Origin of the sequence: Allorhizobium sp. NPDC080224 (genome assembly GCF_050281005.1) — a bacterium.
Taxonomy (GTDB): Bacteria; Pseudomonadota; Alphaproteobacteria; order Rhizobiales; family Rhizobiaceae; genus Allorhizobium.
The window spans coordinates 1-57,127 of sequence record NZ_JBNNWJ010000005.1; the positions used below are offsets into that span (position 1 = coordinate 1).

At 58.3% G+C, this 57,127-nt stretch carries 53 protein-coding genes and 1 pseudogene (1 of these 54 cut by a window edge); 28 read left to right on the top strand and 26 right to left on the bottom strand.

Features of this window, described 5'->3' with window-relative positions; all coding sequences use genetic code 11:
• A partial coding sequence (locus ACQKP1_RS22170; protein ID WP_427277056.1) for a DUF5801 repeats-in-toxin domain-containing protein occupies positions 1-1,738 on the bottom strand: 1,738 nt, incomplete at its 3' end.
• 464 nt (positions 1,739-2,202) lie between these two features.
• On the opposite strand from ACQKP1_RS22170, the gene ACQKP1_RS22175 reads away from it, so the two are divergent.
• From ACQKP1_RS22175 to ACQKP1_RS22185, 3 genes are all read left to right on the top strand, one after another.
• A complete protein-coding gene (locus tag ACQKP1_RS22175; protein WP_427277143.1) occupies positions 2,203-2,841 on the top strand; it encodes an SOS response-associated peptidase in 639 nt (212 codons plus the stop codon).
• A gap of 436 nt (positions 2,842-3,277) precedes the next feature.
• Entirely contained in the window at positions 3,278-3,589 is a 312-nt protein-coding gene (locus ACQKP1_RS22180) for a helix-turn-helix domain-containing protein (protein WP_427277057.1), read from the top strand.
• 513 nt (positions 3,590-4,102) lie between these two features.
• Positions 4,103-4,813 (top strand): LuxR C-terminal-related transcriptional regulator, encoded by a 711-nt coding sequence (locus tag ACQKP1_RS22185; protein ID WP_427277058.1) that lies wholly within the window; start codon positions 4,103-4,105, stop codon positions 4,811-4,813.
• Position 4,814: 1 nt separating this feature from the next.
• Here ACQKP1_RS22185 and ACQKP1_RS22190 read toward each other — a convergent pair whose 3' ends face one another.
• Both ACQKP1_RS22190 and ACQKP1_RS22195 read right to left on the bottom strand, forming a co-directional pair.
• Positions 4,815-6,569, bottom strand: coding sequence for a flagellin (locus ACQKP1_RS22190; RefSeq protein ID WP_427277059.1), 1,755 nt, complete (start codon positions 6,567-6,569; stop codon positions 4,815-4,817).
• A gap of 624 nt (positions 6,570-7,193) precedes the next feature.
• Complete coding sequence (locus tag ACQKP1_RS22195; protein ID WP_427277144.1) at positions 7,194-8,084, bottom strand: LysR family transcriptional regulator; 891 nt, start codon at positions 8,082-8,084, stop codon at positions 7,194-7,196.
• Between the two features lie 77 nt (positions 8,085-8,161).
• Between ACQKP1_RS22195 and ACQKP1_RS22200 the strand changes: the two genes are divergently transcribed.
• Positions 8,162-8,500 carry a helix-turn-helix domain-containing protein gene (locus ACQKP1_RS22200; protein ID WP_427277060.1) on the top strand — a complete coding sequence of 113 codons (339 nt, stop codon included), beginning with the start codon at positions 8,162-8,164 and terminating at the stop codon, positions 8,498-8,500.
• A gap of 422 nt (positions 8,501-8,922) precedes the next feature.
• Positions 8,923-10,986: an ATP-dependent helicase gene (locus tag ACQKP1_RS22205; RefSeq protein WP_427277061.1), complete on the top strand. Its 2,064-nt coding sequence runs from the start codon at positions 8,923-8,925 to the stop codon at positions 10,984-10,986.
• Positions 10,987-11,271: 285 nt separating this feature from the next.
• Here ACQKP1_RS22205 and ACQKP1_RS22210 read toward each other — a convergent pair whose 3' ends face one another.
• Both ACQKP1_RS22210 and ACQKP1_RS22215 read right to left on the bottom strand, forming a co-directional pair.
• The gene (locus ACQKP1_RS22210) at positions 11,272-11,691 is read right to left on the bottom strand and encodes an XRE family transcriptional regulator (protein WP_427277062.1); all 420 of its coding nucleotides are present in this window, start codon (positions 11,689-11,691) and stop codon (positions 11,272-11,274) included.
• A complete protein-coding gene (locus tag ACQKP1_RS22215) occupies positions 11,669-12,004 on the bottom strand; it encodes a type II toxin-antitoxin system RelE/ParE family toxin (protein WP_427277063.1) in 336 nt (111 codons plus the stop codon). Before ACQKP1_RS22215 ends, ACQKP1_RS22210 begins: the two co-directional genes overlap by 23 nt.
• A gap of 432 nt (positions 12,005-12,436) precedes the next feature.
• On the opposite strand from ACQKP1_RS22215, the gene ACQKP1_RS22220 reads away from it, so the two are divergent.
• On the top strand, positions 12,437-12,640 hold the full coding sequence (locus tag ACQKP1_RS22220; protein WP_377278818.1) for a cold-shock protein: 204 nt from the start codon (positions 12,437-12,439) through the stop codon (positions 12,638-12,640).
• 194 nt (positions 12,641-12,834) lie between these two features.
• Here ACQKP1_RS22220 and ACQKP1_RS22225 read toward each other — a convergent pair whose 3' ends face one another.
• Entirely contained in the window at positions 12,835-13,104 is a 270-nt protein-coding gene (locus tag ACQKP1_RS22225) for a hypothetical protein (RefSeq protein WP_427277064.1), read from the bottom strand.
• A 528-nt stretch (positions 13,105-13,632) separates the two neighbouring features.
• Between ACQKP1_RS22225 and ACQKP1_RS22230 the strand changes: the two genes are divergently transcribed.
• From ACQKP1_RS22230 to ACQKP1_RS22255, 6 genes are all read left to right on the top strand, one after another.
• Entirely contained in the window at positions 13,633-14,337 is a 705-nt protein-coding gene (locus ACQKP1_RS22230) for a FadR/GntR family transcriptional regulator (RefSeq protein ID WP_427277065.1), read from the top strand.
• Complete coding sequence (locus tag ACQKP1_RS22235; RefSeq protein WP_427277066.1) at positions 14,334-15,506, top strand: PLP-dependent transferase; 1,173 nt, start codon at positions 14,334-14,336, stop codon at positions 15,504-15,506. Before ACQKP1_RS22230 ends, ACQKP1_RS22235 begins: the two co-directional genes overlap by 4 nt.
• Before the next feature lie 43 nt (positions 15,507-15,549).
• Positions 15,550-16,809: an ABC transporter substrate-binding protein gene (locus ACQKP1_RS22240; protein WP_427277067.1), complete on the top strand. Its 1,260-nt coding sequence runs from the start codon at positions 15,550-15,552 to the stop codon at positions 16,807-16,809.
• A 135-nt stretch (positions 16,810-16,944) separates the two neighbouring features.
• On the top strand, positions 16,945-17,868 hold the full coding sequence (locus tag ACQKP1_RS22245) for a carbohydrate ABC transporter permease (RefSeq protein ID WP_427277068.1): 924 nt from the start codon (positions 16,945-16,947) through the stop codon (positions 17,866-17,868).
• Between the two features lie 4 nt (positions 17,869-17,872).
• A complete protein-coding gene (locus tag ACQKP1_RS22250; protein ID WP_147885219.1) occupies positions 17,873-18,706 on the top strand; it encodes a carbohydrate ABC transporter permease in 834 nt (277 codons plus the stop codon).
• A 14-nt stretch (positions 18,707-18,720) separates the two neighbouring features.
• On the top strand, positions 18,721-19,806 hold the full coding sequence (locus tag ACQKP1_RS22255) for an ABC transporter ATP-binding protein (protein ID WP_427277069.1): 1,086 nt from the start codon (positions 18,721-18,723) through the stop codon (positions 19,804-19,806).
• A gap of 314 nt (positions 19,807-20,120) precedes the next feature.
• Here the strand turns inward: ACQKP1_RS22255 and ACQKP1_RS22260 are convergent, their stop codons facing one another.
• Entirely contained in the window at positions 20,121-20,423 is a 303-nt protein-coding gene (locus ACQKP1_RS22260; RefSeq protein WP_427277070.1) for a hypothetical protein, read from the bottom strand.
• A gap of 190 nt (positions 20,424-20,613) precedes the next feature.
• On the opposite strand from ACQKP1_RS22260, the gene ACQKP1_RS22265 reads away from it, so the two are divergent.
• Positions 20,614-20,964: an antitoxin Xre/MbcA/ParS toxin-binding domain-containing protein gene (locus ACQKP1_RS22265; protein WP_427277145.1), complete on the top strand. Its 351-nt coding sequence runs from the start codon at positions 20,614-20,616 to the stop codon at positions 20,962-20,964.
• 11 nt (positions 20,965-20,975) lie between these two features.
• Entirely contained in the window at positions 20,976-21,473 is a 498-nt protein-coding gene (locus ACQKP1_RS22270) for an RES family NAD+ phosphorylase (protein ID WP_427277071.1), read from the top strand.
• A 209-nt stretch (positions 21,474-21,682) separates the two neighbouring features.
• Here ACQKP1_RS22270 and ACQKP1_RS22275 read toward each other — a convergent pair whose 3' ends face one another.
• Entirely contained in the window at positions 21,683-22,576 is an 894-nt protein-coding gene (locus tag ACQKP1_RS22275; protein WP_427277072.1) for an AraC family transcriptional regulator, read from the bottom strand.
• Between the two features lie 90 nt (positions 22,577-22,666).
• Between ACQKP1_RS22275 and ACQKP1_RS22280 the strand changes: the two genes are divergently transcribed.
• Positions 22,667-23,611, top strand: a complete 945-nt coding sequence (locus ACQKP1_RS22280) for an alpha/beta hydrolase family protein (RefSeq protein ID WP_427277073.1) — start codon at positions 22,667-22,669, stop codon at positions 23,609-23,611.
• Positions 23,612-23,936: 325 nt separating this feature from the next.
• Here the strand turns inward: ACQKP1_RS22280 and ACQKP1_RS22285 are convergent, their stop codons facing one another.
• Positions 23,937-25,283: a cytochrome P450 gene (locus tag ACQKP1_RS22285; RefSeq protein ID WP_427277146.1), complete on the bottom strand. Its 1,347-nt coding sequence runs from the start codon at positions 25,281-25,283 to the stop codon at positions 23,937-23,939.
• A 536-nt stretch (positions 25,284-25,819) separates the two neighbouring features.
• On the opposite strand from ACQKP1_RS22285, the gene ACQKP1_RS22290 reads away from it, so the two are divergent.
• The gene (locus ACQKP1_RS22290; protein WP_427277074.1) at positions 25,820-26,794 is read left to right on the top strand and encodes a patatin-like phospholipase family protein; all 975 of its coding nucleotides are present in this window, start codon (positions 25,820-25,822) and stop codon (positions 26,792-26,794) included.
• Between the two features lie 76 nt (positions 26,795-26,870).
• On the opposite strand, the gene ACQKP1_RS22295 is transcribed toward ACQKP1_RS22290, so the two are convergent.
• The 3 genes from ACQKP1_RS22295 to ACQKP1_RS22305 form a co-directional block, all read right to left on the bottom strand.
• A complete protein-coding gene (locus tag ACQKP1_RS22295) occupies positions 26,871-27,593 on the bottom strand; it encodes an NAD(P)/FAD-dependent oxidoreductase (protein WP_427277075.1) in 723 nt (240 codons plus the stop codon).
• A complete protein-coding gene (locus tag ACQKP1_RS22300) occupies positions 27,542-27,799 on the bottom strand; it encodes an FAD-dependent oxidoreductase (protein WP_427277076.1) in 258 nt (85 codons plus the stop codon). The genes ACQKP1_RS22295 and ACQKP1_RS22300 overlap by 52 nt, the downstream gene beginning before the upstream one ends.
• Positions 27,800-28,118: 319 nt before the next feature.
• The gene (locus ACQKP1_RS22305) at positions 28,119-30,056 is read right to left on the bottom strand and encodes a methyl-accepting chemotaxis protein (RefSeq protein WP_427277077.1); all 1,938 of its coding nucleotides are present in this window, start codon (positions 30,054-30,056) and stop codon (positions 28,119-28,121) included.
• 482 nt (positions 30,057-30,538) lie between these two features.
• On the opposite strand from ACQKP1_RS22305, the gene ACQKP1_RS22310 reads away from it, so the two are divergent.
• Together ACQKP1_RS22310 and ACQKP1_RS22315 are read left to right on the top strand one after the other, a co-directional pair.
• Positions 30,539-31,009, top strand: coding sequence for an MgtC/SapB family protein (locus ACQKP1_RS22310; protein ID WP_427277078.1), 471 nt, complete (start codon positions 30,539-30,541; stop codon positions 31,007-31,009).
• 260 nt (positions 31,010-31,269) lie between these two features.
• Positions 31,270-31,488, top strand: coding sequence for a hypothetical protein (locus ACQKP1_RS22315; protein WP_427277079.1), 219 nt, complete (start codon positions 31,270-31,272; stop codon positions 31,486-31,488).
• 171 nt (positions 31,489-31,659) lie between these two features.
• Here ACQKP1_RS22315 and ACQKP1_RS22320 read toward each other — a convergent pair whose 3' ends face one another.
• Positions 31,660-33,789, bottom strand: coding sequence for a putative bifunctional diguanylate cyclase/phosphodiesterase (locus ACQKP1_RS22320; protein ID WP_427277080.1), 2,130 nt, complete (start codon positions 33,787-33,789; stop codon positions 31,660-31,662).
• 341 nt (positions 33,790-34,130) lie between these two features.
• On the opposite strand from ACQKP1_RS22320, the gene ACQKP1_RS22325 reads away from it, so the two are divergent.
• Together ACQKP1_RS22325 and ACQKP1_RS22330 are read left to right on the top strand one after the other, a co-directional pair.
• Positions 34,131-34,511, top strand: coding sequence for a hypothetical protein (locus ACQKP1_RS22325; RefSeq protein WP_427277081.1), 381 nt, complete (start codon positions 34,131-34,133; stop codon positions 34,509-34,511).
• 277 nt (positions 34,512-34,788) lie between these two features.
• Positions 34,789-35,040 (top strand): helix-turn-helix transcriptional regulator, encoded by a 252-nt coding sequence (locus ACQKP1_RS22330; RefSeq protein WP_427277082.1) that lies wholly within the window; start codon positions 34,789-34,791, stop codon positions 35,038-35,040.
• Positions 35,041-35,206: 166 nt separating this feature from the next.
• On the opposite strand, the pseudogene ACQKP1_RS22335 reads toward ACQKP1_RS22330, so the two are convergent.
• The 7 genes and pseudogenes from ACQKP1_RS22335 to ACQKP1_RS22365 all read right to left on the bottom strand — a co-directional run bounded on the left by ACQKP1_RS22335 (position 35,207) and on the right by ACQKP1_RS22365 (position 41,347).
• Positions 35,207-35,567 (bottom strand): annotated as a pseudogene (locus tag ACQKP1_RS22335) (hypothetical protein).
• Positions 35,564-36,346: an exodeoxyribonuclease III gene (gene xth / locus ACQKP1_RS22340; RefSeq protein WP_427277083.1), complete on the bottom strand. Its 783-nt coding sequence runs from the start codon at positions 36,344-36,346 to the stop codon at positions 35,564-35,566. The pseudogene ACQKP1_RS22335 and the gene xth overlap by 4 nt, the downstream one beginning before the upstream one ends.
• Positions 36,347-36,355: 9 nt before the next feature.
• Positions 36,356-36,535 (bottom strand): hypothetical protein, encoded by a 180-nt coding sequence (locus ACQKP1_RS22345; protein WP_427277084.1) that lies wholly within the window; start codon positions 36,533-36,535, stop codon positions 36,356-36,358.
• A 403-nt stretch (positions 36,536-36,938) separates the two neighbouring features.
• Positions 36,939-37,460, bottom strand: coding sequence for a GXWXG domain-containing protein (locus ACQKP1_RS22350; RefSeq protein WP_427277085.1), 522 nt, complete (start codon positions 37,458-37,460; stop codon positions 36,939-36,941).
• Positions 37,460-38,332, bottom strand: a complete 873-nt coding sequence (locus ACQKP1_RS22355) for a hypothetical protein (protein WP_427277086.1) — start codon at positions 38,330-38,332, stop codon at positions 37,460-37,462. Before ACQKP1_RS22355 ends, ACQKP1_RS22350 begins: the two co-directional genes overlap by 1 nt.
• Positions 38,333-38,358: 26 nt before the next feature.
• The gene (gene ligD, locus ACQKP1_RS22360) at positions 38,359-41,022 is read right to left on the bottom strand and encodes a DNA ligase D (protein ID WP_427277087.1); all 2,664 of its coding nucleotides are present in this window, start codon (positions 41,020-41,022) and stop codon (positions 38,359-38,361) included.
• Between the two features lie 16 nt (positions 41,023-41,038).
• The gene (locus ACQKP1_RS22365) at positions 41,039-41,347 is read right to left on the bottom strand and encodes a hypothetical protein (protein WP_427277088.1); all 309 of its coding nucleotides are present in this window, start codon (positions 41,345-41,347) and stop codon (positions 41,039-41,041) included.
• Positions 41,348-41,504: 157 nt separating this feature from the next.
• Here ACQKP1_RS22365 and dinB point away from each other — a divergent pair, with 157 nt between their 5' ends.
• Both dinB and ACQKP1_RS22375 read left to right on the top strand, forming a co-directional pair.
• Positions 41,505-42,599: a DNA polymerase IV gene (dinB, locus tag ACQKP1_RS22370; protein WP_427277089.1), complete on the top strand. Its 1,095-nt coding sequence runs from the start codon at positions 41,505-41,507 to the stop codon at positions 42,597-42,599.
• Between the two features lie 316 nt (positions 42,600-42,915).
• Positions 42,916-44,583 (top strand): sensor histidine kinase, encoded by a 1,668-nt coding sequence (locus tag ACQKP1_RS22375; RefSeq protein ID WP_427277090.1) that lies wholly within the window; start codon positions 42,916-42,918, stop codon positions 44,581-44,583.
• Between the two features lie 514 nt (positions 44,584-45,097).
• On the opposite strand, the gene ACQKP1_RS22380 is transcribed toward ACQKP1_RS22375, so the two are convergent.
• From ACQKP1_RS22380 to nadE, 3 genes are all read right to left on the bottom strand, one after another.
• Positions 45,098-45,505 (bottom strand): VOC family protein, encoded by a 408-nt coding sequence (locus tag ACQKP1_RS22380; RefSeq protein ID WP_427277091.1) that lies wholly within the window; start codon positions 45,503-45,505, stop codon positions 45,098-45,100.
• 128 nt (positions 45,506-45,633) lie between these two features.
• Entirely contained in the window at positions 45,634-46,227 is a 594-nt protein-coding gene (locus ACQKP1_RS22385; RefSeq protein WP_427277092.1) for a cysteine hydrolase family protein, read from the bottom strand.
• 103 nt (positions 46,228-46,330) lie between these two features.
• Positions 46,331-47,155, bottom strand: coding sequence for an ammonia-dependent NAD(+) synthetase (gene nadE, locus ACQKP1_RS22390; protein WP_427277147.1), 825 nt, complete (start codon positions 47,153-47,155; stop codon positions 46,331-46,333).
• Positions 47,156-47,498: 343 nt separating this feature from the next.
• Between nadE and ACQKP1_RS22395 the strand changes: the two genes are divergently transcribed.
• On the top strand, positions 47,499-47,777 hold the full coding sequence (locus tag ACQKP1_RS22395; RefSeq protein WP_427277093.1) for an HU family DNA-binding protein: 279 nt from the start codon (positions 47,499-47,501) through the stop codon (positions 47,775-47,777).
• A gap of 274 nt (positions 47,778-48,051) precedes the next feature.
• On the opposite strand, the gene ACQKP1_RS22400 is transcribed toward ACQKP1_RS22395, so the two are convergent.
• Positions 48,052-48,975 carry an ArdC family protein gene (locus tag ACQKP1_RS22400; RefSeq protein WP_427277094.1) on the bottom strand — a complete coding sequence of 308 codons (924 nt, stop codon included), beginning with the start codon at positions 48,973-48,975 and terminating at the stop codon, positions 48,052-48,054.
• Positions 48,976-49,436: 461 nt separating this feature from the next.
• Between ACQKP1_RS22400 and ACQKP1_RS22405 the strand changes: the two genes are divergently transcribed.
• The 5 genes from ACQKP1_RS22405 to ACQKP1_RS22425 are packed head-to-tail and all read left to right on the top strand — an operon-like array spanning position 49,437 to position 54,491.
• Entirely contained in the window at positions 49,437-50,273 is an 837-nt protein-coding gene (locus tag ACQKP1_RS22405) for a metallophosphoesterase family protein (protein ID WP_427277095.1), read from the top strand.
• Entirely contained in the window at positions 50,270-51,439 is a 1,170-nt protein-coding gene (locus tag ACQKP1_RS22410; RefSeq protein ID WP_427277096.1) for an ABC transporter ATP-binding protein, read from the top strand. Before ACQKP1_RS22405 ends, ACQKP1_RS22410 begins: the two co-directional genes overlap by 4 nt.
• 22 nt (positions 51,440-51,461) lie before the next feature.
• A complete protein-coding gene (locus ACQKP1_RS22415; protein WP_427277148.1) occupies positions 51,462-52,367 on the top strand; it encodes a carbohydrate ABC transporter permease in 906 nt (301 codons plus the stop codon).
• A complete protein-coding gene (locus ACQKP1_RS22420) occupies positions 52,364-53,200 on the top strand; it encodes a carbohydrate ABC transporter permease (RefSeq protein WP_427277097.1) in 837 nt (278 codons plus the stop codon). Before ACQKP1_RS22415 ends, ACQKP1_RS22420 begins: the two co-directional genes overlap by 4 nt.
• 25 nt (positions 53,201-53,225) lie before the next feature.
• Complete coding sequence (locus tag ACQKP1_RS22425; protein WP_427277098.1) at positions 53,226-54,491, top strand: ABC transporter substrate-binding protein; 1,266 nt, start codon at positions 53,226-53,228, stop codon at positions 54,489-54,491.
• A 110-nt stretch (positions 54,492-54,601) separates the two neighbouring features.
• Here the strand turns inward: ACQKP1_RS22425 and ACQKP1_RS22430 are convergent, their stop codons facing one another.
• Both ACQKP1_RS22430 and ACQKP1_RS22435 read right to left on the bottom strand, forming a co-directional pair.
• On the bottom strand, positions 54,602-55,588 hold the full coding sequence (locus tag ACQKP1_RS22430) for a substrate-binding domain-containing protein (RefSeq protein ID WP_427277099.1): 987 nt from the start codon (positions 55,586-55,588) through the stop codon (positions 54,602-54,604).
• A 634-nt stretch (positions 55,589-56,222) separates the two neighbouring features.
• Positions 56,223-57,127: the 3' portion of an ATP-binding protein gene (locus ACQKP1_RS22435; protein WP_427277100.1), read on the bottom strand. The gene runs 346 nt beyond the window's last position; 905 of the gene's 1,251 nt are visible here — the last part of the coding sequence; the start codon falls outside the window, past its right edge — the gene reads right to left on this strand; its stop codon occupies positions 56,223-56,225.

The window sequence follows — 57,127 nt, forward strand, 5'->3', positions numbered from 1 at the left end:
TAAACAGGGTACCGGCAACGCCGGACACCGTCTTGTAGTTCGGGCTTGCATCCGTGCCGTTGAACGGCAGGTTCGAACCGTTGTTGCCCGGGAAGGCGGCCTGTGCTTCGTCGTCCAGAACACGTGCCACAACCACGTCCTTGGCAACAGGAACGTCATCATTGACGAGGACCTTCAGCGATCCGGTCGACTTGTCGCCGTCGCCGTCCGTCACCGTGAAGCCGATCGTGATCGCCTTGTTCTCTTCCGTCGTGCCAGCCGTCTCATGCGCAACAGGCGCCTTCAGCTCGAACGAGTAGGAACCGTCGACATTGATCTTCAAAACAGCGGCAACCTGACCCGACGATGCTCCCGTCGCGGTGAAGGTCGTTGCACCGTCCAGATCCTTGGCGCCAGCACCCCACTGAACGTCTTCAACCTGAGCAAAGCCGCCTTCAGAAAAGATCACCTGGAACGCACCGTCAGAGATCGTCACCTCAGACACACCGTCCGCACCAGGCGTGAACAGCGAGTTGGCAAGGCCAGTCGCGATCTTCGCATTGGCAACATCACCGGCACCATTGGCATTGCCCGGAAACAGCGTCTGTGCCTCGTCGTCGAGCGTCACGGTATTCGTGACAGACTCGGCAACCGGCGCATCGTCTTGAATATCGATATTGAAGACACCCGTTACAAAATCACCGTCGCGGTCGGTCACAGTGTAGGTGAAGCTGAGGCGCAGCAGATCTGCAAGGTCGCTTTGACCGACATCGGGATGATCAAGCTTGCCGACAAGCTCGAAGGTAAAGGCGCCCGAGATGCGATTATCGACCGTGATCGTGAAGATCACATTGCCCTGCGCGTCAACGCCGCGGAGAGCCAGAAAATTCAGAACGGTGCCATCGGTAGGGGCCGGGAAGGTTTCAATCGAGATCGCAGAGCCGCCGGATGTGAAGCCTGCGAGGATCTGAGGGCCCGCGCCTTCTTCATCAACATTGATTGCACCGGCAAAACCGATTGCGGAGATCGTGCCGAAATCAGGGCCGGGCTCGAATGGCAGGAAGCCGCTGAAGCGTTGATTTCCAGCAATGCTGTCTGCGATCGTTGCTTCGTCGAAAAGGAAAGGCGAAGTCAGCGGGGACAAAATCGATGGGCGACCAGCTCCGCCAAAGATGCTGGCCGAATTCACTTCATCGCCAAAGCTTGTGTCGCCGAGCAGGTCTGCCAGCGCAAAGTCTTCGAGGCCCGCATCAATCTCGTTGTCGACGAAGTTGCGGCTCGCGACAGGCGACGACAGAGCCGAGAAGGTGCCATCGGGACCGGCCGCAACGTTGATGTTGCTCTCTTCCAGCGCGGCAAACAGCGCGACCTGCGGCAGCTCGACATCGCCGACCACAAAGGTCGGGATGTTTGCAGCACCACCAATCACCGTGATTTCGGTGCCATCAGCAAGGACGAGAACCAGATTTTCGCCATCGACTTCGAATTCGAGGTTATCGAGTTCGATGCCAGCCGGCAGCGTCACGACATTTTCGACGTCCGGCGTCACTTCGCTCGGGATCACGGCAGCTGCCGTCTGGACCGGTGGCTGGGCCGGCAGGCGGTCGGTGCGACCGGCTTCAGGCGTCTCGGCCTGCGCCACCTCAATGCCGTCAACGGTCTCGCTTGCGAAACCCAGATGCTGCTCGACCGCAGAGTCGAACTCGTCGGCTGCGGAAGTATTGTCGATGCTGGACAGGCGCGGATCTTCGATGGACATGGTAACTTACCCCTTAACAAGTTGATCGCAGTTAAATCGCGATGAAGGGGCAAGCGCAATAGTCTGTTAACCCTAGGCGCATAACCGGTTATGCTGCTACCGACCATTATTGAAAATGGAGTTAATTTCGGAGCCAAAAACCGAGTAATTTCTATAGTTTATTAAAATTCTAATGATTTTCGCCGCGCACATTCGGCTGTCCTGCGCGACCATTCGGCCGGTTGGGCGCGGAACTCCTCTGCAGAAACGTGAGAGCTCATCTGTCTTGGCAACGAAGCGTTCAACATCCAGTGGCCGATGCTACGGGCTTTGGCATTGCCGCGCCAACGTGCTTGGCAGAGCGTAGCGATCTCAGGACGAGCGCGGTTAAGCCAAAGCGCCGTCAGGCAACAACGCACACTAGACCAGGGATTGCGAACATCCTGACAGAGATGCATCATCTGCATCCGTGGGGAGGCCTTGTGATGTGCAATTTGTATAACATCACCACGAACCAGGAAGCGATCCGCGCCATCGCCCGCGCGATGATCGACCACGTCGGCAACCTGCCGCCCTCACTGGATGTCTATCCAGATCGCATGGCACCGATCATCAGAGCAACTGCAGACGGCCGTGAGCTCACCAACCTGACATGGGGCATGCCGTCGCCGCCTTCCGTCACGGATGGCAAGCCAGACAGCGGGGTGACCAATATTCGCAATACCGGCTCGCCGCATTGGCGCCGCTGGCTTGGACCCGAGAACCGATGCCTGGTCCCATGGACGCGATTTTGCGAGTGGGAAGACACCGGCCATAAGAAAACGAAGCGGTGGTTCGCCATCAACGACGAAATGCCCCTCGCTTTCTTTGCAGGAATCTGGACCACCTGGCACGGCGAACGGGGCTCGATGAAAAGGCCAAGGGCCGGCGAGCATCAGCTTTTCGGGTTCCTGACAGCTGAACCCAACGAAGTGGTTAAGCCCATCCATCCAAAGGCGATGCCGGTGATCCTCACAACCGAGGAAGAGTTGGACACCTGGCTTCAGGCCCCCTGGGCCGAGGCCAAGGATCTTCAACGCCCGCTGCCAAACGACAAGCTCGTGCTTCTGCCTGTTGCCTCATGAAGTGGGAATTGATCCTGATTGCAGCGCTGATAGCCATGACCCTGGTTTCGGCAGGCGGGGCGATCTAACGTTTCATCGGACAGTGACACGCAGAACCTGGCGCCTTATGAGACCAAGCAGAACGGCGGCTCGACTGGAGCAGCTCGGCTCGATGACGTTCGATGGCGGACGTGGACGCCCATCTTCGTGCAACTGTCTTCTGACGGCCGACTAGCCGCGGCCATCAGCAGACATGTTGATACAGGAGGGACAGCCCGGCAAAGCTGCTGACCCGAAAACCGTGGACCTTCCTTCCGGCACGTCACGTTGAGCAAGCAGATCCTGACGCCAACTGCATCACCGGTGTATGGGATCCGCTGAAGCGAGACTTGCTTGACAAGATCTCAAGCCTCCTGAACATGAATGATCAGGAAATTTGACCGGACAAGGCATTGCAGTGACGAGTGAATCGGAAGACCTTCAGCTTATCGCCCAGAAACTGAAGGCGACACGCAAGGAGCTCGGCTACTCGCAAAAGCATGTTGCTGAACAAGCTGGCATCTCGCGGCTCCGTTACCACGACATTGAAGCCGGGCGCAGCTCTCCACGGGCTGTCACTCTGGTCAACATTGCGCGCGCATTGGGTCTTGAACTGGTCTTCGTTCCTCAGGCTTGGACACCGGCCGTCAATGCGCTTATCCGGCCAGACGATGCCGTCGATGATAGACCGGGGCTGCTCTTCACCCAGCTTGACGAGCCTGAAGACTAAATCACGCATCGGTGAGAGGCCGGCGCGGCCCGGGATACCGCGCGAGAGACGCCGGCCGTCCATGATGGCGCTGGCGACATCGTCCGGTGGACCGCCCTGACAATCTCTGCGAGCACTGTGAAGTGGGCACTTCACCGCAACTCGTGTCGAGAAGAAAACTCGATTGACGCTCGATGAGCAATCGGCACGCACAAAGGACTGTTTCAGGTCGCGGTCTCGAATGAGCAAGCAGCACGGATCACGCAGCCCGTGACGCTGAAGCCCATACAGGACGGAAGCCCCAGACCACCACGTCGACCGGGGTGGCGGCATCTTCGTTTTACAAGGTACTAGGAGTTCCGCAATCGGAGAGCGTGACGGTCTCATCAAAGACCGCATGCCATCAGGGACAAAGCAGACACGCTCCGGTTTCACTTAGTGTCAAAATTCCTCTGGTTTGAAGAAAGGATTTGCAGGCTCTGGTTGTCATCTGTAAGCACGGTCTTTCAATAAACTCTTTTTTTGCAAGTGCTTATGGATTCGTTCAACATCCTCTCCCGTGCCTTGATCGACACGTGGCTGACTTCCTCCAGTACAACCTCTCCCACAGAGATATATGCCGAGGTGGCCGCCAAGCTAACCGCCAAGATGGCGCTTTTCGTCATGAGGACAGAAGCCAGCGATCCCTATGATTGGCAGTTGCGTCGGATCCGCAATTTCAGCTTCCGCAGTTCCCTTCTTGCACAGCTCGCCCCAGCCTTTGCCGACACTGCACTGCGCAACCTCGACCGGGACTTCGTTGATCGTATGATGATACCTGCCTACTCGCGGGCGGTGATGCTGAGACGGCCTACGAAGGAAATGGTCAGATCGCAGATCGGTCCGATCCAAGTTGGCTATGAACGTCTCATCTTGCCCCAAAAGACCGTGCAACGACCGGACTGGTGCATCAGCCTGGTCGCTGCACGCTATCTGCTTCCAAAAATGCTCGAGGCGAAGACGGATGCCATCGACGAAAATGTGATTCAGCTTCTGATCGAAGGCCACGCGACCAAGGAAATCGCCGACTGGCTTAATCTGTCCCCGCGGACGATCGAGCATCGGCTCAGCCGATTGAAGGACCGCTTCGAGGCTGCGAACCTGGTTCATCTTGTCGCAAAGATCGTCGCCGCACAGGTCAGCGACAACAGCTTTCACGTCAATGGCGAAGGTCAGTGGTCACCTGCCGTCGCCTCAACTGATTGAACTAGCGAAACAGTGACAGAATGATCTCCGGCTGGGCGTTGGCAATCTGCAGGCTCTGTAGCGCAAGCTGCTCTTGCGTCTGAACCGCCTTCAACCTTGTCGACACTTCATTAAGATCGGCGTCGACCAGACGGCCCACGCCCTTGTCGATCGTGGCCATCATGTTTTCGGTGAAGGAGGCTTGCAGATCAATTCTCGACTGCAGAGCACCCAGGATTGAAGCGCCCGAAACCACTGCTTGCGACATGACATCAAGTGCGGAGATGAGGTCGTCAATATCGGCGCTTGGATCGGTGATATCGATGGAGAGGAAATCAAACCCGCTCATGGTCACATAAGTGGAGTCAGTCTCGACAGTGAGTATGTCCGTCGACGTCGCATTGGAGACGTTGAAAACGGCATAACGGCCGACATGCGGACCGGAGGTATCCGGGGTGATGCGAAGATTGCCGCTGAAAGCCGAGAAATTCAGTTCGCTCACCACAGAATTTAGCACGGTCGCGAAATCACCAAGGCTGCTGACAATGCCGTCGCTTGAGCCGAGGGCAGCATCCACATCAGCCTTCGTCACCGTATAGGTCTGGCTCGTGCCGGCTGCGGGAAAGTTCACGTCGAACGAGAACTGGGAAGACGCCGTCAGCTGGAACTGGAAACCTGCCGTGAACGGGACATAGGCGGAGGTGAGAATGTTGACATGCCCCCAGGTCTGCGACAGGCCGAAATTGTAACCACCGGCAAGTGTCGAGCTGACCGAGCCAATTGCGATGCTCGAACCTTGGCCCGGAGCAGTCGTCTCCAGCGAAAAGATATCGATGAGACTGCCGCTGCTGGAGCTCGGCAGGTAATGATAATTATGCGAGACATCAGCGGGAACACCGGCGGCCGTGAAGGCTGCCCTCATCACGGTGACCATTTCAGCGGGACTTGTGATGGAGCCATCCGATTTTCCAAGAGCGGAATTCACCAGCGCCTGATTGATGGTGACCGGATAGGAGCTGCCGGCAGAATAGGGCGCGTTGGCATCGACCATCACATTGAAAGAGATCTGATCTGCTGGCCCAAGACTACGGGCACCGGCAAAGGTGAACCATTGGTGACCATAATGCGGCGTGTCAGAGACGGCCCCATTTTGCAAGCCGCCGATATCGGATGGAAGCCCACCGGGCGTGGTGATCCGCTTGGTGATCTGCGCCGCTTGGAGCAGGCCGCCACCGGTCTTGTTGAAAAGCGAGATTTCGTCGAGCGCGACTTCTGTCGAATCCACCGCCACGCCGCCGCCTGCGGACCGGACGAAGGATGAGACGACAGAGACTTTGTTCAGTGTGGGGTCATCAAGTTCGGCAATATCAGTGTTCAACCAGTTTTGTCCGCTGAAGCTCGACGCCTCCGCGATGCTCACCACCTGTTGTTTGAATTGCTCGAGTTCAGCTTGGATCTTTTGCTTGTCCAGGCCGTCCTCTTTGGACGCGACCAGCTTCGCCTTGAACTGCGCAAGAACGTCAACGACCGCTTCCATTCCGGAGTATGCAGTATCGACCTTCGCGGCACCAAGCCCAAGCGCGTCCGAAATCGCAGAAACAGCTCGCCTGTCGGAATTCATGGTCGTCGAAATTGACCAGTAAGCGGCATTGTCCGATGCGGCCGCGACCCTGAGACCCGATGACGCCTGACTTTGTATCGTCTGAAGCGATGCAGAAAGGCTTCGCAAAGTCTGCAAAGCGGCCATGGAGGCGGTGTTTGAAAGGATGCTTGTCATGAAACGTCGCTAAATATGGATTTCGGTAAGCAGGCGTCATCATGAGCCGAATGGCGGAAACTCCGACCGCCAACATGCTGAACAATGTCTTAACAAAGGCGCCATTACGCAACGGGGATTTCCCCGTCATTTCCGGAGGAGTGAGACAGATTACCGTTTAATGACGGCAGGTTACCAAGGGGTCGGCGCCGTGCCGCAGGATCACAACCCGCCCCGTCCGAACATGACATCCAGGCTCAGTTGATCAAAGGTGCCCGCGGACGCAACCGGGACATCGCACCGAAAGCAATAAGGGTGAGACAGTCGGGCATAGCGACGCCCTGTGGAAGGCGGTGCAGAGGCTGAAGGGTAAGTGCTCCCTCCCACGGTTACGCTCACCCGGATCAAAGCCGCGCTCGCGCAAGATCCGGGTCAGACAGTGAAGAGCATCGGAGCGTTCAGCATAGCGGCGACCGTAGGGCGCGAACGCGGGAATTCTCATCACGTCAGGGGCGGAAACAGGGAAGCCGCAGGAGCCTGAGCGGAGCTGCCCTTCAGGGTCAGGCGGGACCGACTTCACCCGGCCATGGCGTTCCGCTTGAAAGGCAGTGAGCCTCGTCCACGAAGTGACATGCCCCACCGACCTCACCTGCCCGACCGCCCCAATGTCTTTGCGATATCGATGATGTCATCACGTGCGGCAGTCGGATCATCCTTGCTCCAGGCAACACCAAGCCCGATCTTCAGATCGATGCCCGTCACCTTCTTCAGCACCACATCCCTGCCCGGAAGATCGCCTGTCCATTCCGGTGCAAAGCCGACCCCAAGACCTGAAGATACGAGCGAGATCAGCGAGAAGGTGTCGTCACAGGTGTAAGCGACATTGTCATTCAGCCCATGCTCCTCGAAGGTCTCGGCAAAATAGCGCTCGGTGTAGGAGAGGTTCTGCCGCTTGAAGGCGATGATCTTCTCGGCCCTCAGATCCTCGATCGTCACTTCGTGCTTCGACGCAATCGGATTGCCCATCGGCACCGCCAGCAGGTAGCGCTCATGGGCAATCGAGAAGAAGCGCAGCGAGCCGATGTTTTCGACCGGTCGGATGAAACCGAGGTTCAGCTTGCCGCACTCCAGTTGTCGGATGATCTCAGATGTTGAGCCATTCGAGACATGCAGACGGATGTCAGGAAACTTTCTACCAATCCGGGCGAGGAATGCCGGCAGTACGCCGGTCGTTGCCGGATAGATTGTGCCGATCCTGATCTCCCGCATGGTGCCACCTCCTGCCGCACGTGCCATCTCGGCTGAAAGATCCAGTTCCCCCAACATCCTGACACAGCGATCATAGAACACCTCCCCTGCCCGCGTCAGTTCCACCTTGCGCGTCGAGCGCGTCAGAAGCTGCACCCCAAGCCCCTTCTCCAGCGCCTGGACCTGCGTACTCAATGCCGGCTGGGCGATGTTCACCCGCATAGCGGCACGGCCGAAGTGCAGTTCCTCGGCAACGGCCACAAAGTAAGAGAGTTGGCGGAGTTCCATAGACACCACAATTTGTTCTGATGGTTGACGCCTTATTGTACATAGACCCGTGGGCTTTGTCATGAACAAATTGTGGTATGGAGCCATTTGCAACCAATTTGAGACGCCGCGCCGAACTGCTTGGCATTACTAACGCGGAAGTCGCGCGTCGTGCAGGCCTGACCGACCGCAGATATGGCAATTATGTTACTGGACGTAGGGAGCCAGATCTCTCGACGTTGGTCCGCATCGCGACTGTTCTATCGGTCTCTGTTGATGAACTGATCGGCATGACTCCAGAAAAAGACGTCAAAACCACTGAGGAGATTTTTCAGGAGCGCATCAATTCTGCGCTTCGCGCCCTCAAGGCAGAGGATCTCAGTAGGCTGGCAATTATGGTCGAAGCTTTGGCGTCATCCCGCATGGAACGGAAATGAAAGTTGTGACTTCGAAAATTTCAGTCGGTTGATCGATACCCACCTCGCCGCTTGGCTGGCCTAAATAGACTCCTCACAACAAGAAATTGGCATTCTGTACGGCTGACAACGAACCTGCCTTGGCGTTCAGTTGGTAGGTGGCGACCGATTCAACAGTCCGCCTCCCTTCAGCCTGCTCGCAGACGCCCCGCCCAGCGGCACAGGACCTCCAGCCCCGCCTGCACTGGCGATGACCTACCGCCGGCGAGGCAAAGAGCTTCTTTTGAGCATCTTACAAGCCACCGAGCCTTACTCACTTCCGTACACGCCGCTTGAAGAGCTCCATGAACCTGATATGTTCTATCTTTGTTCGGCCCCAACCCAATTTTGGGCCGGCGCCCGGACCCTAACACCGCGAACCCCGAGTAAGTGCAAGAGAACGCATGACCGCCTATCTGGAAAAGTTGAACGAACAACAGCGGGAAGCGGTCACTCACGGCGTCGGACTGCCTGATCAATCCCCAGCAGGTCCGCTCCTCATTATCGCCGGTGCGGGCTCGGGCAAAACCAACACGCTCGCCCATCGTGTCGCCCACCTGATTGTCAACGGCGCCGATCCTCGCCGTATCCTGCTCATGACCTTCTCCCGTCGCGCAGCCTCCGAAATGGCACGTCGCGTCGATCGCATCTGTCGCCAGGTGCTCGGCGACAAGGCACTTGCCGAAGGGCTTGCCTGGTCCGGCACGTTTCATGGGATCGGGGCAAGGCTGCTCCGGCTTTATGCCGAACAGATTGGCCTTCCCGTCGATTTCACCATCCATGACCGGGAAGACAGCGCGGACCTGATGAACCTGGTGCGCCACGAGCTTGGTTTGTCGAAAACCGAGACCCGCTTTCCGACCAAGGGGACCTGCCTTGCAATCTATTCGCGGGTGGTCAACGCCGAAAGCTCAATCGGAGAGGTCCTCAAATCCGCCTATCCCTGGGCGATCAACTGGGAAGAGGAGCTGAAGGCGCTGTTTGCCGCCTATGTTGCGGCCAAACAGGCGCAGGGCGTCCTCGATTACGATGACCTTCTCCTCTACTGGGCGCAGATGGTCTCGCATGCGGAGCTTGCCGACGATATCGGCAATCGCTTCGACCATGTCCTGGTCGACGAATATCAGGACACCAACCGGCTGCAGGCGCAGATCCTGATGTCTCTCAAACCGGGTGGCCGCGGCCTGACCGTCGTTGGCGATGATGCCCAGTCGATCTATTCCTTCCGGGCGGCCACCATCCGGAACATCCTCGATTTCCCGAATGAGTTTTCGCCGAAGCCGGCCGACGTCATCACGCTTGACCGCAATTATCGCTCGACCCAGCCGATCCTGGCGGCTGCCAATGGTGTGATTGGTCTTGCCCGCGAGCGCTATACCAAGAACCTCTGGACCGACAGGTCGTCCGAACAGAAGCCCCGTCTGGTGACCGTCAAGGACGAAAATGACCAGGCAGGCTTCATCGTCGAGGAGGTCCTTGCCAACCGCGAGATTGGCATCCCGCTGAAACAACAGGCGGTGCTCTTCCGGACATCGAGCCATAGCGGGGCGCTCGAGGTCGAGCTGACGAGGCGCAATATCCCCTTCGTCAAATTTGGCGGCCTGAAGTTTCTCGACAGCGCCCATGTCAAGGATCTGCTCGCCATCATCCGCTTTGCCCAGAACCCGCGTGATCGGGTTGCCGGGTTTCGGGTATTGCAGATGCTGCCTGGCATCGGCCCGCAGAGAGCAGCGACAATTCTCGATACGATTGCAGCCGATCCCGAGCCTTTGCTGTCGCTTGCGGAGATCCCACCACCCTCCAAGACCGGTGATGACTGGGCGCCCTTCGTCACTCTCCTGTCCGGTCTTCGTAGACAGGAACATGGCTGGCCTGGTGACATTGAAAAAGCAAGGCTCTGGTACGAGCCGCATCTCGACCGGATCCACGAGGATCCCGAGACCCGCAAGGCAGATCTTCTGCAGCTCGAGCAGATCGCGTCCGGCTATCCAAGCCGCGAACGCTTCCTGACCGAACTGACGCTCGATCCGCCGGACGCAACCAGCGACCAGGCGGGCGTGCCTTTGCTTGACGAAGATTACCTGATCCTCTCGACGATCCATTCGGCCAAGGGTCAGGAATGGCGTGCCGTCTTCATGCTTAATGTAGTTGATGGCTGCATGCCATCCGATCTCGGAGCTGGCACGACTGACGAGCTCGAAGAGGAGCGGCGACTACTCTATGTCGGAATGACCAGAGCCCGCGACAGCCTCAGCCTGATCACGCCGCAGCGCTTCTACACCCATGGGCAGAACAGCCGCGGCGACCGACATGTCTATGCCTCGCGGACGCGTTTCATCCCGGCCATGCTCCTGCAGTTTTTCGAGCAGACGAGCTGGCCGAAGGTGGAAGCGACCATGACCGGACGCAGTGCCAGCCAGATCAGGATCGACGTCGCCGCCAAAATGCGCGGGATGTGGGGCAACTGAGACACCTCCATAACCGGCGAACGGCCCATTCTCTATGTATCGGAGGGTGTAGATCGCGGGTTCGTGCCTGACTGAGAGTCCCCTCACAAGGATGTCATCAGCGGCCTGCGTCCGCCTCAGAGCCGCACGAGCGTCTGAGGCTCTCATTGTGTGCAACGCAAAGACAAGCTTTGGCCGATTCACGCGTTTTCTGTAATGAACCCACAGACCTGATGGCACGTCAGCGCGGCGAGCGGCTCATTGCAAACGTCCAGCGCAGCGTTGTTAAACGATTTCCAGTATACGCTAAGCAGCACTGCCGCGCGAGCGGTTTTGCCTTCGCGGCACTTCCGAAAAGATCTTTTCACCGATTCCCGCCAAGCGAACCGGAGCGCGCCCCTTGAACTTGACCACAAGCTCCAGCTCACCCCCGAGAGCCTCCACGTAATTGCGAAGCGTGGAGAGAAGATAATCAGAGCGCTTTTCGAGCTGCGCAACGGAAACCTGTTTCGTACCCATCTGCTGTCCGATATGCTCCTGCGTGAGGTCGAGCGCCTTGCGCAGCTTTTGAAGCGTGTCATATTCCTCGAGCAATTCTTTGGCCCGCAGATCCGACGCCTCAATCATCGCGGGAGTCATCGCTTCGGCAAACACGTCATTTGCGGATATAGCCATCACTCTGTCTCCTTCTTGCTCAACTCTTTCAAATGCACTTTGAACGCGCATCCGCAGTCTTGATGAGCTTCTTGTAAAACTTCTTTTCGTTCGTACCAGACTTATCTCCGGCGACCAGGATTACGGCTTTTCTCTCCGGATCGAATGCAAACGCCGCTCTCCAAACTCCGCCAGCGGCATCAAACCGTAGCCCTTTCATGTTTGCGTAGGCCGAGCCTTTCAGCGTATCAGCCCTTGGTCTTCCAAGCTCAGGCCCGCGAAGCTCTAGAAGCAGTACCATAGCTCGAAGCTCGACCTTAACCTCCGCATCGAACTGCTTGAACTCACTGGCGAATATTTCGTCAAAGAACACTTTCCACGCCATATATAATAGCTCTCACATTATATAACTTCAACCCTATGGAATAGCTTTTTCACACGCTTTAATCGCACAACCAGAGATCAGGCTGACATCCCGCCTACTCTCGCTTTCCTAGCAGATTCAGTAGAGCGAATCCGCTCAAATTTTTCAGCAGAACAAGCCAGCTATACAAGTTCAAAGATTTTCTTCCGGCGGATGGAAGGGGTGCCATTGAGGTGTGCCGATAAGCGGCACCCTAACCAAAATTGGACGTCACGTTTGGGCCAAATGCCTGAGAACGGCCTCGCAACCGAGGTCCTTTTTCCTCCCCCCGCCCGAAACCTCAAATCGATCAGAGCGATCGGAGTCTTGAGGGAAGATCCAGTCAGTAGTTGCCTTGCCGTTTTGGACCTCAACCGCTATGCCATAGCTGCACAACGCATTGAGGATTGCATCTTGGCCACTGGTACCGTCAAATTCTTCGCCCAGGACAAGGGCTTCGGCTTCATCACCCCCGACAATGGTGGACCGGACGTATTCGTTCACATCTCGGCTGTGGGTGGCGGCTCTCTTTCTGATGGCCAGAAGGTCAGCTACGATGTCGGCCAGGATCGCAAGACCGGCAAGTCCAAGGCGGAAAACGTAACCGTCGTCCGCTAAGTCAATACGTCGCGAAAATGGCGATGCGCGGTTGGATCCGAAACCACAAACGGCGCATCGCATTCGCATAAACCGAACCAGTTCATCTCGTGCGATCTCGCTCGAGATCTTGTGCCGTTCCGGGCATCAGGACGCCGTTCTCATCTGCAGCGTCGCCGCTTTCCAGATTGATGCCATTGGCATGCCCCTTCCAGCTATGATCGTCGGAACGGGATGACATTGTTGCCGCGCATGAACGCAATCGCACCCTCAGCTTCAATGGTCTTGACCGCGACATCCCGCGCCTCAGCGTCGGATTGAAACTGCTCGTCCCAGACGTGGCTGGTGTTCTTGTGATCAACCACTTCCAGCGTCCAGGTCTTGTCGGCTTCCAATCGGAAGATGTCGATGAAGAAGTGATAGCCGTCGATAACGACCCTCGTGCTTTTGCCAGAGGTCACCAGATTTGGTTCTTCATCCATCATGACGTTCTAAGTCCGCTTTCGTATCGCGACAACGAGTATGCCCGTGGCGCTGAACCCGTCAAGCAACAGGCTGATGAGATTCCCAAGCCTACTTAGACATGGGTCTCTTGGATTCTGAGATACCGACATACCGGAGCCTCATTCTATGACATGTCGACACTATCGACATATCCTCAGGACATGTCGTCGAATCGAGGATTGAGCGACATGAGATTTCGGAGGGCCAGATAAGCGCCTCCAGTCAGCGCCCAATCCTGGTTGTGTCACCATGACCATGGCCCCGCCTCGCCACTGCCTCCATACACATCAGTCACCTCCTCAGCTCTGGTCACTTTCCGACAGGGATTTGAGCATTACCGGCTACCCTGTGCCGTCCCCCTCGCATTTTCATCAAGCCCCGCGTCACCCACAGCCCTCCGCTCAGCTCAGCTCAGCTCAGCTCAGCTCGGAAGATGAGCGGCCGATCGACAATTGACATCTCAAACTCAAGCTGATTGATATGATGTCAGACCAATTTTGAGGCTGACAGTGAAATCCACGCTCACCCCTCTTCCACCTGCAGACCGTGGCCGCCAGGTGTCAGAGTCACTGGCTGCCTATATCCAGCAGGCTGAACTTGCAGCAGGCGACCGCTTGCCGGCAGAGCGTGAACTGATGGCAGCACTCGGTGTCGGTCGCTCGACGATCCGCGAGGTCATACGGCAGTTTCAGGCGCTGGGCGTGATGGAAACCCGCAAAGGCAGTGGTACCTATCTCGTAAAGCCGATCACCTCGGCCACGATCCATATGCCGCTCTCGGTCAACATGGGCAGTCTGCGAGATGTACTCTTGCAGACACTCGAGGTGCGCCGTGGCATCGAGTGCGAAGCCTGCATGGCAGCGGCCCGCCGGCGCACCCAGGACGATATTTTGCATATAAGTGCAGCGCTCGAGGAGATGGAGCGTGTGCATCTTCAAAAAGGCACTGCCGGCAAGGAAGATCTGGCCTTTCACCTCGCCATTTATGATGCGACCCACAATCCGCTCTTCAGGCAGTTGCTCGAACAGATGCGCGAAGCCTTCGAGAGCTTCTGGGACACGCCGTTTGACCGCCCGGACTTTGCGCGCCGCTCTTTTCCCTATCACCGCACCCTGTTCAACGCGATCCTCGCCCAGGACACCGAGGCTGCACGGCGCGAGACCATCAAGATCCTCGACATCGTCGAGGAAGACATCAAGGAAATGTCCAAATGACCATCGGCTCCGATTGGTTTGAACATGCATCTCTGTCCGTCGCCCATGACGAGACCAATGCCTTCGAGGCCGTGGTTCCGCCAATCGTGCAGACGTCTCTCTTTACCTTCGAGACCTATGACGAGATGGTTGCCACCTATCGCGGCGAACGCAACCGGCCGGTCTATTCCCGCGGTCTCAACCCGACGGTGCGGCATTTCGAGGAGATGCTGGCAAAGCTCGAAGGCGGTGAAGACGCGCTTGGCTTCGGCAGCGGCATGGCGGCGATCTCGACGACCGTGCTGACCTTCGTCGAACCGGGCGACCGGATCGTGGCCGTGCGCAACCTCTACCCCGATGCCTATCGGCTGTTCGGAACGCTGATGAAGCGGATGAAGGTGGAGGTCGCCTATGTCGATGGCAAGGATCTCGAGGCCGTCGAGGCGGCCATCAGCGGTGCCCGACTGCTTTATCTCGAAAGCCCGACCAGCTGGATCATGGAAACCCATGACGTGGCGGCACTCGCAGCCATTGCGAGAAAGCACGGCGCACTAAGCGTCATCGACAACAGCTGGGCAAGCCCCGTCTTCCAGCGCCCGCTCGAGCTTGGTGTCGACATCGTCCTGCATTCCGCCTCAAAATATCTGGGCGGCCATAGCGACGTGGTGGCAGGCGTCGTCACCGGGTCAAAGACACTGATCGACCGGATCCGCAATGAGACCCTGCCCTATCTTGGCGGCAAGATGTCGCCCTTTGATGCCTGGCTCCTGATCCGGGGATTGCGAACGCTGCCAATCCGGATGAAGGCCCATGAAGCATCGGCCCTTGAGATCGCGCGGCGGCTCAAATCCCTCGAGATCGTCGAAGAGGTCAATCATCCCGGCCTTGCCAATCAACTGCCGCCTGGCCTCACCGGCACGTCTGGTCTCTTCTCCTTCGTGCTGCGCCAAGGCGTCGACATCAGGCGGTTCTGCGATCACCTGCAGCTTTTCAAGCTCGGCGTGAGCTGGGGCGGTCACGAAAGCCTGGTCGTGCCCGGCGAGGTCGTGTTGCAGCAAAAGGCCCAACCGAATTCCGCGCATGCCTTTGGCATGAACCCGCGGTCCGTGCGCCTTCATGTCGGCCTCGAGGGAACCGAGGCCTTGTGGAGGGACCTGGAGGGGGCATTTTCTGCCGCCCGGGAAGCATAAGCCCTGCCCAAACCCAACCAAGAAACAGAGGAGGAACTTCAACATGAAAGCACTTTTGACAGCAGCCCTGATCAGCAGCTTGATGGCGGGCACGGCCCTTGCCGATACCACCTTGAAGCTGGTCGAAGTGATCACCAGCCCTGAGCGCACCGAAACATTGAAATCGATCGTCTCGACATTCGAGGCGGAAAACCCCGGCACCAAGGTCGAGATCATCTCGTTGCCCTGGGGCGAGGCCTTCCAGAAATTCGCGACCATGGTCTCGGCCGGCGAGATCCCTGACGTCATGGAAATGCCCGACACCTGGCTGTCGCTTTATGCCAATAACGGCATTGTCGAGAGCCTCGAGCCCTATCTGAAGGATTGGGATCAGACGGCAGACCTCTCCGATCGGGCGCTTGAGCTTGGCCGCGACGTCAAGGACACCGCCTATATGCTGCCTTATGGCTTTTATCTGAGAGCCATGTTCTACAACAAGAAGCTTCTCGAAGAGGCCGGCGTCACAGAACTGCCAAAGACGATGGACGAATTTGCCGAAGCCTCCAAGAAGGTATCGGCTCTTCCCGGCAAGTATGGCTACTGCCTGCGTGGTGGACCCGGTGGCCTGAATGGCTGGGTGATGTTCGGCGCGTCGATGGCCGGCTCGAACGAATTCTTCACCGAAGACGGCACCTCCACCTTCAATTCCGAAGGCTGGGTCAAGGGCCTCACCTGGCTGATCGACCTCTACAAAGAAGGCTACGCACCGAAGGACTCGGTCAACTGGGGCTTCAACGAGATCGTCGCCGGCTTTTATAGCGGCACCTGCGCCTTCCTCGATCAGGATCCGGATGCACTCATCGCAATCGCCGAACACATGGGCGAGGACGATTACGGCGTCATGACCATGCCGAAAGGCCCTGATGGCAAGACCTTCCCGACCATTGGTTACGCCGGCTGGTCGATGATGTCGGCAAGCGAGAACAAGGATCTGTCCTGGAAGCTGATCGCGACCCTTCAGGGCAAACAAGGCAATATCGAGTGGAACAAGCGGACCGGCGCCCTGCCGGCACTGAAATCGGCCGAAAGCGATCCCTTCTATGCAAGCCCGCAGTTCAAGGGCTGGTTCGAGGAACTGTCCGACAAGGATGCCGTGCCGACGGTGATGCCGACGCATCTGGAAGAATTTGCCTTCTTCAAGGATTCGCTCGTCATCAAGACCTCGCAGCAGGCGCTGCTCGGCGACATCACACCTCAGGAGCTCGCCGACCAGTGGGCCGATTACCTGACCAAGGCACAGCAGAAGCACCTGGCGAAACAGTAAGGCGTCAAAGACCGGGCAGAGCGAGACCTGCTTTGCCCGGTTCCTGAAACAGTCACTGAGACAGATCCAGACACGGACACTTGCACTGACACTTGCCCTGTTATCGACACGTCCAAGCAGATGAAGGCCTGAACAATGACAGCGACCCTTGAGCGGGGCGATCGGCGCACGCTACTCAAGCGCATGGCCGATGCGTCTGAACCCTATCTCTACAGCGCGCCGGCATTGATCCTGATCGTTGCGGTGATGCTCGTGCCGCTGACGCTCGGCATTTCCTATGCGTTTCGCGATATCCAGCTTCTCAATCCGTTTTCCGGCGGCTTCATCGGTCTTGACCATTTTCAGACGCTCGGCCAGGACGCCGACTTCTACCGGGCACTCAAGAACACGCTCTGGTGGACGGGTGCCTCTGTCGTCCTGCAGTTTACCTTCGGGCTGATCCTCGCACTCTTGCTCGACAAGCCCTTCTATGGTCGCGGCCTTGCCCAGGCGCTGGTCTTCCTGCCATGGGCGGTGCCAAGCTTCCTTGCCGGCCTCAACTGGGCCTGGCTCTTCAACCCGGTCATCGGCCCGCTTCCCCACTGGCTCTTTTCCATGGGCATCTTGAGCGCGCCCAACAACATCCTGTCGGATCCGTCGCTTGCCATGTGGGGGCCGATCATCGCCAATGTCTGGTGGGGCATTCCCTTCTTTGCCATCACACTGCTTGCAGCCCTTCAGGCTATTCCGCGCGATCTCTACGAGGCAGCCGCGATCGATGGCGCCGGGCCGTTCCAGCGCTTCTGGTCGATTACCCTGCCCTTTCTCGCTCCGACCATGGCCATCACGATCCTGCTGCGCACCGTCTGGGTCTCGAACTTTGCCGATCTGATCATCGTCATGACCAATGGGGGGCCTGCCGACCGGACGCAGATCGTTGCCTCCTACATCTTCACCCAGGCCTTCAGGCGTCTCGACTTCGGCTATGCATCGGCAATCGCTCTCGTGCTCCTGGTGCTGCTGATGGCCTATTCCATGCTGATCGTGCTGCTCCGGCAGACGCTTTTGAACAAGGACTGAGCCCATGAGGTCGTCCCGCATCGCTCTGACTGTCGCCCATCGGCTTGCCATCCTCGCCTATATCGTCGTTGCCCTCTTCCCGCTCTACTGGCTCTTGAAGGTGGCGGTCACGCCGAACAACCTTCTCTATAGCGAGGGTGTGAGGATGTGGCCTTCAGCCACGACGTTTGAGCATTTCCGCTTCGTGATTGCCCACAGTGCCTTTCCGACCTTTTTCAAGAACAGCCTGATCGTTGCGGGCTCGACCGCCCTCGTCGTCACGATCATTGCCTCATTGTCGGGTTACGCACTGTCACGCTTCAGTTTCCGCGCGAAATACTGGATCGTCGGCCTGATGCTTCTGACCCAGATGTTCCCGCTGGTCATGCTGGTCGCCCCGATCTTCAAGATGCTGTCTCCGCTTGGACTGACCAACAGCCTGACCGGCCTTGTCATTGTCTATTCGGCCTTCAACGTGCCCTTTGCCACCTTCCTGATGCAGTCCTTCTTCGACGGCATTCCAAAGGATCTGGAAGAGGCGGCGATGATCGATGGTGCAACCCAGTTTGTCGCCTTTCGCCAGATCATACTGCCGCTGACGCTTCCAGGGATCGCGGCCACACTCGGCTTCGTCTTTACCGCTGCCTGGTCGGAGCTTCTGTTTGCGCTGATGCTGATCTCGGGCAATGACGCGGCGACCTTCCCCGTCGGGCTCTTGTCCTTCGTGTCGAAGTTCTCGGTCAATTTCGGGCAGATGATGGCAGCCGGCGTGCTTGCCCTCATCCCCGCCTGCCTCTTCTTCCTCCTCATCCAGCGCTATCTCGTGCAAGGCCTGACGGCCGGCGCGGTCAAAGGCTGAAAGGACAAAAAACCATGGCTTCCATCGATGTCCGCGCAGTGACCAAGAGCTACGGCCATTTCCCTGTCTTGCACGGGGTTGATCTCACCATTCAAGACGGCGAATTCATCGTGCTTGTCGGCCCCTCGGGCTGCGGCAAGTCCACGCTTTTGCGGATGATTGCAGGCTTGGAGCAGATCACCTCCGGCGAGGTCGCGATCGAGGGCCGCCGGGTCAATGATCTGCCACCCAAGGATCGTGACATTGCCATGGTCTTTCAGTCTTATGCGCTTTACCCGCACATGTCGGTCGCCGACAATATGAGCTACAGCCTGCGGCTGCGAAAGACAGCCAGGGAGCGGATCACCGAGATCGTTGGCAATGCGGCTTCCAAGCTTGGCCTCAACACCTTGCTTGAACGACGACCAAAGGCCCTGTCCGGCGGTCAGCGTCAGCGTGTAGCTATGGGTCGCGCGATCGTTCGCCAGCCGAAGGCATTTCTCTTCGATGAGCCGCTTTCAAACCTCGATGCGCGGCTGCGCGAACAGATGCGAGCTGAAATCAAGAAACTGCACAAGGAGCTTGGAGCCACATCGATCTATGTCACCCATGACCAGATCGAAGCCATGACCCTTGCCGATCGTATCGTTGCCATGCATGGCGGCGTGGTGCAGCAGGTGGGTGCTCCGCTCGACCTCTATGATCGCCCGGCCAATCTCTTCGTTGCCGGCTTCATCGGATCACCCGGCATGAACTTTCTCGAAGGCCACTATGTCACCAAGGACGGCCATGCCGCGATCCGTTTTGCGGACGGAACGGAGGTCAGCGTCGAGCAACGGTCGTCCTTCGCGGGAGATCAAAAGGTCACACTCGGGATACGACCAGAACATGTGGTCATTGCGCCTGATGGCGCCATTGAAGCGACTGTGGAGCTGATCGAGCCGACCGGCTTTGGCATCATCATGCATCTGTCGGTGCACGGGCTGCCATTCAAGGTCTTCACGCTCGACCGCAGCGTCTTGGGCGCAACAGACAGTGTGAGGGTCGATTTCCCAATCGAACAACTGCATCTCTTCGACCAGGAAGGCAAACGTATCTCCGAGCGTTCTTCCGGTCATTGATCGAGCAACGTACTGCCGTCGTCCGACCGCGATTCAAACAAGGAAAGAGGCGGCAGGCAGCAAGGGTCAGACTTGGCCCCTGGCATGCCCGCTCCACCAGAACGGGATTGCGGCTGATGCGTACCAGTTGGCAGGATCTTGGACGGCTTGTTCGCGGCAGAAACCTTGGATGGCTGAGCGAAGCGTTGATCAAGCGCAATCCATGACGGGCCAGCTATCAGGTTCACTGACTCAGGCCAGCGGCTCTGATTTTGTCAGAAAAGCTTCAACCATCTCCGCTGACGCGGCCATATGCATGGTTTTGTCACAAGCCATCAGTGTTTACCCGCTTGCGGAAAGCGGTGCCGGGCAACCCTGTTCGACCGATCCAGCGCATCAGCAGCGTCGACATCGATCCATAGGTCAAGTCTTCTCAGGTGAAGGGCAATTGTGGGGCGCAGATGGTCCCTGGGGCCATACCGCTCACAGATGCTGTTGACACGCGCGTTGATCTCTTTGGCTCGGTCATCCGGGACATCCAGATCACCGAAGAAATAGTTGTCATTTCCCACAGCATAGAGCGTAGCGCCCGTCTGCAGGATCTCATCAATGAATGAAGCAATCTGGTCTTTGCGCATCGCATTCTCCATGCGACGTCAATATGGGCAGCTTCCGCAACTTTTTCACCCTGTGAGATTTGGGGGGTGGTTTGTCAACGCTGACATCGGTGAAGCAGCTGCAGACGCCACACGCTTAACCCTGTTGAATGACGACAATTTAGACGCTATATTACGTCATAATTACCGGCACACAGAAAGTGGACGTGTCATGAGTCTTGCCCGATATGCCGACCAGGGACTGTTTTCCCCACGCAAGATCGCCGAGATCTTGCTGACGACCAGTGAGGACATCGCTCGAACCGCAGGGCTTGGCAAGGATGCGGTCCAGCGCAAGGACCGGATCCGTTCAGACAAGACCCAGCGCCGTTTGCGCGAAGTGACGGAAATCATCAACAAGGTTGAGCCCCGTTTCGGTTCCGCATTGATAGCTTATGCTTGGTACCGGTCAGAGCCTTTGCCGGGGTTTTCAGGCCTGACAGCGATGCAGCTTGTCCGAGATGGACGCGCAAACGAGGTGCTCGATTACATCGACGCAGTCGACGCCGGCATTCACGCCTGATCGGCGCCTCGATGTTCTTCAAGGGAGAAGTATACAGAGCACTCAACCCCCTTTACGCCCGCGAACCGCGATCGGGGCGCGGGGCGGCGCTTTATGGGGGGCGGTTCAACAATCAGGGGATCCCCGCGCTCTACACGTCGCTTTCGATCGTGACAGCGATCCGAGAGGCCAATCAGGTCGGGAGCCTGCAACCGACGACCTTAGTCGCCTACAGGGCGGACATCGAGCGCGTTTTTGACAGCCGGGATGATGCCACCCTCGCGGCCTACGGACTGGATAGCACGGCCCTGGCGGACCCCACCTGGCGTGACCAGATGAAATCGAATGGCGAGGCGAAAACGCAGGCATTTGCAAGGCGTTTGATCGCAGATGGCCACCAGGGACTGATTGTAAGAAGTTTTGCACGCGGCGCATCAGACGACGATCTTAACCTCGTCCTTTGGCGGTGGGGCGACGACGCGCCCTCAACTCTCACAGTCATCGATGACGAGAACCGGCTCTCCCGATAGCTGGTCCGCCAATGCGTGTTTCCCAGTGACGGATGTTCTGCCCCACAGTGTCTGCCGCGACTGATCGGGATCGACATTCCATGGCTGAGCGACAAGGAGGTTTTCAGGGGAGTTCAAGTGCCACGAGCGGACGCTACAGAGCGGAACGCTTCCCTTACCTTTTCGATCAGACGCAGCAATAAACGGAGCTGCGAGAAAGATCGGCCGAGTCAGGCTCTTCCTGCGAACACGCCTGGCGTGACGCCAACATGCCGCGTGAACGCCACGTGGAAGGCGCTGGCCGAGCCGTAACCGATCCGTGTCGCGATCTCGATGAGCGGCATTTCCCGCCGTACCAAGAGGTCCTTGGCAAGCGCCATGCGCCAGCCCGTCACATATCCCATTGGCGCAACGCCCACCTCCCTTCGGAAACGTTCGAAGAATGCCGACCGGGACATGGACGAGGTCTCTGCCAGTGCCTCGATGGACAGCGCTGCGCTCGGATCCTGGTGAATGCGTCGGAGCGCCGGGGCCAGGCGGATATCGGATAGGCCACGCAACAAGCCGGGAGAGGCCGCAGCCCCTCCCGCACACCGCAACGCATCGATGAAGAGAACTTCCAGTAATCGGCTCAATATCATGTCGCGCGCCGCAAGTCCGCTGACCATCTCGGCATGGATCATTCTCACGAGATCCATGAGCCGAGCCTTGCCGCGGGCATGGACGATGTCCGGCAAAAGCGAGCCTAGCAGCTGCTGGTCGTTCGCCAGGAATGAACAATGACCCACCATGGCCGTAACCTCGGATGGCGCGTCTGGGTTGCCGAGGCGGAACACGCCGGGGCCGGTCTCCAGTCGGCGCGGTGACGTACCCGGCGGAGGCGGCCGAACGCTGCTCATGGTGAATGCATGGATTTGCGGAACGAGCATGAAATCCCCGGCCTCGAGCCTTATCGGCGATCTGCCAGCGATTGTGAGCAGGCACTGTCCTTCGACAATTGCACAGTAGAACGGACTGCCAAGCTCCCGGCGCTCGACCCACCACGTTCCGCCCGCCGTGACCAGCTTGGCGATCGCGGGCACCGGCTTGAGCAGCGAGACGATTTCAGCGAGCGGGTCGGACATTTCTGGACTTTCGCTAAATAGGTTCGGACATGCAGTTATAGGAAATCCGGGTCGCTTCGTCCATCTTGGGTGCACAAGGAGCCCTAAAAGATGACAACGAACCGCCTGATCACCATTTCACGCACGATCCCGACGCCGGATGCGGCACTCACGATAGCTTACTCGCCAATCCGTCTCGGCATGGTTGGGCGGCAGCCGCTGGAACTGCGCCTGACTGCACCAGCAGCCGGCAATCGTCTCCCCATCGTCATTCTGTCGCATGGCTATGGGCCCTCCTTCTACGTCGCCTCGAAGGACGGCTACGCCCACATGGCGCAGTTCTGGGCAGAACGCGGCTTTGCTGTCATTCAGCCAACGCACGCCAGTTCCCGCGTCGGCGGGCTCCCTTCAGACGCCGAAGGAGCACCGTTCTTCTGGCGCCAGCGTGTGTCGGAGATCAGCACCATCATCGACCGCCTGTCCGACATCGAAGAGCGTGCCCCGGCAGTCGCCGGTCGTCTCGACCGTGACCGCATCGCGGCAGTGGGACATTCACTCGGCGGCCATACCGTGAGCCTGCTTCTTGGCGCGCAACTTCATGGAGAGCAGTTTGGCGATCCGCGCATCAAGGCCGGCATACTTCTCACCACGCCCGGAAGAGGTGGAAAAGACCTGACGCAAGAAAACGCTGAACGCTTTCCGTTCTTTGACGTCGACTTCTCCCCCCTGAAGACGCCGACCCTGGTCGTTTGCGGGGCGGACGACAATCCCCGGTTTACTGCTCGTGGCCCGGAATGGCATGCCGATGCCTATCACGATGCAACAGGTGCGCATGCGCTGCTGACGCTTTACGGCGTGGGACACGGACTTGGGGGCATTGCCGGTCTCGACGCCAAGGAGACCGAGGTCGAAGCACCGGATGCGCTGGAAGCCACGAAGCGCATGACACTGGCATGGTTGAGCACGGCACTCGGTCATGACGCCAGTATCTGGTCATCGGCACGTGCGGCCATTACAGGTCCGGCCAGCAGTCTTGGAAACCTGGTTGAGAAGTAGCCAAATCGTCAGAGCCTGCCGGTGTATAGGCGTCCGGCAGGGACTGACGGTCATCGAAGGGGGGCTCCAGATGCTTCCGCTTCGCTCGCTCATCGCGACATCAATCGGCACATGGGCCCATCGCTCACCATTAGTAGCTGTACATCATCGGCGCGCATTCGCTTGTAAACCCGTATCGCCGACGGTCAGATTGTGGCTATCACCTCACCACGAGCGGAGGCGGCGGCGAGCCCCCGACAGCTCTTTTCCCCTTCCTCTGGCCGCAATTCGGCCAAGCTAAAAGAGCGATCGCCCCGATTGCGCTTCACCACAGTAACCAGTCTGGTCATCGCTCTGCCAACAGTGACCGCCTCCGTACCGTCATCGCCAGCTTCGTCCTCGGCCGAAGCGTTACCTTCATCAGCGGCTCGGGTGGCCGTCGTGCGACACTGGTGAGCCTGACTTTCTGAAGGATAACGGCAAGCACGGCGACCGCCTCCATCAAGGCAAAGCCACTGCCGATGCAGACCCGGGGACCGGCCCCGAATGGCATATAGGCGAAGCGGTGCCTCTCCTTGGTTGCTTCTGGCGCGAACCGGTCCGGATCAAACAGCTCGGCATTCTGCCAGATCAAAGCATGCCGATGGACGGCGTATATCGGCACGAGGAGGACGGTGCCGGCCGGGATCAGGAAGGCGCCCAGCCTGAAGTCCTTCAACGCTGTGCGCGTGATGATGGGTGCCGGTGGGTAAAGACGCATGGCTTCGGAGAAGACCTGCCTGGTATAGGCCAATAGCGGAATATGCTCTGCGGTGATCGCTTGTCCGCCAGTCACCTGGTCAATCTCGTTCAAGACCCTCTGCTCGATGCTTCGATGATGCGACAGGAGGTCGAAAGTCCAGGCCAGACCGAGTGCCGTGGTTTCATGTCCAGCGGTGATGAAGGTCATCAGGTTGTCGACCATCTCATCATCGCTCATCGTCCGTCCAGTTTCTGGATCCTTTGCTGATAGAAGCATGGACACGAGGTCATGGCGCGTCTCCCCACTTCGACGTCTCTCGTCGATGACCCGGGCAAGGCTGGAGCGCAAGAATTTCACAGCAGCCATGGCCTTGCCTCGGCCAGGATAGGGCATCCAGTGCGGTGCTCCCATGACGCCCAGCGCAAACGTCCAGCCGCTGGGCTCCAGATAATCGGTGATGCTGCGCTCGACGCGACCAACGTCGATACCGTGGCCGCCCGACATCATGGTTTCCACGATGATATCGAAGGTGGTACGCATCATCTCGTGACCAATGTCGGCAGTTCCTTCAACGAGGTTGAGCAGCCGGTTGCGAGCATCTTCGGCTGCGCCAATCATTGCAGGCTGAAGTGTATCGAGCGAGGCCGGACGAAAGGCGCTGGCTACCGATTGCCGCTGCCACTTCCAATGTGCGCCGTCGGCCGTCAAAAGCCCTTGTCCAAGGGCCGGGCCAAGAGCGCGGCGCACCTGATCGCCCTTCCAAAGCGCGTCCGCATTCTTGACCAGTGCCGCATGCACCAGGACTGGATCGGCAATCCACACAGAAACCCTCCCAGCGGTCCTTGAAAACACGAGCGGTTCGGTGAAGATCGACGGCGGCATGGCATCGAGCGGGTTTCTGACGAGAGAAATCAGAGCCCGTGCAGTCGGGGTCCGAATGATCGGCCCCATCGGGCTTGGATCAGCAACGACTTCATCCAAATTCTTACTCCAGAGATTTACGTCCGTGCCGTCAGGCGACCTCGGTCGAAGTTGCAGGGCCAGCAAGGGGTGAAGCGATAGACACGAGGGATTGCACAGGCCGGGGTCGTCAGGTGGTTCATGCGGTCTTCCTGCCAGTCTGGTTGGTCCGACACACTCGTCCGTGGTCCAAGCGTGACAGCGCCATTACGCTCACTGTGACGAACGAATGCTCTGGATTGTGGTTCCTCGCAAAGCCCGACGAGCCTGCCTCTTTCCGACGATAGAGAAAATCTTCAGCCAAGCTCGCTTTGAGAAGCTCCCGGCGAGAATGTGAAATCAAGCCCGCTCCGCCAAAACTGATGAAACGCCAAGGGAGTTCGGCCTCACCAGTCGACTGTCTGCTACGCGAACACTCCTTCGGTGAACCCCGCGCAGGGCAACAACATTCAAAAACAGATTGGAACCAGCGCGGCTCAGAACTGTTCAACGGGTATCCTCTTATGCGGCAATCAAGCGAGCTAGCGATGCGTTTCAACGATGATGTCTGGCTCTGTTTTTCCGGCGGCAATGCCATTGGCGCCTACCACGCAGGCGCCTTTGAGGCACTTGCTGAGAACGGCATCGAGCCCAGTGCCATTGCTGGTGCATCAATCGGCGCGATCACCGCAGCCTTGATCGCCGGCAATGTAGCGGGCGAGCGAGCAGACAAGCTCAAGCAGTTCTGGTCACTCGCAGAGCAATCCTCTCTCCTTCCGGACGCCAGGGGACGCAGAATTGCGGGCGGCTTCCAGACTTTGATGATCGGCCGCCCCGGCCTGTTCCATCCTCGAATCGATTGGAGCATGTTCGGCATGCCCCAGCGCACCAGTTTGTTCGATCCATCTCCCATGCGACGAGAACTTCTGAAGCTCATCGATTTCAACCGCCTCAACTCCGGCGCAATCCGGTTGGTTTTAACGGCGGTCGACGTGGAGACTGGCGAAGTGCGATCATTCGACACGCTACGCGACGAGCTCACGGTTGATCATCTGATGGCGAGTAGCGCCTTCCCGGTCTTCTTTCCGCCAGTAATGGTCAACGGCAAACACTATGTTGACCCCGGTGTCGTGTGCAATCTTCCCATCGAGCCCCTTTTCGCGGACCTCCCGACCCATGCGGTCACCTGCCTCGCGTTCGATGCTGCCATCCCGGAGGGCCCCGTCCCACACAATGTGGACGCCGCACTGATCAGGGCGCAAGATATCCTTTTCTCAGCGCAAAGCAGGCATGCCATGGCGAGGATCAGGCAGAGACTGGAGGCCTCGCCACGCGACAGCGGGTCCGCGCACAGCTCGATCCAGCATTATACGTTTCAAGATGAGGCCAACATGGAGAGCGGCCTGAAGATGATCGACTTCAGGAGCGACAGCTTGAAGCAGCGCTGGGCAGAAGGCAAAAGAACAGCATTAAATGCCCTGAGAGAGGCTTCCATCGAGATTGAGGAGCCGGTGACGGCGTGATTTTCCACCCCTGGCCCTCATCGAGCAGTTCGCTTCGACCTTCACACAATGTCTCGTAGTACAGGCAAAAAGGCCGTCAACGGCGCAACAGAACCTGTTGGCTGAGATCATTGCGTATGGCCGTTGCTGCGATCGCGGCCTGCCCGACAGCACTGCTGATCTGGTTCAATCCGGCGACTGTGTCACCGGCTGCGTATAACCCGGGAACGGTGGACCGTTGATGATCATCCACCTTGATGGAGCCACCCGAGGAGAGCTTGGCACCTACGTGCTTCGCAAGACCGGAACGGTGGTCGCATCCAAGAGCCGGGTAAGCGGCGTCGAACTCGAATACACCCGCCGGCCCTGTCATTCGTATGGAATCGGCAACTGGAGCGATGTCGATCATAGGTCCAGCGATCAGCTGTACGCCAAGCTGCTCAAGGCTCGCAATCTCGCCTTTTGACAAGTCAAAGTCGCCGTCCTGCGATACCAAAGAGAGATCCTGGGTAAAACTGCGCAGAAACAAGGTTTCGGAGTAGGCATGAGATCCGGCTCCAATCACCGCGATTTTCCGGTCAGCGACCTCATAACCGTCACAAATCGGACAGTAACGCAGCAGTCCTTTCCCAACCGCAGCGTCATGCAGCTCAGGCGGCATTCGAGGTCTTCTATCCGTCACTCCAGTCGCCATCAGCACCGCGCGGGCTTCACACTGCCGCCCTTGGGCCGAGACAAGAAATCTTTCGCCTCTCGTTGAGAGACCGGTCACCGAGACCTTGGCAAACCTGGCACCATAGCGCAAGGCATGGTTGCGCATGCGCAACAGCAGATCGACACCCGGTATCCCTTCGGGAAGCCTGGCACGTTGTGCGACATGGGTATGGCTGCCGCACGGCTTGATTCGTCGTCAAACACGGTGACCTTTAATTGGTATCTCGCCAGATGAAGCGCCGCGGTCAATCCAGCCGGTCCACCACCGATCACCGCACAATCTATCGTTTCTCGCTTGTCGTCGTTGTCCACATTCCCTCACATTTCAATCTCGCCCTGACGCGAGAAGTCTCGTCGGCAGATTCCAGACCCCGAGGCCCTGGTCCACTGTCCGAAGCACTCAAGTCGAAACGGCTTGGAGAACATTTAAGCGAGCCGTGCTGGCCGCATTGCCAAGGCGGCGCCAGCAGGCGACGGGCGAGTTTCCACGAGGCGGCTCGCTGTCTGTGGGGAAACTGCAAGGCCCCAGGCAGGCTTGTGTTTCCCACGTCGTGACGATGAAGCAGTTTTCAGGGCGAAAGGCACTGTCGTGGAGCGCCTTTCGCCAGTCTTGGATGAACGACGATTGAGGTCAGAACTCCTCCCAGCTCTCCGTCTTCGCTGCGGTCGATCCAAAGGCCCTGGAAACCGCACCGACCATGCGACGTGCCGGGGACGCGACCGGCTGGTGGCTGAGGGCGACTGCCATCGGTGATCCGGATGCTCGTGCGGTTCCCTGAAGAGCGCTGCCGCCCAGCTGGAACTGGCTGACAAGCTCACGCAGACGCGCTGCCTCCTTGGCAAGCGTTGCGCCAGCAGCGTTGGCTTCTTCGACCATGGCAGCGTTTTGTTGCGTCACCTGGTCCATCTGGTTGACGGCGGTATTGACCTCCGACAGACCGACCGACTGCTCGCGCGCCGAGGTCGCGATCGCATCCATGTGCTCGTTGATCGTGATCACATAGTTCTCGATCGTCTTCAGCGCCTCACCGGTATCACTGACAAGCTTTACCCCCTTGTCGACTTCGATGGTCGAATTGCGGATCAGCTCCTTGATTTCCTTTGCGGCCTGGGCCGAACGCTGAGCAAGCTCTCGAACCTCCTGGGCGACGACCGCGAAGCCCTTGCCAGCTTCCCCTGCACGTGCTGCCTCGACACCGGCATTGAGCGCGAGCAGGTTGGTCTGGAAGGCGATCTCGTCAATGACACCGATGATATTCGAGATCTGACTGGATGATTGCTCGATCCGGCCCATGGCGTCGACCGCATTTGCGACAACCGATCCGGACTGGCGGGCGCTGACATTCGCCTGGGCAGCAATTGTGCGCGCTTCCTCCGCCCGCTTGGAAGAACTTGCGACATTGGTCGTGATCTGGTCGAGAGCAGCAGCCGTTTCCTCCAGAGATGCCGCCTGTTGCTCGGTGCGCTTGGAGAGATCCTCAGCACTCTGGCTGACTTCGCGCGAGCCGCCATCGATTGAACTTGTCGACTGGGAAACGGCAGTCAAAGTCTGGCGCAATTGGTTGACGGCTGCATTGAAGTCGGCCCGAAGGCTTTCGAATTCCTCAGCAAAGGATTGCTGCAACTGGAATGTCAGATTGCCGGCGGCCAGCTGCTTCAGACCGTCTGCAAGACCGGTCGTTGCCTTCGCCATTGCCTCGGCGCGGATCCGCTCCTGCTCTGCCGTCAGGCGGCGCTGCTCCTCGCTCTGGCTGCGCTGCGCTGCTGTTTCCTGCTCAAGTCTGCGGTTCTCCAGCGCATTCTTGCGGAAGATTTCGACGGCTGCCGCCATTTCACCGATTTCGTCAGCACGACCGGCAAAAGGAACGGCGGTGTCTGCATCGCCGCCAGCAAGGCCGTTCATCGAACCGGTAATTCGCTGGATCGGTTGTGCGATGCCTTTGACAGCAAACCAGATGGAACCGGCGATTAGCAATGCGATTGCACCGATAGCAATAAACGTGATCGTAATCGTCGTCGCATAGGCGGCATTGGCATTGGCATAGGCATCAGCCGCGACCATGTCATTGATTTCCACCAAACGCGAGACTGCTGCCCTGGCCTGATCGGCAATCGAGACCATGTCTTCGCGAAGGACGGCATTTGCGCCATTGAGGTCGCCGGCTGATGAAAGCGAAAGCACGCGCTCTCCGACCTTCATATACTGGTCAACGGAGCTGCCGATGACAGCGACGAGTTCGGATTCCTCCTTCGAAGGCTGGAGCGAGCTGAACTTGGCCATATCGGCTTTAAGCTTGGTCGCCGCCTTGTCGATAGATGCCGCGGCAGCCGCCTTGCCGTCGCTATCCGATCTAAGGATATGGCTGCGATAGGCGGTCCGCATCTCCCCCAGCTGGACCTCCATGTCCTTCACCGACACGACAGAGGGCAAGGTGTTCGTGGCGACAAGCGTCATCTCGCCGTTCAGAGCGGCAAGCCGGTTCACTGCAAAAGTGGCAAATAATGCGAAAGCGGCACCCAAAAGAATGAGGATGCCGGCCAATGCTGTTTTGATCCTAGGCCGTGTCATTGTAATCCCTTTTTGAACAATGTGGTCCGTTTTGGGTCAGACGCTTTCGGGGGGAATTCGCGCTGGCTCAGTCGGCTACGTAAAGTTGTATGGAATTGATTAGGATTGCGGAAATTAGTCCCCACTAAAAAATATAGACGAAAACTTGTAAGCGCTTATCTTTCGTCAAGATTTCGGAGGAATTTCTGAGCAAGGATCAGCGCTGACCGGAACCGATTACCGGCCAGGGAGCCCTGGTGCTGTAAGGTCTGGGGCAGAATTCCGCAGAGCATAGTTATCCTCCCATCGGGTCAGAGCGCTTGTGATTACTCGTCTGGCTGCCAGTAGGCCGCAGCCGAGAACAGTCGAGCCCTCATCTTCAAGCGACGGCTCGACAACCCAAGAGAGCCGGCGGCCTGGCCTTCGTTGGTCGCAAATACAGGTTCGGCAATGGAACATTGAACCATCACCTAGCGTCTCGCCTCCTGAACACGGAGACATTCATGAATTGGCTGACATCGCTTGCTGGCACCTTCGACATTTTCACCCACTTGGCTGCATTGGCCTTCGCCTATCTATTGGCCTTGCCGATCGCCTGGGACAGGGAACGACACGAACGCAGCGCAGGCTTGAGAACTTTCCCGCTGGTGGCGATCGCAGCCTGCGGCTTCATCCAGGCAACGGAAGGGATCACGCAGGGCAATGCGGAAGCGACAGCACGCATCGTCGAGGGTTTGATCAACGGGGTGGGCTTCATTGGCGGCGGTGCAATCCTGGTGGGTAAAGCTGGCACCAAGGGGACTGCCACGGCCGCAAGTCTTTGGGCGACGGGCGCGATCGGCACGGCTGTCGGGCTTGGCGCCTATGATACGGCGATTGTCCTTTCCATCGTCACATTCGCCACGCTGCGTTTCATGACCAGTTTCAAGGTCGAAGAGGCGCTTCGTCACACAAAGGAAGAAGCCGGAAACTAACAGGTGGGGCGGCAAGGCAAAGGCGATCTCGACCCCACAGACGAACGCTTTCGCCGACGATGTCGGCGCGCTGAATCGCCACTCACTGAGACCCCATCTCTGGTTGTCTCGTCAGCGCCAGCCAGTGCCGAAAACCGGGGCTAGACGACGCGTTCAAGATCCACAGAAGCTTGAACCCGACCGGCCGCGTGGGGAATGACAACAGATGCGGATTTGCTTATAAAACAGGCAGAACTCATCTGCCAGAATCACGCTGATCCATGATAAATGAAACTGCCCTGAAACTGGATGCTCCGCTCGGTCCTGTAGACCTCGCTCTGCTGCAGCGCGCTCTAACGGAAGTCTGTGACATTCGCGGCCAAGCGCATGTCTCGCCGGAAGCCGAGCAAAATGCCAAGGTCATTATCAACCTTTATCAGAGCGGCATTCGCAACAGACATCAGCTCGTTGCGATGATGACAGGGCGCAAATTCCCTTAAGTCAGCAATCACCTGACCTCTGATCCTGACGGCACGACCTCATTTGGTTGCTCGTTTGTCTGGGAATTGCTTTCCAACTTATTTCCCGACAGCTACTCGTCTCAACCGCCTGCAACATCGACGCGGCTTCACCTGGCGGCCAGTCGACCGCGCCTCCCCGATTCTCGACGATCAGGCGGCCGCATTAGACTGTTTCATCATCGTCTCCAGCTCAACCTCCGTCATGGGTTTCCCGACGAGGAATCCCTGGAGCTGCTGGCACCCGGCAGAGCGCAGCAGCTGCGCCTGCTTCGACGTTTCCACCCCTTCGGCAGTCACGGGGATTTCCAGCGCGACGGCCAGCGCGATTGTCGCCTCAAGCACACCGCTTCCCTGGCCTTCGTCATCAGATGCCCAGACCAGTGATCTATCGATCTTCATGCGCTCAAACCCAAACTGTCGAAGCGCGCCAATCGACGCAAAGCCGCAACCAAAATCGTCAAGCGCAAACTTTATCCCGACTTTTCGGAGTGTCTGCATGGCCCGACGCGACATGTCCGGGTTTGACATCAATACGCCCTCGGTGATTTCGAGCGTCAGTCGCTTCGGATCGAAATTCTTCCTGGCCAATAGTTCCGTGACCTGCGACGGGAAGGAGGGGTTGCACAACTGGATCGGAGAGACATTGACCGACAGCTCCAACCCTGGCCAGGCCCGAGCCGTCTTGACGGCATGCTCTAGCATTTGCATGCCGAGCGCATCGATCAGTCCTGCACGCTCGGCCAGTGGAATGAACACCTCAGGACTGATGAAACCCGCAGGTGTCTGCCACCTTGCAAGCGCCTCGACGCCGCAGATATCTCCGCTGCTGGCAGAGACCAGCGGCTGAAAGACCGGCCGGATTGCACGCGTGGCAATTGCTGTGCGAAGCTCACCTTCGAGGCTCGCCAGCCGGTCACGCTCTTCGTCGAGTGCGACTGAATATTCGACCGCCCGCCCGCGTCCGCTTTCCTTGGCCTGATAGAGTGACATGTCTGCGCGCCGGAGGAGCTCCAGCGGGTCCACGCCTCTGGTGGCAAAGGCAAAGCCGATACTGGCACCGATTTCGATCGTGCGTCCGCCAATGTCAAATGGCTTTGCCATCTCGGCAATCACATCTTGGCTGAACGCCATGGCCTCGTCGCGGTCGTGAAGAATTGCGAATTCGTCACCGCCGAGACGCGCAACCGTCGTGCCCGGCGGGCAGATCGACAGGAGCCGCTTGGAGACCAGCACGATCAACTCGTCGCCCACCGCATGCCCCCAGGCGTCATTGACCTGCTTGAAGCCATCAAGGTCAAGAAGGTGCAAGGAACGCACACTGATTGGAAACCTCGCCCTGGTTCTCAAAACGTCGAGAAGGCCTGCACGGTTGAGCAGGCCACTCAACCGGTCATGCGTCGCGTTCCATTTTTCCCGTATGGCCATTCGACGTAGCCGGGCGGCTTCCAGGCTGCCAGCGACAAGGATCCCGACCAGAAACAGTGCAAACAGCACCAGTCCTGTCGTCAGATAACCGCTGACCTCGTGATAGACCCGGGTGCCGGGCAATTCCCTTGGCCATTGCAGGTGCGCAAATGGCTCGCCGTGAATATCATTAATGGCCAAATTCAGCATTCCAGGGGCCGGCGCGGCGAAAGTGAGCGACAGGTCACGCAACTGATACTCGCCGGACACGCCACTAACGACCTCTGGGGAAATGACTTTGAAGAAAGTGAGGATGTTGAACGCGTCCTCATCAACAGAATCCGAATAGGGTTGAATTGCCAGCGACCCTAGAAGGAGCACTGCGTCTCCGACGCGTTGAAAACTCAAGACCGTATGGCCACCTATCCGATTGGCCTGTCGGATCTGCTGTTCAAAATTCCCCCCGAGTGCGGCGAAGGGATTGAAAGGCGCACCTTTCCAATGAGCAGACACAACGGTCTTCTCACGTGCCGTGACGATCGCGCCGTCATATAGTTCGTAGTCCTCGCTGGTCTTGCCCCAGTTTTCATAGGCCCAGGCTGCCGCATCGGGCGCATCCATGGCCACATAGGCGTCGTCCCATACGGCATTGTCTCTGACGGTTGCTGCAAGTGTCTCGCGCATCGACAAAACCGCGACTTCCGCAGCTTTACGGGCTCGCCCATCATCGATCACATCGGCTGAGCGACGCATTTCGAAAATGGAATGGGAGACGAGCGCAGACAGTATCGCCGCGATGATCACGAAGACCGCAGTGACCGTCCCAATCTGCCAGTTAGAATTATAGGCGCTAAAACGACGGAAAAATCTGAACATAACATGATCTCATGGCTGACGGTCACACAGGGACCAGCAGGTGACATCATGTCTCGCGGGAAAAGCGCTGCTCGCGTACCTAAGCAAGTAGCAATGTTAAATCCGTGAACGGTCGTGTTTAACGCTTCGTTACTTAAAAGTGGCAGGTCACCCGACTTGGCTCCGCCGCCGGCAGCCGACATGATCAGACGGCTGCTCGGCATCATCCTTCATGTGCCGTTGCGCAGCACAGTCCCTTCAGTCTGGTGCGGCTGTTAAGGCTTTTCTAACCATGGCAGGCGTTGCCCCCCTGCAAACTGAGGGGCATTGCGTTAACTCTTGGGGCTGACACGGAGTGATCAATGGCACGCAGCATTTCCGCGTATCTGAGGCACGCGACGGACGTGAGAACTGTTCGCCAGATCTATGCGATCACGACGGCGATCACTGAGGATCCGCAGACCTCGCAGCGTCTGAAAAGGTCGAGCGCTGCTTTGACGCGAAAACTTGAGCAGGTCCTCAAGCTCCCGATCGCGAGTGCCCCGTTTCTGGCATCCATCTGGCGGGACTTTCACGCCTTGAAGACCGTTCTTGAGGCTGAAGAGCCCAAACAAGACGTCGCCCTCGAATTCGAAACGCCCCAAATCCTTCCATCTGCCTCACGCCCAAGGCGCAGCTCTCACTCTGGAGACCCTGGCGAAACGCCGAAGGATTGGGTGATGAAGGCTGATATCAAGATGTGACGCCTTGCGATCGTGCCGACGACGCACATCGTGTAAACTGATGCCTAGCCGACCATCTTTCTTTTTTGCGTATCTTCCGCTTCCGATGGGCGGCATTGAGACGTTGACGGATCTCTAAAACAGCCCGCTCGTCGCTCCTCGAATAGCGACGCTCGTGCCCCCACTTCCGCGAGGATGAAGTATCACCGAACAGTTACAACAATTCCATCACATTGTTTTTATAACCCATAGGTGATAAATTGAGCAAATATCCGATTCATAATCGATCAGTGATAGAATGCATGTTCTTACCGTCGATGACCTCCGTGAGCTGGTAAAGCGCACGCGCAAGCAACGCGGCTTGACGCAGTCTCGTGCCGCCGGCCTGGTTGGCTATTCCCAAAAATGGCTGTCGGATTTTGAGCGTGGCAGGGTCAACCCACCCATCGACATGGTGCTAAATATCGTAACGGGGCTGGGCATTCGTCTCGAAGCAAACGTGACGGCAGAATCCAGTGCCCAGGCATCGGATGAGGAGCCAAGCCTCTGATGTCAGCCTCCGTTCGACTTTACGGCCTTCATGTTGGTACCCTCGATGTTGCAAGGGATGGCCGGCCATCATTCGCCTATGCGAAGGAATGGCTTCAGCGACTGGAACGCGATGCGAGGCAGCGTAAGTGATGGAAGAACACAGCCTGCCGGATAGGCCGCGGTCGTTATCCGACTAAGCGGGAATACCAGTCGGCATAGGGCGTGTTTTTCACGAGATACCGGTTGAAATCCGGTGCTCCGTCGTCCCACCAAGACTGGCCCGCGCTCGCCGAGTGCAATCTTGGCGGCATCGACGCGTTGACGGATCTCGCCAACAGCCCGCTCGTCGCTCTCAGGCTTTGACAGCGCTCGACGCGCTGCCATCAGTTCCTTGATCAGAGCTTCTCGGCGGGCAGGCGCAAGTGAGGGATCGCTCTTGCGCCAGAGCCGGCCTTTGACCACGAAATATCGCCCATCCGGCGTCTCCGGATAGACAGCTGCCTTGTCCCTTAACGAAGAAGCGGAGGCCGTCTTTTTACCGGTCATTCCAACTCGATCCAGACAGGCGCATGGTCACTCGTCTTCGGTAATGCCCGAACCCACCGATCGACGCCGGCTGCCTTCAATTCCGGCGCGAGCTGAGGGCTTAGCAAGAAATGGTCGATCCGCAGGCCCGCATCCCGTTCGAACGCATTTCGCCAGTACTTCCAGAATGTGTAGATCCTCTCATCCGGGAACATACGCCTGACCGCATCCGTCCATCCCTGTTCAAGAAGAGCCGCATAGGCGTTTCTCACCTCAGGGCGAAACAACGCATCATCGCGCCATCGCTCGGGCTTGTAGACATCGAGATCAGCAGGCATGACGTTGAAATCACCAACCAGGGCCACCGGAATGTCGAGCTCGAGCAGTTCTTGCGCATAGATGCGCAGCCTTTCGAACCAACGTAGCTTGTAGTCGAATTTCTGACCTGGCGCCGGATTGCCGTTCGGAAGATAGAGGCAGCCGATGATGACGCCATTGACGGCCGCTTCAATGTAGCGGCTTTGTCCGTCATCTGGCTCGTCATCTGGTCCGCCCGGCAGGGTCCTCTTCGTCTCGATGGGATCCGTGCCCCGCGCAAGGATTGCCACGCCATTCCAGCTCTTCTGACCGCGCCATATGGCACCATACCCTGCCCTCTCAAGTGCCTTCAGCGGGAATTTCTCACTGGGGGCTTTGAGTTCCTGCAGACAGACAATGTCGGGGGCGGCTTCATCCAGCCAGTGCAGCAGGATGTCCAGCCGCCCATTGATGCCGTTGATATTGTAGGTCGCGATTTTCACCGGACATGATCACTTGGTGCGATGATCACCACGATCGCCTTCGCCAGGCTTTGCATCGCCTTTTGCCTTGTGCCGCTTGTCGGCAGACAAGGAGCGGCCGACATCGACGCTCTCCTTGAACTTGCCGTCCTCGTCGCGCCGGACATAGCGCTTGTCCGTGCCGGTATCGATCAATTCGCGCTTGCTCATGAGCTTCTCCTTCTCGACAGTTGTGGAGAAACAACGCATGGATCACAGAAAAGATGCATGTGGTCACCGCGTTCGCCGGCCCCACCTTTCAGACTAGAAAGCATCTTGAGCGCCGCCGATTGAAGCAACGCTTTTCAGTCTTCCCGCCTTGGCTGTGATACAGGGGTGACCGACGAACAGGTCGGGACCCATCCAAACAACGTCAAAGTATGCTCCGACAGGGTCGGATCATGGCCCGTGAACAACGACCAGCATTGCAAAAGAACGAGGGCGCTCAACCCTTTCGGGGAGCGCCCTTGTCGACCCGGACGATGTCGCGCGGCGGAGGTGCTGCGCAACCATGATCGTCTATGACGGGTACTGAGAGTTAGATGGTGGGTCAAAGCCCTCTTCGCAAGACCTGTCATCTCCCCTCTTCGGCCGGATCCCTCACACGTTCAAGCTCGAAGAAGTAACGACGGACATCGTTCTCGATGACCATCAGTCCCATCAGCCTGTCCTCGCCAATCTGGCGAAAGTAATCGGTAATTGGCATCCGGTCATAGACCATGGCAGCACTTCTCATCCCCTCATATGGCAAGACCTTGAGCATGGCCGTCGGCCCGGCTGCACGCATGCCTTTCTGTAGATGGGAGAAGAGGTTGCGGGCAGTGCGTGTCCGACCAAGAAAATGAAAGCGAAGCGCCAGGCGTAACGGGATTGGCGCGGGATCGATGGCTGTCAGGCGCCTGTCACCCGACTGGAAGAGCAAAGCATCGGCGCGTAGATCTTCGGTAAAGCGCTTGCCGAACCAGCCGAGGTTTTCAAGAATACCATCGAGGGGATGGCCGGTTGGCACCCCGCGCCCCCTCCATAGACCTATGAGTTTCTCAGGCTCGACCGGTGCGAGCTGCCGAAACCTTTCAAGGGCTGAGAGCGCATTCATCAGGCATCGTCCTTGCTTAAACGGTGTTGTCTCGCCTTCTCCCTTGATCTGGCCGCGCGCCTTGCGATCCGCAATTCGTCGAGTGTCGGCAACCACCAGCCGCGCTTTCGCTCCTCGACCGTTGGCTCTGACCGGGTCGGCCAGGTCGTGACCAGTTCGGCAAGCGTCCCCACCCGCCAGTCAACCCAGACATAATCCTCTGCCTCGACCGGTGGAAAGTACAAGGTTTCGATCGTCTTTGCGTCGGCAAGCTCTCCGCTTCCACCGAGAAAGAAAACCACGCCCATCTTAGTGGATATCGCGCGGTCGATCGGCAGCATCGACGTGACCGGCACCGGATAACGCCGCCGTCGCCTCTCCCGGGCCCGGGCTTTTTTCACCTCGCCTTCTTCGGTTCCGCTGAGCGCGTTCCGTCTTTCCTGTCTTGCCTCAGGTTCGCTTTCTGCGGCAATCGTCTCGATCAATGGCCAGTGGCGCCGCAGATCCTCCAGGGACCGATAGGGAACGGCCCAGAGCTTCCGGTCGGGGTCCCATCTGGCACCTTCGATCTCGCGGATCTTGGAGATCAGCCTCCTGGAATAGGGTGTGCGGATCAAAAGGGCGGTTGATCCGGCTTCGAGATAGCGGCTCTTGATCGGATCAAAGGCAAAGGCGTCACGACCCTTTTCATCGGCAAAGGCTTCGCCTTCCGCCTCGAGCCTTGCCAGGAACCGGCCGATACGCGTTTGAGCGGTCCGGCCGGGTACGAACCAGGCGCGCTTGTGCTCACTCCAGCGGGCGCGCGGAAAGGCTTGGCGAAAGCGCTCAATCGTTACCCGGTCATGCGGCAGATCCGCGGTGGCACCGGTGGCGCTCTCAACCGCCTCGGCCATGGCTTTTCCCGGTTCAGTCGCGCTGCTCACCGCATGCCCCTCTTCTTCGTCAGCGTCTTGATTGCCTGCTCCAAAGATCGCTCGCCATCGCAATAGTCCTCCCAGGCCGATGTCTTCTTCAGAAGGGCTGGAACGCTCCTGATCGTGAACCTTGTCGGATCGAGCGTGGACTTAACCTGGGTCCAGTCCAGCGGCATGGAGACGGTTGCACCCGGCCGGGCCCGCGGTGACAGCGGCGCGACTGCCGTTGCCATGCGATCATTGCGTAAATAGTCGAGAAAGATGCGGCCCTTTCGCAGGCTCTTTGTCATCTTGATCAGATAGCGGCCGGGATCGTCTTCAGCCATTTGCTGGCAGACTTGACGGGCGAAGGCCTTGGCTTCGTCCCATGAGAGCGGCTTCTTCTTGTTCACTGCAAGGGGCGTGACCACATGCAGGCCTTTGCCCCCCGTGGTCTTACAAAAGCTGATGAGATTGAGCTCATCAAGGCGATCACGCATCTCGCGCGCGGCCTCAACCACGGCCGAGAACGGAACGTCAGGTCCAGGATCGAGGTCGAAGACGATCCGGCCAGGGATGTCTGGATGCCCCGGCTCGCAGTTCCAGGGATGCAATTCGAGGCCACCGATCTGGGCAATCGCAATCAGGCCCTCGATGCGGTCGACCTGGAGATAAGCCTTCTTGTCACCGCTGACCTTTACCAGTTCCAGAAGGTTCGAAGTCCCCGGCATGGCATGGCGCTGGAAGAACTGTTGTCCATCAATGCCATCAGGTGCCCTTATGATCGAGCATGGCCGACCTTTGACATGCTCGATAAGCCAGGATCCAACAGCCTCGTGGTATCGTGCAAGATCCTCCTTGGTAACGGGTCCGTCATCGCCAGCGTCAGGCCAGAGCGCTTTGTCTGGACTGGACAGCATGACCCCCATGACCTCGGCCTTGGCGCCTTTGCGCCGCCTGGGCGAAGCCCGCCTTGCCTTTTGCGGATCCGGAGACGCGACCTTGTCCGGCGATTGAGGTTTTTCCGCTTCGACGTCTCTAGCGGGCTTGTCCTCGCGCAATCCCTTGAAGGCTGCCTGGCGAACGAGACCGTCTGCTGTCCATCCGGCAAACTCAATTTCGGCAACCAGTTCGGGTTTCAGCCAGACGAGCTCGGCCGTCTTTTTCGGAGCACCGATCCCGGTAAAGGGTGACCGGGATGCTTCGTGCTCCTTCAGTTTGGGTAGCAGCTTTTCCAAGGTCGCTGCCCCATAGCCCGTGCCAACCCGACCGACATAGACGAAGTGCTTGCCCCGGTTGACCCCGACAAGCAACGAGCGGAACTTGCCGTCGGTCTTGGCATAGGCGCCGATCACCACTTCATGGCCGGCGCGGCACTTCGATTTGACCCATGTCTTGCTGCGCCCTGACTGATAGGGCTGATCGGCCCGTTTCGACACGATGCCTTCGAGCGAGAGCTTGCAGGCCGACCGCAAGACAGCATCGCCACCTGTCTCGAAATGCTCGACGAAGCGCAGCCTTGGATCGCCTGCCCCGTTTGCATCGGCCTCGGCCAGTCGCTGCCGCAGGCGCTCTTTGCGATCGACAAGGGGATCGCCACGCAGGTCCTCCGATGCATCAAACAGGAGATCGAAGGCAAAATAGACAAGGTTGCCGGTGGCCTTTTCTGATAGAGCTGCCTGGAGGGCTGCGAAGTCTGGCGCACCGTTTTCATCAAGCGCGCAAATCTCACCGTCAATAATGCAGTCGGGAAGGTGTGCGGCGACGCTGACGATTTGAGGATACCTCGCCGTCCAGTCGAGACCCTTGCGGGTCTTGAGAGTAACATTGCCGTCTTCCACCCGTATCTGGATGCGATATCCGTCGAACTTGATCTCATGCAGCCAATGGCTGTCCTGAGGGGGACGGGCGGCGGTTTCACAGAGCTGGGGCGCAATGAAGTCGGGCAGCTTTGATTTCGCAGAGTGAGACCCGCTTTTGCTCGAAGCCTTCTTCCGCGACGCCTTCTTTCGCTTGTCCGCGGCAAGGCCATGACGGCTGTCCCATTGCGCATCGGCTTTGATCTCGGCATTGGCAAGCATGAAGGGGCGAGGTTTGCGTCCTTTACCGGCGGCAATCTCATCCATGCTGCGGCCGGATGCGACCGATGTCCTGTTTTCCTCGAGCACTGCGGCACCGTCTTCATCGACCGCATGCTCGTCCCGGTGCTTAATCAACAACCAGTTCGTGCGCTTACCGCCGTCTCGATCACTGCGCATGCGTACAAGCACAAAACTGCCCTTGAGACGCTCGCCTTCAAGCGTGAACTTGAAGTCGCCCTTCTTCAAAGCCTCTTCTGGCGACTTCGACCCTTCCGGCTCCCAGTAGCCGCGGTCCCACAGCATCACGGTACCGCCGCCATACTGGCCCTTCGGGATCGTGCCTTCGAAGTCCCCGTAATCGAGTGGATGATCTTCGACTTCAACGGCGAGCCGCTTGTCCTGCGGATCAAGCGACGGTCCCCTGGTCACCGCCCAGGATCTGAAAACACCATCCAGTTCCAGTCGCAAGTCATAGTGCAGCCGGGTGGCATCGTGTTTCTGGATCACGAACCGAAAGCGGTTCGATGGCTTGACGCTGCCCGCTCCGCTCGGCTCAAGCGTCTTTTCAAAATCGCGCTTGGATCGATAGGTGGAGAGCGTGTCAGCCATTTGCCTATCTCCAGACTCAGTGGCCCGAAACCTTGAGAGCACCGAGCTCGCCAAAGGCCCGTTCAACCGCCGGAACGAGGCTCGACCGAATGTCTGCAGAGACTTCGATTTCGCCGTTCAGCGGCGCGTCGCGGCGCACTCCGCCATCGTGAGAGGCATCGCCGCCAGATGGTGAGAATCCGGACGTGTTGTCGCTGGTGGCAGACTGGATGAAGATATCCGTCCGGGCGACACCATGTTGCTGGACAAGATGCTCGACGGCAAGGTCCGCCGCCTCTCGCGTTTCAAAGGCGGCGTTGATGGTGGTGGTGCTCTCGTCGGCCATGACTATCCTCCGGTTTCACAAAATCATGGAAACGAAACGCCCGGGCGCCACAGGAGTTTCCACCGTGGCCTGGGCGAAACGCATTTGACAGGTGCACGGGCGGCAGAACATTGATATGTTCTTGTTTCGTTTCTTCCGGATTTGAGTGCTGACCACCATGGATGCCCGACCCGCGACCCTCCGTAAAATCATCCATGTGGATATGGACGCCTTCTATGCCTCGGTCGAGCAACGCGACAATCCGGAACTTCGTGGCAAACCCCTGGCAGTTGGCGGAGCCGCTGAACGGGGTGTTGTCGCTGCGGCCAGTTACGAGGCCCGGTTGTTCGGCGTTCATTCGGCCATGCCATCGGTCACGGCCGCCCGCAAATGCCCCGAGCTGATATTCGTGAAGCCGAGGTTTGACGTCTACCGCGAGGTCTCCCAAGAGATCCGCCAGATTTTTGCCGAGTACACACCGATGATTGAACCTCTTTCGCTCGATGAGGCCTATCTCGATGTCACCGAAAACCTGAAGGACATGCCCATTGCCACCGAGATTGCCCTGGAAATCCGCGCAAAGATCAAGGCGGCAACCGGGCTCAATGCGTCGGCGGGCATTTCCTACAACAAGTTCCTGGCCAAGATGGCGTCCGATCTCAACAAGCCGAACGGCCAGGCGGTCATTACGCCGAGACGTGGCCCGACCTTCGTCGAGCATCTGGCGGTCAAGAAATTTCACGGGGTCGGTCCCGCCACTGCCGAGAAGATGCACCGATTGGGAATAGAGACCGGCGCCGATCTGAGGGCAAAATCTCTGACCTTTCTGAGCGAACACTTCGGCAAGGCCGGCCCCTTCTTTTACGGGATTGCCAGAGGCATCGACGAGCGCCCGGTCAGGCCGGATCGGGAGCGCAAATCCATTGGTGCCGAAGACACGTTCGCCGTCGACATCAGCGCACTTCAGGCAGCATCAGACGAGCTGCGACCGCTCGCGCAAAAGGTCTGGTCTTCCTGCAAAGCCAAGGGCCTCAGTGGCAAGACACTCACCTTGAAGGTCAAGTATACCGATTTTGCCCAGGTGACCCGCAGCCGGACCACTTCCGTCCCGTTTGCAGATGTCGAACATATCCTGCAGGTTGCCGACGTGCTGCTTGCCGGCCTCTATCCCTTCAAACGTCCGGTCCGCCTGCTTGGATTGACCCTGTCGTCACTTTCTAGCGAAAAGAAAGATGATCAGGTCGATGAGCCCCAGCTCGGTCTTGCTTTGTAGCGATGGAAGCTTTGATCACATGCACCATGGAGCAATGACGGAATCGCCTGGTCTCCGCTGACCCAAGCTTTGAAACAATTGCGGCGCGATCTCGGCACCATAGGGTCAAGGAGATTGCAGCGCACACGACACCTCAAGACTGAATGCGCAGGCGCGGCAGGACTTGCCATCGGTAACGGAGAGATGTCGCGGGCTTTGGCGACGGCAAGCGGGGGACCGCAGAACCCTCGATTTGCAATTGCCAAATCAGTTCTAACCGAGAAGAGTGCCTCAAATGGAAGGGTTTCGATCGCCTTCGGCCTGAATGGAGAAAAATGTGAGAAAGAGACTGTTTGCGGTTGCGGTCACAGCGCTGCTGCCGGGCATCGGCCTCCTCACCTATAATGAGCTGTCGAACCGGCAGGAGCGACGCGTCGAGGTTCACAATCAAGTGTCTCAAACCGCTCGTGACGCTGCAGCAGAACTGGACAGGGTGCTGGAAGGCGCAAAGAGCCTGCTGATCGCGGTCTCAACCCTGCCAACTGTGGTCGATCTCGATCCCTTGAACTGCGGCACCTCACTGAGGCGGATCGCGAGCAATCTTGAAATGACCGGCGCAATCCTGGTCATTGACGCGCAACGCAAACTTGTCTGCGACAGCCAGGGGAATCCGGCCGGCGTCGATTTCTCGGAGCGACCCTATGTCAATGAAGGCCTGGCTGCTGACGCTGACACATTGGTGGTGGGCAACTATACCGTCAGCAAACTGACCGGCGCTGCCGTTCTTCCAGTGGCTGTGCCACTCTTGCGCAACGGTGCCGTCATCGGCGTCGTTGCAACAGCCATAAGGCTCGACTGGCTGCAGGAACGGATGGCAGAGCGAGACCTGACTGGTCGGGGGACTGTCATATTGGCCGATCGGCAAGGCGTGATCCTGTCACAGGCTCCAAGTTCCGGTGGGCTTATCGGCCAGAATTTGCCAGACATCCTTTCGTCCAAGCTACAAGCCACAGATCCTGGCACATTGGACGCGGTCGGGATGGACGGCCGCGACCAGACGATTATTGCCTATCGGCCGGCCACCCTCGGCATGCCGATATTCGTCAGCGCCGGGCTCTCCAGCGCTGAGGCTTTTCACAGCATCAACCGAACGACCTGGGCGAGCCTGTCAATGGTACTGCTCAGCGTCTTGACCGCCTTTCTGGCCGCGACAGTTGTCGCAGATCGATTGATCATCAGACCAATCTATCGGATCGTCGGCGTACTTGAGGCTTACAAGGCGGGACGACTCTCCAGCCGAACCCGTATGGAGAGTACCGACAGTGAACTCGGGCTCGTCGGAAGTACGGTCGACAGCCTGCTTGATGAACTCGAGGCAAGACGTCTTGCAGCAGATCTTTCCGAAGAACGTCGTGCATTGCTGGTCGGAGAGCTCAGGCACAGGGTCAAGAACACGCTTGCGGTGGTAACCGCCATCGCGCGCCAGACCTTTCCCCGCGATGAGCGCCTCACGTCATTTTCCCAGCGATTGTCGGCATTGGGTCGCGCCTATGATCTGCTTTTTACTGGGCAGGAAGGCACGCCAGACACGCAGATCGCCGAAGTCGTGAGAGCCGCGCTTGCGCCGTATGAGAACAACACCGATACACCTTTCCAGATCGCGGGTCCGCCCCTTCCCATCCAGCCCGAAGGTGGTCTGGCGCTTTCGCTGATCATCCATGAACTTGCCACCAACGCCACGAAGTATGGGGCGCTCAGTGACAAGAACGGGCGCGTCATGATCTCGTGGTCGAGCGCGAATGGACGCGTTTCGTTCTGCTGGCAGGAGAGGCACGGTCCACCGGTGTCGAAACCCGAACGCGCGGGCTTTGGCTCTCAGCTGATCGGCCGCGCCTTTCCCGCGACCTACAAGTCGGAACTGGATCTCGATTTCTCTGCCGATGGTCTCAAGTGCACCATCACGTTCGAGGAAGTCGTCCCGGGCAAGCCGACGCAGCTGAGCTGAGGGTCGGCTTCGCCGACGTCTGAAACGAGGCTACCGTGTCAAGCGACAAGGTTGACGGCAGAGCGACCGGCACCCAACTGATGCTCCTCGCCGGTACGCCGACAAATAATTGTTTCTTGCTCCATGCCGCGGAACGATACACGACGCGACGGGTTCGCTTCTGTGTAATGGGAGCGTCGCGATCGTCTTTTCTCCCGGAAAGATCGAGAAGCCTCTGCCAGATGTCCTCCCAGACTGGCAAAAACAGCGGCACTTTTTATGCCCGGTTCGGCTGCGATCGAAGCAAAGGCTGATCCTCGCGGGTTCACTCTAATCGACCCACCTTTACTGGGGTATCGTGAGAGAAACTCACAGCTGACATTGCGATTGAAGCACTCCCTTCGCAGCCGCGTGTTGCGGCCAGGACGGTGTGTTGAGGCTCGGACCTCAGGAGCGTGGCGCAGGCGGGATTGCTACCGGTTGCGACAGCTTCGACCCTCGCAGCACAGAACAACCGCATAGTTCCATTTCTCTGTCAGTTCACCGAAAACTCATGGGCATGGACAAAGCACAGTTTGTTGCCCTCGGGATCCCGACAATAAGCGGCGAAAAAGTCGCTGCTATATCGTGGCCGGAAACCGGGCGCCCCTTCGTCTGATCCCCCGTTCTCAAGTGCCGCCGTCCAGGCTGCAATGACATGCTGTGGCGATGACGCAGCAAAGCTGATCTGCACGCCGTTTCCGACCGTCGCCCGATGTCCGTTGACGGGATGCCTCAGTGCAAATTGAGGCCACCGGGCTTTGCCTCGCAACCATATGAAGCCGGCCGGACTATCGGGCGGTTGAGCGCTGTCACGCGTCAGGCCAAGTGTTTCGAGGACCCGATCGTAAAAGGCAAGCATGGCCTCAATGTCGTTTGCCCCGATCATGACATGACTGAACATCTCGAGACCTCATCGTTGCGGATAACATTCCTGGCCAGACTATGGCGAGCTGTAATGATCAGCCGGTCCTGAATGGCACCTTGCCAACCCCCTGCCGATCAGTTGCCCTCAGTAAGCCAAATGGGGCCCTAGCCAGCTTCGCTCAGAAACTGTTCGGTCTGAAGGAACTGGACTTGAACGGAAAAGCGGTCATGGAGGACTTCGAGCGAAGCATCATGGGTTTGATCGGTGCCGCTGCAGACGGCGTCTTTGAGAAGAATGACCCGGTAGCCGAGGTCGATTGCACCGAGCGTTGCGGCAAGAATACAGACATCCGTTTCGCCTCCTGTCAGAACAAGCGTGTCCACCCTCTCCTTGACCAGCGAGCGATGAAGTTCGCCGGACGTCCAAGGCGCATAGGTCATCTTGTCGAAGATACGCGCCGGCGGCACCATTGCCTTCAGTGCAGGCACAAGATCGATCATGCCGGGGTCTAGCCGCTCGAGCGTCATCACCTCCCATTTTTCATAGTAGCGGCGCCACATGCCGGATACGTCCGCAGGCCGCCTTGGCGGGATGAAACGGGTGAAGATCGTCCGATGGGCATGTCGTTCGGCAACTTCAGTAATTTGAGGCGAGATAGTCTGCATCCATGGAACTTGCCAAGCCGTTTCCTCGGCGAACATGCGCTGCATGTCGATGCAGAGATGGATCCAGTTGCTATTTCCGATCAGGCTCTCCATGAGCCCCGAACTTTAGCCTTGAATGAAAGTTCCGCCGGCAGGCTTCAGGCGCTCGCAGCCAGCAACCAGTCGGCGCGCCGGCCTGTAACGAGCTCACTTATGTCTAGTCCACGAGAGGGGTCACGGGCAGACGGCGCTTGTGTTCGCTGCCGCGGTAAAATGCCAGTATGCGCTCCTCGGCCTCCGCGCGGATCGCCTTTCCTTCCAGGAAATCATCAATCTCATCATAGGTGACACCAAAGACTTGCTCATCGGGCCGCAAAGGTGCGTCGGATTCCAGATCCGCAGTGGGCACCTTATATACGAGTTCACTGGGCGCACCCATTGCTGCAGCAATTGCCCTGACCCGTCTCTTTGTCAGCCCGGCCAAGGGCAGAATGTCAGCTGCCCCGTCCCCGAACTTGGTGAAAAAGCCCATGAGCGCTTCTGCGGCCTGATCGGTACCGATGACCAGACCCCGGACAGCTCCTGCCAGACCGTATTGGGCAATCATGCGCTGTCGGGCCTTGATGTTTCCCAGATGAAAATGCCTGGTCTTGATGTCGATAAGGTCGGCACCGTCCGCTGCAAGGGCATCCCAAATGGCGTCAGAAGCTGGCTTGATGTCTGCTGTTACCACGCGGTCTGGCTGGATGACATCAAGTGCCATCTGCGCATCCTTTTCGTCCGCTTGCACACCATAGGGCAGCCGGACAGCAATAAATCTTGCCTGATAACCGTCCTCACGGAGCTGCGAGACAGCAGACTGCGCCAGCATCCCGGCGGTCAATGAATCGACACCGCCACTGATGCCAAGCACATAGGCATGGCACGACAAATTGCGCAGATACTCCTTCAGGAACACCACGCGACGATGCGCCTCTTCCTCTGCATTGAAGTGAGACGTGACGCCCAAAGCTGAGGCGATGGTTTGCTGTGCGATTGTCATAATTACCCGGTCGTTTGCGTCCAGTTGCCATAAGTTGACGCGGTTCGGCGTCGTCATTTCAGGCAAACAGCGCCGGGCGCTGATCGTTCCCAACTCGACCGGACCCGGCGCACGAGACAGCTTACCGGACGATCTTCAAGGCTTGATCAAGGATAGCAACGCCATCTGGGCTCCATCCGGACTGACAAGCAGCAGAGGCAAACAAGCCTTTGCAAGCTCGCTCTGGCTTAATTTTCCTGTGGTCTATCCACGATCAAAAAGGGTGATCAGACCTGTTCGGCTATTCCTGCCGGATTTTCTGGGACACAGATAATGAATTGCTCTCAACACGAGGAACCTAGGCATGACCACGACAAACGAAATTGCCGACAAAATCGCATCCGAACACAACCTGACGAAGGCTCAGGCAAAGGCGATCGTCGAGAGCGTCTTCAGCCAGATCGCTGAAGCCGCAAAGGCTGGCGCTGAGACATCCATTCCGTCTTTTGGCAAGTTCAAGGTCAAGGATACCCCTGAAAGGGAAGGTCGCAACCCTGCGACCGGTGCCACCATCAAGATTGCTGCGGCAAAGAAGCTGGCCTTCACGCCCGGCAAGGCTTTGAAAGATGCGCTGAACGGCTAAGGGCATTATTCGCCGGAACTGGTGGCCCTATCGGCCGCCAGATCTACGCACGCCCCCCTTGGCCGTCATGTCGGCCAGGGCGGCATGAGACACGATCTTACCCCATGGATCGCAGTGTGTGGCCTCAGAGGCAAGCGATGCGGGCGCTGTGGCAGCCAACAGGCATCCATGGCGCGTTCTTACACGCTGTTTTTAAGCGGTTCGAAATGCATGGAATTTGCTCAGCTACGTTGAGCGTATCGCGCGATTGTCAAACTCGTCAAAGGAATGCGGCCTAAGCCGCACCCTCGTCGCGCTGCGAGGACGAAAGAGACATCAACCAGTTGCTGGCCTCGGAGGCTTTCGACGCTGCGGTGAACACCGCCTTCTTGTCGGACTTCAACACGGTCAACCAGTGCTTGATGTACTGGGCATGATCCAGACGCGGCTCGGGTACCAGACCGAGATCGCCGCACAGGAAGGCAGCCCCCAGTTCGGCGACGAGCTCTTCCATGGCATAGGCTTCAGTGCCAAATCTGCCGGACAGATCGCGTGAAAGACGGCCCTTCGATCCTGCCCAATGCGTCAGTTCATGGCAGAGCGTGCTGTAATATCCCTCTGCAGGGCTTGTGGTGGCCGTGCCCATAAAGCGGCGACGCTCCGGCATGCGGATGATGTCAGCAGACGGGACATAGCAGGCCTTGTCACCCCCCTCCTCGATGACAGCACCGGTTGCCTTAACGAAGGCTTCGGCTCGAGCGATCGGATCGAATGCGGGCAGGTCCGGGATATCCACTTGATCAAGAGGGAAACCATCGACCTGGGCGGCATTGAAGACCCAGCTGGCACGGAGAACCTTACGTTCGGTCTGCTCGGCCTCGCCGGTCTGGTCATTGACCTGCTCGACATCGAAAGTCTTGTAGAAGACGACGAGGGAGGATTTCTCGCCCTTGCGGACCTGACAATCGGCCTCTTGCCACTGGCGGTAGGTGCCCCAGACATTCGAGGGATAGTCTGACGCCTGGGCAGCGATCCACAGCGAGACAATGTTCACGCCGTTATAGGGCTTGCGTGATGCGACATTGACGGGACGTGCAAAGCTTGTCGCTGTATTGCCGATCCAGGGGAGCTGGAACTCGCCTGCGTTTTCGAGAGCATCGACGATGCGGTTGGTGACTTCCTGATGGACATCGAATTTGGATGACGATGATTTGGACATGATTGCTTCCTTTCGCTGTGGAGACCGCGACCATCGCGGCCTGATGGCGTCCGGAGAGACAGGCCAAAACAGCCCATGCACCCCGAAGGGGCGGGCGAAGCGAAAAGACGGTGCATACCGTTGCATGGGATGGGAGGGGCTGTCAGGAAAGCCCAAGGAAGGCAGCTATGGTGTGGTTCATTGAGAGGAGGCGCCACCAGATCATCAACAGGCTTGAGGATCTGATCGAAGGCGATCCCTGATGCCATGCCCACCGACAGCCGTCCTCGAGACCGTCGACCGCGGATCAAGCTTGGAGCAAGAAATGGTGAAACGTGGCCGAGTGACGGATTGATGACGAAACTGGAAGGAGACTGAAAGCCATCTTACGTCGCTGACATGCTGAGCGCCTAAAGACGTCGAGGAAGGCAGCCGGTTCGATCCGGGTCGAGCTGCAGCCTCGTCATGACAAGGTGCAAGCGATGAAGATCATCCAGATCAGCGATACACATTTCAGCCCGACCAAGCCGCATTTCAACGGCAACTGGGATCCGATCCGGCAGTGGATCGAAGACGAACAGCCCGACCTTGTCGTCCATACGGGCGACCTGAGCGTCGATGGGGCTGATCTTGACGAGGATCTCAGTTTCTCCGTGGCACTGCTTGGCGAATTGACAGTGCCAGTCCTGGTCGTGCCTGGAAACCACGATGTCGGTCACATGCCAGGGTCCCATCAGCCGATCGACGATCTGCGCCTCAAGCGCTGGCGTGCTCTTGTCGGGCCGGATCGCTTTGCCAAGGTTATCGGCGACTGGCTGGTCATCGGCATCAACAGCCTGCTCATCGGCTCCGGTCATGTTGAGGAAGACACACAGCTTGTCTGGCTGAGCGATACCCTTGCGAACCGCGATGGTCGCCGCGTGGTCATCTTCGCCCACAAGCCTCTCTTCGTCGACACCCCAGAGGAAGGAGACACCGGCTATTGGGGAGCACCACCCAGACAACGCCGCGAAATCCTCGATCTGCTGGCCGAGCATCAGGTCGCATTGTATGCCAGCGGCCATCTCCACTGGGCCTGGCAGGGAAGCCTGGGGCTCACGCAGCTTGTCTGGGCGCCTCCGACGTCATTCATCATCGACAAACTCGAGCGGGAAATGCCGGGCAGCCGGATCGTCGGGGCAGCAATCCATCGGCTCGGCGAAACGGTCGAAAGCGAACTTGTCCCGGTTGCCGGCACGACAGCACATGTTCTCGACGAGGTGATCGACGACGTCTATCCGCGCAACAGTACAACTGCGTCTGTGGAGGCCGCGCAATGAGTGCCTTCAGTCTTCGTGACATCAACAAGTCCTATGGCGGCAACAGCATATTGAAGGGTGTCAGCCTTCAGGCCGAAGCGGGTGAGTTCATTGCCCTTGTTGGTCCCTCCGGCTGCGGCAAGAGCACGCTGCTTCGCATCGTCGCCGGCCTTGATCATGCCGACCGGGGTGAGATCATCATCGGCAGTGAAGACGTGTCTTCACGGGCGGCCGGTGATCGCAACATCGCCATGGTCTTTCAGTCCTACGCCCTCTACCCGCATCTGACCGCGGGTCAGAACATTGCCGTTCCCCTGGCCATGCGCCGTCTCTCAGTCGCTGGGCGCATGCCCCTGATCGGCGGTCTGTTGCCAGAGCAGCGAAAGATCAGGTCCGAGATCCAGCGCCAGGTGCAGACCATGGCCACCTCCTTGAAGATCGACCATCTCCTTGACCGCAAGCCGGGCCAGATGTCGGGGGGCCAGCGCCAGCGCGTGGCACTCGCCCGCGCCATGGTCCGCCATCCAAGCGTCTTCCTTATGGACGAGCCTCTGTCCAACCTCGATGCCAATCTTCGCGTTCACGCACGCGGCGAGATCGTCGAACTGCACCGCCGGGCCGGTGTCCCGACGCTCTATGTGACACATGATCAGTCCGAGGCGCTGTCGATGGCAGACCGGGTCGCCGTGATGATCGGTGGACGCCTGCTGCAATTCGACAGCCCCCGTCGGATCTATGATGAACCCGTCCATCTCGAAGTCGCCAAATTCCTGGGCCAGCCGCGCATCAATCTCCTGCCCACCGTGGTCGACGACAACGGCCTTGTCCAGGCCGGCGAGATCCGCTTCTTGCCCCATGCTCCGCTCAAGCCGACCACGCCCGTCACCGTGGCGTTTCGTCCGGAATTCGTTCACCTGACACGTGCCGGCGAAGGCAGTCTGCCGGCCCGTATAGAGCGGCTTGAATTCCTCGGCTCAGAAGTCATCGTCTTCACCAGGCTTGCGGCCATGGACGGCGTTGTCGTTGCCAAGATCGCGCCTGGCGAGGCGATCGGTCTGGCCGCGGGCCAGCCCATCGATCTGAAACTTGATCCGTCAGCAATCCTGGTCTTTGACGAAAACGGTGACCGGCTGTCTGCAAAGGTTGCCATGGTTTCCGCCAGACGCACGGAGGCGGCCCATGGCTAGCCTTGCGATCGAACCTGGCCCGATGATGGCCCATATCAGCGCTCATCAAATGTCCAGGCGCCGCGAGGCGCGCATTGCGCTACTGCTTTCAGCGCCTGCCCTCATCCTGCTCCTGGCCTTCGTCATATTGCCGACAATTGCCGTGATCTTTCTGGGTTTCACCGACTTCGAGCTCGGCTATGGCAGTTTCAATTTCGTCGGTTTCGAGAACTATGCCGATCTCTTGACCGACCGCACCTTCAAGAAGTCCCTGTGGAATACGACGGTCTATGCTGCGATCGTCGCACCCGTCTCCATGGCGCTTGGACTTGGCATCGCCCTTTTGATCGAGAGAGAAGGCTTTGGCAAAAGCCTGTTCCGCACCGCTTATTTCCTGCCGGTGGCATCGTTGCTCGTCGCCATGGCAACAGTCTGGCAATATCTGTTCCACCCGACCATCGGTCCGATCAACGCAGCTTTGACCATGATTGGCATCGAGGGACCAAACTGGCTTGGTGCATCAAGCACGGTCATGACGAGCCTGTCGATCATCGGCATCTGGCAGGCAACCGGCTTCAACATGGTTCTCTTCCTGGCTGGTCTGTCTGCCATTCCCCGCGAACTCTACCAAGCAGCGGAAGTGGATGGCGCCCGCTTGGCGCTCTCCCGCTTCCGCCTTGTCACCTGGCCGATGCTCGGACCAACGACACTCTTTGTCACGACGATCTCGATCATCAATGCCGTCAAGGTCTTCGAGACAGTCAAGACATTGACTGAAGGAGGCCCCAACAAGGCCTCCGAGGTCCTGCTTTTCACCATCTACCAGGAAGGGTTCGTCTATCTGAAGGTCGGCTACGCCTCGGCAATGACCGTGATCTTTCTGGCAATCCTGGTCTCGCTGATGGTCCTGCAATACCGCGTCATGGACCGGAAGGTGCACTACACATGATGACCGATCGCTTCACCCCGGTTCGCGTCCTGCGCCTCGCTTTGCTTTGCCTTGGCGCACTCGTCTTTCTCGCCCCCTACATCTTCATGATCTCCACGGCCGGCAAGGCGCAAAGCGAGATCTTCTCGTCTTCGCTCAACCTCATTCCGCAGACCTGGTCCTATGCAGAGAATTTCGCCAAAGCCTTCGGGCGGGTGTCGATGGAAAACCTGCTGTTGAACGGCGTCATCGTTTGCGGCCTGATCCTTGTGGTGCAGGTGCTGGTGGCGATCCCATGCGCCTATGCCATGGCGAAGCTGTCCTTTCGCGCCGCGCGCTTGATGATGGCGCTTGTGATGCTTGGACTTCTGGTGCCGATCCACGCGACAGCACTTCCGCTTTACGTCGCTTTTGATCGCCTCTCGGTGCTCAACAGCTATTTCGCGCTGGTCGCTCCCTTCTCGATCTCGGTCTTTGCCATCTTCCTCTTCCTGCAGTTTTTCCGAGGGATCCCGGACGATCTGATCCACGCGGCACGCCTGGACGGCATGTCCGAGGCTGGAATTGTTGCGCGGGTCATAGTGCCGAATGCCTGGCCGGCCATCACCGCCTTTTCGATCTTCTCGGTGGTTGCACACTGGAACGATCTTTTCTGGCCGCTGATCGTCGTCACCAATCAGGCCTATGCGACGCCACCGCTCGGACTGCTCTACTTTCGCGCGGCCGAGGCCGGCGACGATTACGGCGCATTGATGGCTGCCACCCTGATTATCACCCTCCCCCTCGTGCTCGCCTTCCTGCTTGCGCAGAAACGCTTCGTCGAGGGCATCACCATGACCGGACTCAAAGGCTGACCGGTCGCAACCCAGGAGAACTGCGATGACTTATCTCAAGAAGGCGCTGGCAGCTCTTGCCTTGACGCTTACGGTGAGCGCTCCGGCCCATGCCGAAACGACGCTCAACGTCCACTATCCCATGCCCGGCTTCTTCAAGGACGTGATGGACACGATCTCGAAGAAGTTCATGGAAGAGAACCCTGACATCAAGATCACCTTTGCAAACCCTTCCGCGACCTATGAGGAAGGCATCCAGACCATCATGCGCCAGGCCGGCACGGCAGAAATGCCCGACGTCACCTTTATCGGTCTCAATCGCCTGCGCATGGTTGATGAGCGTGACATTCCGGTCGATCTTGCACCTTTCATGGAAAGAGACGGCAACATGGCCGAGCAGGGTTTCTCGGAAAACATCCTGAAGCTCGCTCAAGTGAAGGGCAAACAGGTTGGACTTGCTTTCGCCACCTCCAACCCGATCATGTATTACAATGCCGATCTCGTTCGCCAGGTCGGTGGCGACCCCGACCAGCCGCCGAAGACCTGGGACGAGGTTATTGCGCTCTCGTCAAAGATCAAGGCACTCGGCAACGGCACGGAAGGCATCGATTTCCGCTGGCAGGGTGATGACTGGATGTTCTCAGCACTTCTGTTCGGCGCGGGCGGTCAGATGCTGAGTGATGACGAGGTGACTGTCGCCTTCAACGGTCCTGAAGGCTTGAAGGCCTTCGAACTGGTCGACCGCATGGTCAAGGAAGGCGGCCTCCCGGTCTTTACCAAGCAGGCAGGCGAACAGGCCTTCGTCGCCGGCAAGGTCGGTTTTGCCTTTCAGACCACAGGCGCGCTGCGCAATACCATCAAGAATGTCGGCGACAAGTTCGATCTTCGCACCGGCCCGATCCCGCGCCTTGATCCCGTCAATGGCAAGCTGCCGACGGGCGGCAATGCTGCCGTCATGTTGACCCGCGACGCTGAGAAGCAGGAAGCGGCCTGGAAGTTCATCAAGTTCGCCGCCGGTCCCTACGGCGCCTCGGTTGTCGTTCCCGGCACCGGATATGTCCCGAACAATGAGCTTGCCGCCACCTCGCCTGAATACCTCGGCAACTTCTACAAGGAAAACCCGCTGTTTCGCGCTGGCCTTGAGCAGATGCCGCTGATGCAGCCCTGGTACGCCTTTCCTGGCTCCAACGGCGTGAAGGTCACCCAGACGATCGTGGAAAATCTTTCACGTGTGGTCGAGCAATCGGCCGAGCCGAAGGAAGCGCTCGACGACGCTGCCGCCGAAGTCGAAGGCCTGCTGCCCAGAAGCTGAAGACCAGGCTCTGTCAAATAAGCCCTGACTATGCGCGCCGCCTTGACCATAGGCGGCGCGTCCTTGACCGGAGGCAAGTCCTGACAAGGACGAAAGCATCGACCATGCGTTTACGAAAGCTGTCGAACCGTGCCGCCAGGGTTCAGTTTGTAGCCCAGTGTCAGATGCCGCGGCAAAGCCGAATTTAAAGCGATGTCGAGGAGAAGGGAGGCAGCCGTCGCCCCCATGCTGGCATCCGCCATTTCGATCGTGGTGAGGGGCGGATACATCAGTTGCCCGATGGCAATCCCGTCAAATCCCGCGACAGAGACATCATCTGGTACCTTGAACCCCTCGCGTCTCACTGCACTGATCACCCCCAGGGCCAGAAGATCGTTGGAGGCAATGATGGCTGTCGGCCGCTTTCGCGACAAGACCTCTGAGAGATCAAGCTCTCCGTAGCCGGTCGCAAGAGAGACTTCCAAGGCATCTGCGATTTTGAGACCTGCGTCTTGCATGGCGTCGCAGTAGCCCTCGTAGCGCAACCTTGCCCTGTCGGAACTGACAAATCGACCGGACACGAACAAAATCTGGCGATGGCCATGATGGATGAGATGGTCGGCGAGCTCCCGTCCGGCGCGTCTGTTGTCAGTGGCAACGGCGGCCTTGAAGCGTGATGTCGGCTGATTGTGGAGAAGAACGGTCGGTGGCAACTCGTCAGACAAACTCGACTGGCTAACGAGGGGATTGCAGACGGTCATGATAAGGCCCGTCGGGTTTTCGGCCAGAAGGGCTGCAACCGCTTCTGGTTCACGGGCCGGATCATAGTCGGATTGGGCAATTAGGACCCCATGCCCGGCAACGCGCATTCGGCTTTGGATACCGGACAAGGACGCCGCGAACACGGGATTGCTGATACTGGGGATTAAAACACCAACAACCGGACGATGGCGCCTAGCTGCCGCGTTTCCTTCCGTCTTCTGGTAGCCGAGCTCCAATGCGGCTTTGCGGACACGTCGCAGCATGGCTTCACTGACCGGGCCGCTGCGATTGAGCACGCGGCTGACAGTGGCCATGGAGCAACCGGCGCGGGAGGCAATTTCCTCAATCGTCGACATTTTTCATCGCTCACTTCAATAGACGCAGCGCCCGCCATCAGGCAGCACCGGGATGCCTCAACGATCCCCTGACGACGGCCAGCTCCGGCTCTCAGTCGGCAGTCACTCGGTCAGGGTTCCCATCAGCTTAGATGGATGTCGCGCAAGCCAGCTCAACCCGTCTGCGCAAACCTTCGTCACATGGCCAACCATCTGGCTTTACGTCGCCGACCGTGACTGGAATGTGACATCACCGAACCGTCCATCAAGCAGAGGAGCGCGACCGGAATGATGAGGAGCTAAGAACTATGGACGATAGACTGGTTTCGGGACGAGTACGACAAAGCCTGCGGAATTCTCGGCGATAGTGGACGTTGTCGCTGAGGGCCTGATCGTTTGCAGTCGTTGACGACCAACCCAGGCCTTGTCGTTGATAGCGTCCAAAACAGATGTTCCGGAATCGCTGCTTGCGACCAAGCAGCTTCATCGAACTGGAAATACTTTTGGCTCCGTGCATAGCCCGACGCAACAGCAGCGAAGGTGTCGAACGACAATTCTTGGATTTGTGAAGGGAAATCACCACGCTGTGCTCGGCGCGCGGCTTGGGAGGTGTCCCGCGCCTTGAAGGGAATCGGACTTAATTCCTGCCCTTACCTTAATCGCCCCAGAGACAAGATAGCGGTATCGCCGCAAGATTATCGCCAAATGGCAGGACCTTGTCGCCGTCGTACAGCACCCAGCCTGCTTTGAAGGTGCGCCCCGTGGCCACGGCTACTTTGCGTAAGCCTTTGAAATCTGCTGCGGTCACCGTTGCTGCGGCCTTGACTTCAAGTCCAACCATATTGCCAGCTTCGTCTTCGAGAAGGATATCTACTTCGTCCTGATCCTTATCCCGATAGTGATGGAAGGTTGATTGGACTTCGCTCCAGGTCGCAAGCCGGAGGATTTCGCCGGCGACAAACGTCTCCAGCAATGAACCAAATAGTCCACGGTCACTTGAAATTCGATCGATTGTCATTCCGACTAACGCAGCTAAAAGACCGCTATCGAGAAACAGGAGCTTTGGTGTCTTAATAAGACGCTTCAAAGGGTTTCGAAACCAGGGCTCGATGCGGCGAACCAGGAACAGCTGTTCAAAGAGTCCGATATATCGCCGGGCGGTCTTGTCATCGATGCCGACCTGGCCGGCCAATTGGGTGAAATTGAGCAACTGTCCCGAATGATGCGCAAGCGCCCGAAGAAGCTGCGGCATTTGGTCCAGGCGTTCGACGTCGGCAATTTCGCGCACATCTCGTTCAACAATGGCTCGTATGTATTCTCTAGCCCATGCGGACCGACGGCGGGGATCGACACGACTGACCATCTCAGGATATCCGCCGATGAGAACTCGCGCCATCAGGTCGCTTCCGACCGTTGGATTGCGAGGGGCTATGACCGTTCCGGCAAAAGCAGAATCGAGGAAGTTCGACTGGTTGCGTCGAATTTCGGACTGAGCTAGGGGCAACAAGGTAACGACTTCCATCCGCCCGGCCAAACTATCGGAAATCGTCGGGAGTGCGA

Coding starts and splice junctions, on each gene's coding strand:
- ACQKP1_RS22175 (WP_427277143.1), top strand. CDS start 2,203: ATGTGCAATTTGTATAACATCACCACGAACCAGGAAGCGATCCGCGCC.
- ACQKP1_RS22185 (WP_427277058.1), top strand. CDS start 4,103: ATGGATTCGTTCAACATCCTCTCCCGTGCCTTGATCGACACGTGGCTG.
- ACQKP1_RS22190 (WP_427277059.1), bottom strand. CDS start 6,569: ATGACAAGCATCCTTTCAAACACCGCCTCCATGGCCGCTTTGCAGACT.
- ACQKP1_RS22195 (WP_427277144.1), bottom strand. CDS start 8,084: ATGGAACTCCGCCAACTCTCTTACTTTGTGGCCGTTGCCGAGGAACTG.
- ACQKP1_RS22200 (WP_427277060.1), top strand. CDS start 8,162: ATGGAGCCATTTGCAACCAATTTGAGACGCCGCGCCGAACTGCTTGGC.
- ACQKP1_RS22205 (WP_427277061.1), top strand. CDS start 8,923: ATGACCGCCTATCTGGAAAAGTTGAACGAACAACAGCGGGAAGCGGTC.
- ACQKP1_RS22210 (WP_427277062.1), bottom strand. CDS start 11,691: ATGCGCGTTCAAAGTGCATTTGAAAGAGTTGAGCAAGAAGGAGACAGA.
- ACQKP1_RS22215 (WP_427277063.1), bottom strand. CDS start 12,004: ATGGCGTGGAAAGTGTTCTTTGACGAAATATTCGCCAGTGAGTTCAAG.
- ACQKP1_RS22225 (WP_427277064.1), bottom strand. CDS start 13,104: ATGATGGATGAAGAACCAAATCTGGTGACCTCTGGCAAAAGCACGAGG.
- ACQKP1_RS22235 (WP_427277066.1), top strand. CDS start 14,334: ATGACCATCGGCTCCGATTGGTTTGAACATGCATCTCTGTCCGTCGCC.
- ACQKP1_RS22240 (WP_427277067.1), top strand. CDS start 15,550: ATGAAAGCACTTTTGACAGCAGCCCTGATCAGCAGCTTGATGGCGGGC.
- ACQKP1_RS22245 (WP_427277068.1), top strand. CDS start 16,945: ATGACAGCGACCCTTGAGCGGGGCGATCGGCGCACGCTACTCAAGCGC.
- ACQKP1_RS22250 (WP_147885219.1), top strand. CDS start 17,873: ATGAGGTCGTCCCGCATCGCTCTGACTGTCGCCCATCGGCTTGCCATC.
- ACQKP1_RS22255 (WP_427277069.1), top strand. CDS start 18,721: ATGGCTTCCATCGATGTCCGCGCAGTGACCAAGAGCTACGGCCATTTC.
- ACQKP1_RS22260 (WP_427277070.1), bottom strand. CDS start 20,423: ATGCGCAAAGACCAGATTGCTTCATTCATTGATGAGATCCTGCAGACG.
- ACQKP1_RS22265 (WP_427277145.1), top strand. CDS start 20,614: ATGAGTCTTGCCCGATATGCCGACCAGGGACTGTTTTCCCCACGCAAG.
- ACQKP1_RS22270 (WP_427277071.1), top strand. CDS start 20,976: ATGTTCTTCAAGGGAGAAGTATACAGAGCACTCAACCCCCTTTACGCC.
- ACQKP1_RS22275 (WP_427277072.1), bottom strand. CDS start 22,576: ATGTCCGACCCGCTCGCTGAAATCGTCTCGCTGCTCAAGCCGGTGCCC.
- ACQKP1_RS22280 (WP_427277073.1), top strand. CDS start 22,667: ATGACAACGAACCGCCTGATCACCATTTCACGCACGATCCCGACGCCG.
- ACQKP1_RS22285 (WP_427277146.1), bottom strand. CDS start 25,283: ATGGGGCCGATCATTCGGACCCCGACTGCACGGGCTCTGATTTCTCTC.
- ACQKP1_RS22290 (WP_427277074.1), top strand. CDS start 25,820: ATGCGTTTCAACGATGATGTCTGGCTCTGTTTTTCCGGCGGCAATGCC.
- ACQKP1_RS22295 (WP_427277075.1), bottom strand. CDS start 27,593: ATGCGCAACCATGCCTTGCGCTATGGTGCCAGGTTTGCCAAGGTCTCG.
- ACQKP1_RS22305 (WP_427277077.1), bottom strand. CDS start 30,056: ATGACACGGCCTAGGATCAAAACAGCATTGGCCGGCATCCTCATTCTT.
- ACQKP1_RS22310 (WP_427277078.1), top strand. CDS start 30,539: ATGAATTGGCTGACATCGCTTGCTGGCACCTTCGACATTTTCACCCAC.
- ACQKP1_RS22315 (WP_427277079.1), top strand. CDS start 31,270: ATGATAAATGAAACTGCCCTGAAACTGGATGCTCCGCTCGGTCCTGTA.
- ACQKP1_RS22320 (WP_427277080.1), bottom strand. CDS start 33,789: ATGTTCAGATTTTTCCGTCGTTTTAGCGCCTATAATTCTAACTGGCAG.
- ACQKP1_RS22325 (WP_427277081.1), top strand. CDS start 34,131: ATGGCACGCAGCATTTCCGCGTATCTGAGGCACGCGACGGACGTGAGA.
- ACQKP1_RS22330 (WP_427277082.1), top strand. CDS start 34,789: ATGCATGTTCTTACCGTCGATGACCTCCGTGAGCTGGTAAAGCGCACG.
- ACQKP1_RS22345 (WP_427277084.1), bottom strand. CDS start 36,535: ATGAGCAAGCGCGAATTGATCGATACCGGCACGGACAAGCGCTATGTC.
- ACQKP1_RS22350 (WP_427277085.1), bottom strand. CDS start 37,460: ATGAATGCGCTCTCAGCCCTTGAAAGGTTTCGGCAGCTCGCACCGGTC.
- ACQKP1_RS22355 (WP_427277086.1), bottom strand. CDS start 38,332: ATGGCCGAGGCGGTTGAGAGCGCCACCGGTGCCACCGCGGATCTGCCG.
- ligD (WP_427277087.1), bottom strand. CDS start 41,022: ATGGCTGACACGCTCTCCACCTATCGATCCAAGCGCGATTTTGAAAAG.
- ACQKP1_RS22365 (WP_427277088.1), bottom strand. CDS start 41,347: ATGGCCGACGAGAGCACCACCACCATCAACGCCGCCTTTGAAACGCGA.
- dinB (WP_427277089.1), top strand. CDS start 41,505: ATGGATGCCCGACCCGCGACCCTCCGTAAAATCATCCATGTGGATATG.
- ACQKP1_RS22380 (WP_427277091.1), bottom strand. CDS start 45,505: ATGTTCAGTCATGTCATGATCGGGGCAAACGACATTGAGGCCATGCTT.
- ACQKP1_RS22385 (WP_427277092.1), bottom strand. CDS start 46,227: ATGGAGAGCCTGATCGGAAATAGCAACTGGATCCATCTCTGCATCGAC.
- nadE (WP_427277147.1), bottom strand. CDS start 47,155: ATGACAATCGCACAGCAAACCATCGCCTCAGCTTTGGGCGTCACGTCT.
- ACQKP1_RS22395 (WP_427277093.1), top strand. CDS start 47,499: ATGACCACGACAAACGAAATTGCCGACAAAATCGCATCCGAACACAAC.
- ACQKP1_RS22400 (WP_427277094.1), bottom strand. CDS start 48,975: ATGTCCAAATCATCGTCATCCAAATTCGATGTCCATCAGGAAGTCACC.
- ACQKP1_RS22405 (WP_427277095.1), top strand. CDS start 49,437: ATGAAGATCATCCAGATCAGCGATACACATTTCAGCCCGACCAAGCCG.
- ACQKP1_RS22410 (WP_427277096.1), top strand. CDS start 50,270: ATGAGTGCCTTCAGTCTTCGTGACATCAACAAGTCCTATGGCGGCAAC.
- ACQKP1_RS22415 (WP_427277148.1), top strand. CDS start 51,462: ATGATGGCCCATATCAGCGCTCATCAAATGTCCAGGCGCCGCGAGGCG.
- ACQKP1_RS22420 (WP_427277097.1), top strand. CDS start 52,364: ATGATGACCGATCGCTTCACCCCGGTTCGCGTCCTGCGCCTCGCTTTG.
- ACQKP1_RS22425 (WP_427277098.1), top strand. CDS start 53,226: ATGACTTATCTCAAGAAGGCGCTGGCAGCTCTTGCCTTGACGCTTACG.
- ACQKP1_RS22430 (WP_427277099.1), bottom strand. CDS start 55,588: ATGTCGACGATTGAGGAAATTGCCTCCCGCGCCGGTTGCTCCATGGCC.